The organism is Moraxella oblonga NBRC 102422 (assembly GCF_001598275.1).
GTDB lineage: Bacteria > Pseudomonadota > Gammaproteobacteria > Pseudomonadales > Moraxellaceae > Moraxella > Moraxella oblonga.
In genome coordinates this window covers 1-56,245 of record NZ_BCYQ01000010.1, presented here as the reverse complement: position 1 = coordinate 56,245, position 56,245 = coordinate 1, and the positions used below count along the sequence as shown (strand labels likewise).

Annotated in this window: 68 protein-coding genes and 3 tRNA genes (1 of these 71 cut by a window edge); 43 read left to right on the top strand and 28 right to left on the bottom strand. The window is 41.9% G+C overall.

All coding sequences use genetic code 11. The features are described 5' to 3' along the window. From rpsC to MOB01S_RS03760, 13 genes are all read right to left on the bottom strand, one after another. Positions 1–724 carry the 5' portion of a 30S ribosomal protein S3 gene (rpsC, locus tag MOB01S_RS03820; protein ID WP_066801821.1) on the bottom strand. Its footprint begins 2 nt before the window's first position, so 724 of the gene's 726 nt are visible here — the first part of the coding sequence; it begins with the start codon at positions 722–724; only part of the stop codon is in view: it crosses the left edge, with 1 base visible at position 1. A gap of 2 nt (positions 725–726) precedes the next feature. Then, complete coding sequence (gene rplV / locus MOB01S_RS03815) at positions 727–1,056, bottom strand: 50S ribosomal protein L22 (protein WP_066801819.1); 330 nt, start codon at positions 1,054–1,056, stop codon at positions 727–729. Positions 1,057–1,064: 8 nt separating this feature from the next. Further along, positions 1,065–1,340, bottom strand: a complete 276-nt coding sequence (gene rpsS, locus MOB01S_RS03810) for a 30S ribosomal protein S19 (protein WP_066801817.1) — start codon at positions 1,338–1,340, stop codon at positions 1,065–1,067. 11 nt (positions 1,341–1,351) lie between these two features. After that, positions 1,352–2,179, bottom strand: a complete 828-nt coding sequence (gene rplB, locus MOB01S_RS03805) for a 50S ribosomal protein L2 (protein WP_066801815.1) — start codon at positions 2,177–2,179, stop codon at positions 1,352–1,354. Between the two features lie 11 nt (positions 2,180–2,190). Then, a complete protein-coding gene (gene rplW, locus MOB01S_RS03800) occupies positions 2,191–2,520 on the bottom strand; it encodes a 50S ribosomal protein L23 (protein ID WP_066801813.1) in 330 nt (109 codons plus the stop codon). Continuing rightward, the gene (gene rplD / locus MOB01S_RS03795; RefSeq protein WP_066801811.1) at positions 2,517–3,119 is read right to left on the bottom strand and encodes a 50S ribosomal protein L4; all 603 of its coding nucleotides are present in this window, start codon (positions 3,117–3,119) and stop codon (positions 2,517–2,519) included. The genes rplW and rplD overlap by 4 nt, the downstream gene beginning before the upstream one ends. Before the next feature lie 11 nt (positions 3,120–3,130). Beyond that, positions 3,131–3,769 (bottom strand): 50S ribosomal protein L3, encoded by a 639-nt coding sequence (gene rplC, locus MOB01S_RS03790; protein WP_066801809.1) that lies wholly within the window; start codon positions 3,767–3,769, stop codon positions 3,131–3,133. Between the two features lie 48 nt (positions 3,770–3,817). Beyond that, positions 3,818–4,129, bottom strand: a complete 312-nt coding sequence (rpsJ, locus tag MOB01S_RS03785; protein ID WP_003656991.1) for a 30S ribosomal protein S10 — start codon at positions 4,127–4,129, stop codon at positions 3,818–3,820. Positions 4,130–4,400: 271 nt separating this feature from the next. Next, entirely contained in the window at positions 4,401–5,780 is a 1,380-nt protein-coding gene (locus MOB01S_RS03780; RefSeq protein ID WP_066801808.1) for a ribonuclease E/G, read from the bottom strand. A gap of 279 nt (positions 5,781–6,059) precedes the next feature. Beyond that, the gene (locus MOB01S_RS03775) at positions 6,060–6,653 is read right to left on the bottom strand and encodes a Maf family protein (RefSeq protein WP_066801806.1); all 594 of its coding nucleotides are present in this window, start codon (positions 6,651–6,653) and stop codon (positions 6,060–6,062) included. Then, a complete protein-coding gene (gene mreD / locus MOB01S_RS03770) occupies positions 6,653–7,144 on the bottom strand; it encodes a rod shape-determining protein MreD (RefSeq protein ID WP_084349606.1) in 492 nt (163 codons plus the stop codon). The genes MOB01S_RS03775 and mreD overlap by 1 nt, the downstream gene beginning before the upstream one ends. After that, positions 7,141–8,034, bottom strand: coding sequence for a rod shape-determining protein MreC (gene mreC, locus MOB01S_RS03765; RefSeq protein ID WP_066801803.1), 894 nt, complete (start codon positions 8,032–8,034; stop codon positions 7,141–7,143). Before mreC ends, mreD begins: the two co-directional genes overlap by 4 nt. An 86-nt stretch (positions 8,035–8,120) precedes the next feature. Next, positions 8,121–9,158, bottom strand: coding sequence for a rod shape-determining protein (locus tag MOB01S_RS03760; protein WP_066801802.1), 1,038 nt, complete (start codon positions 9,156–9,158; stop codon positions 8,121–8,123). Between the two features lie 316 nt (positions 9,159–9,474). Here MOB01S_RS03760 and gatC point away from each other — a divergent pair, with 316 nt between their 5' ends. From gatC to MOB01S_RS03665, 19 genes are all read left to right on the top strand, one after another. Further along, a complete protein-coding gene (gene gatC / locus MOB01S_RS03755) occupies positions 9,475–9,771 on the top strand; it encodes an Asp-tRNA(Asn)/Glu-tRNA(Gln) amidotransferase subunit GatC (RefSeq protein WP_084349605.1) in 297 nt (98 codons plus the stop codon). Between the two features lie 28 nt (positions 9,772–9,799). Continuing rightward, positions 9,800–10,102 carry a DUF6881 domain-containing protein gene (locus MOB01S_RS03750; protein WP_066801800.1) on the top strand — a complete coding sequence of 101 codons (303 nt, stop codon included), beginning with the start codon at positions 9,800–9,802 and terminating at the stop codon, positions 10,100–10,102. A 23-nt stretch (positions 10,103–10,125) separates the two neighbouring features. Further along, a complete protein-coding gene (gatA, locus tag MOB01S_RS03745) occupies positions 10,126–11,604 on the top strand; it encodes an Asp-tRNA(Asn)/Glu-tRNA(Gln) amidotransferase subunit GatA (RefSeq protein WP_066801798.1) in 1,479 nt (492 codons plus the stop codon). Between the two features lie 16 nt (positions 11,605–11,620). Next, positions 11,621–12,070, top strand: a complete 450-nt coding sequence (locus MOB01S_RS03740) for a hypothetical protein (protein WP_066801795.1) — start codon at positions 11,621–11,623, stop codon at positions 12,068–12,070. A gap of 9 nt (positions 12,071–12,079) precedes the next feature. Further along, positions 12,080–12,295, top strand: a complete 216-nt coding sequence (locus MOB01S_RS03735) for a hypothetical protein (RefSeq protein WP_066801794.1) — start codon at positions 12,080–12,082, stop codon at positions 12,293–12,295. After that, a complete protein-coding gene (locus tag MOB01S_RS03730; RefSeq protein ID WP_084349604.1) occupies positions 12,246–12,653 on the top strand; it encodes a type II toxin-antitoxin system VapC family toxin in 408 nt (135 codons plus the stop codon). The genes MOB01S_RS03735 and MOB01S_RS03730 overlap by 50 nt, the downstream gene beginning before the upstream one ends. 8 nt (positions 12,654–12,661) lie before the next feature. Next, on the top strand, positions 12,662–13,165 hold the full coding sequence (locus tag MOB01S_RS03725) for a GNAT family N-acetyltransferase (protein WP_066801786.1): 504 nt from the start codon (positions 12,662–12,664) through the stop codon (positions 13,163–13,165). Positions 13,166–13,182: 17 nt separating this feature from the next. Further along, positions 13,183–13,398 (top strand): hypothetical protein, encoded by a 216-nt coding sequence (locus tag MOB01S_RS03720; protein WP_066801785.1) that lies wholly within the window; start codon positions 13,183–13,185, stop codon positions 13,396–13,398. Next, the gene (locus tag MOB01S_RS03715; RefSeq protein WP_066801784.1) at positions 13,395–13,787 is read left to right on the top strand and encodes a type II toxin-antitoxin system VapC family toxin; all 393 of its coding nucleotides are present in this window, start codon (positions 13,395–13,397) and stop codon (positions 13,785–13,787) included. Before MOB01S_RS03720 ends, MOB01S_RS03715 begins: the two co-directional genes overlap by 4 nt. Before the next feature lie 12 nt (positions 13,788–13,799). After that, positions 13,800–14,171 carry a hypothetical protein gene (locus tag MOB01S_RS03710; RefSeq protein WP_066801783.1) on the top strand — a complete coding sequence of 124 codons (372 nt, stop codon included), beginning with the start codon at positions 13,800–13,802 and terminating at the stop codon, positions 14,169–14,171. Beyond that, positions 14,168–14,557 (top strand): type II toxin-antitoxin system VapC family toxin, encoded by a 390-nt coding sequence (locus tag MOB01S_RS03705; protein WP_066801782.1) that lies wholly within the window; start codon positions 14,168–14,170, stop codon positions 14,555–14,557. The genes MOB01S_RS03710 and MOB01S_RS03705 overlap by 4 nt, the downstream gene beginning before the upstream one ends. 16 nt (positions 14,558–14,573) lie before the next feature. Then, the gene (gatB, locus tag MOB01S_RS03700; RefSeq protein WP_066801781.1) at positions 14,574–16,043 is read left to right on the top strand and encodes an Asp-tRNA(Asn)/Glu-tRNA(Gln) amidotransferase subunit GatB; all 1,470 of its coding nucleotides are present in this window, start codon (positions 14,574–14,576) and stop codon (positions 16,041–16,043) included. A gap of 55 nt (positions 16,044–16,098) precedes the next feature. Further along, positions 16,099–16,623 (top strand): hypothetical protein, encoded by a 525-nt coding sequence (locus MOB01S_RS03695; protein ID WP_066801779.1) that lies wholly within the window; start codon positions 16,099–16,101, stop codon positions 16,621–16,623. Between the two features lie 51 nt (positions 16,624–16,674). Then, complete coding sequence (locus MOB01S_RS03690; protein WP_066801777.1) at positions 16,675–17,472, top strand: hypothetical protein; 798 nt, start codon at positions 16,675–16,677, stop codon at positions 17,470–17,472. Positions 17,473–17,804: 332 nt separating this feature from the next. Beyond that, the gene (gene hisIE / locus MOB01S_RS03685; RefSeq protein ID WP_439646416.1) at positions 17,805–18,593 is read left to right on the top strand and encodes a bifunctional phosphoribosyl-AMP cyclohydrolase/phosphoribosyl-ATP diphosphatase HisIE; all 789 of its coding nucleotides are present in this window, start codon (positions 17,805–17,807) and stop codon (positions 18,591–18,593) included. A gap of 175 nt (positions 18,594–18,768) precedes the next feature. Beyond that, entirely contained in the window at positions 18,769–18,981 is a 213-nt protein-coding gene (gene tatA / locus MOB01S_RS03680; protein ID WP_066801774.1) for a Sec-independent protein translocase subunit TatA, read from the top strand. 11 nt (positions 18,982–18,992) lie between these two features. Then, positions 18,993–19,460, top strand: coding sequence for a Sec-independent protein translocase subunit TatA/TatB (locus MOB01S_RS03675; protein ID WP_066801773.1), 468 nt, complete (start codon positions 18,993–18,995; stop codon positions 19,458–19,460). Continuing rightward, positions 19,457–20,221: a twin-arginine translocase subunit TatC gene (gene tatC / locus MOB01S_RS03670; protein ID WP_066801772.1), complete on the top strand. Its 765-nt coding sequence runs from the start codon at positions 19,457–19,459 to the stop codon at positions 20,219–20,221. Before MOB01S_RS03675 ends, tatC begins: the two co-directional genes overlap by 4 nt. A 130-nt stretch (positions 20,222–20,351) precedes the next feature. Then, on the top strand, positions 20,352–20,759 hold the full coding sequence (locus MOB01S_RS03665; protein WP_066801771.1) for a hypothetical protein: 408 nt from the start codon (positions 20,352–20,354) through the stop codon (positions 20,757–20,759). 57 nt (positions 20,760–20,816) lie between these two features. On the opposite strand, the gene MOB01S_RS03660 is transcribed toward MOB01S_RS03665, so the two are convergent. From MOB01S_RS03660 to pheS, 8 genes are all read right to left on the bottom strand, one after another. Further along, on the bottom strand, positions 20,817–21,443 hold the full coding sequence (locus tag MOB01S_RS03660) for an RDD family protein (RefSeq protein WP_169798116.1): 627 nt from the start codon (positions 21,441–21,443) through the stop codon (positions 20,817–20,819). Positions 21,444–21,588: 145 nt separating this feature from the next. Further along, a tRNA-Arg gene (locus MOB01S_RS03655) sits at positions 21,589–21,665 on the bottom strand. Between the two features lie 92 nt (positions 21,666–21,757). Continuing rightward, positions 21,758–21,847, bottom strand: a tRNA-Ser gene (locus tag MOB01S_RS03650). 72 nt (positions 21,848–21,919) lie between these two features. Further along, positions 21,920–22,204: an integration host factor subunit alpha gene (locus MOB01S_RS03645; protein ID WP_066801770.1), complete on the bottom strand. Its 285-nt coding sequence runs from the start codon at positions 22,202–22,204 to the stop codon at positions 21,920–21,922. A 42-nt stretch (positions 22,205–22,246) separates the two neighbouring features. After that, a complete protein-coding gene (pheT, locus tag MOB01S_RS03640; protein ID WP_066801768.1) occupies positions 22,247–24,634 on the bottom strand; it encodes a phenylalanine--tRNA ligase subunit beta in 2,388 nt (795 codons plus the stop codon). A 23-nt stretch (positions 24,635–24,657) separates the two neighbouring features. Then, positions 24,658–25,038 (bottom strand): type II toxin-antitoxin system VapC family toxin, encoded by a 381-nt coding sequence (locus tag MOB01S_RS03635; protein WP_066801766.1) that lies wholly within the window; start codon positions 25,036–25,038, stop codon positions 24,658–24,660. Further along, the gene (locus MOB01S_RS03630; RefSeq protein WP_066801764.1) at positions 25,038–25,286 is read right to left on the bottom strand and encodes a hypothetical protein; all 249 of its coding nucleotides are present in this window, start codon (positions 25,284–25,286) and stop codon (positions 25,038–25,040) included. The genes MOB01S_RS03635 and MOB01S_RS03630 overlap by 1 nt, the downstream gene beginning before the upstream one ends. A gap of 18 nt (positions 25,287–25,304) precedes the next feature. After that, positions 25,305–26,303 (bottom strand): phenylalanine--tRNA ligase subunit alpha, encoded by a 999-nt coding sequence (pheS, locus tag MOB01S_RS03625; protein ID WP_439646417.1) that lies wholly within the window; start codon positions 26,301–26,303, stop codon positions 25,305–25,307. 411 nt (positions 26,304–26,714) lie between these two features. On the opposite strand from pheS, the gene MOB01S_RS03620 reads away from it, so the two are divergent. The 4 genes from MOB01S_RS03620 (at position 26,715) to dprA (ending at position 31,079) form a co-directional block, all read left to right on the top strand. After that, positions 26,715–26,960, top strand: coding sequence for a hypothetical protein (locus MOB01S_RS03620; protein ID WP_066801760.1), 246 nt, complete (start codon positions 26,715–26,717; stop codon positions 26,958–26,960). A gap of 93 nt (positions 26,961–27,053) precedes the next feature. Continuing rightward, a complete protein-coding gene (thrC, locus tag MOB01S_RS03615; protein ID WP_066801758.1) occupies positions 27,054–28,466 on the top strand; it encodes a threonine synthase in 1,413 nt (470 codons plus the stop codon). A gap of 333 nt (positions 28,467–28,799) precedes the next feature. Next, positions 28,800–29,873: a LysM peptidoglycan-binding domain-containing protein gene (locus tag MOB01S_RS03610; RefSeq protein WP_066801756.1), complete on the top strand. Its 1,074-nt coding sequence runs from the start codon at positions 28,800–28,802 to the stop codon at positions 29,871–29,873. A gap of 54 nt (positions 29,874–29,927) precedes the next feature. Continuing rightward, positions 29,928–31,079, top strand: coding sequence for a DNA-processing protein DprA (dprA, locus tag MOB01S_RS03605; RefSeq protein ID WP_066801754.1), 1,152 nt, complete (start codon positions 29,928–29,930; stop codon positions 31,077–31,079). Between the two features lie 45 nt (positions 31,080–31,124). On the opposite strand, the gene MOB01S_RS03600 is transcribed toward dprA, so the two are convergent. The 4 genes from MOB01S_RS03600 to MOB01S_RS03585 all read right to left on the bottom strand — a co-directional run bounded on the left by MOB01S_RS03600 (position 31,125) and on the right by MOB01S_RS03585 (position 33,683). Beyond that, positions 31,125–31,307, bottom strand: a complete 183-nt coding sequence (locus MOB01S_RS03600; RefSeq protein ID WP_066801751.1) for a hypothetical protein — start codon at positions 31,305–31,307, stop codon at positions 31,125–31,127. A 219-nt stretch (positions 31,308–31,526) separates the two neighbouring features. Further along, positions 31,527–32,270 (bottom strand): hypothetical protein, encoded by a 744-nt coding sequence (locus tag MOB01S_RS03595; protein WP_157073884.1) that lies wholly within the window; start codon positions 32,268–32,270, stop codon positions 31,527–31,529. A gap of 60 nt (positions 32,271–32,330) precedes the next feature. Continuing rightward, entirely contained in the window at positions 32,331–33,125 is a 795-nt protein-coding gene (gene dapB / locus MOB01S_RS03590; protein ID WP_066801747.1) for a 4-hydroxy-tetrahydrodipicolinate reductase, read from the bottom strand. A gap of 57 nt (positions 33,126–33,182) precedes the next feature. Beyond that, positions 33,183–33,683: a tetratricopeptide repeat protein gene (locus tag MOB01S_RS03585; protein ID WP_157073882.1), complete on the bottom strand. Its 501-nt coding sequence runs from the start codon at positions 33,681–33,683 to the stop codon at positions 33,183–33,185. Between the two features lie 85 nt (positions 33,684–33,768). Between MOB01S_RS03585 and mazG the strand changes: the two genes are divergently transcribed. The 9 genes from mazG (at position 33,769) to MOB01S_RS03540 (ending at position 44,521) form a co-directional block, all read left to right on the top strand. Then, on the top strand, positions 33,769–34,593 hold the full coding sequence (mazG, locus tag MOB01S_RS03580) for a nucleoside triphosphate pyrophosphohydrolase (RefSeq protein WP_066801743.1): 825 nt from the start codon (positions 33,769–33,771) through the stop codon (positions 34,591–34,593). Positions 34,594–34,928: 335 nt separating this feature from the next. After that, positions 34,929–36,266, top strand: a complete 1,338-nt coding sequence (locus MOB01S_RS03575; RefSeq protein WP_157073881.1) for a hypothetical protein — start codon at positions 34,929–34,931, stop codon at positions 36,264–36,266. A gap of 8 nt (positions 36,267–36,274) precedes the next feature. Continuing rightward, on the top strand, positions 36,275–36,610 hold the full coding sequence (locus MOB01S_RS03570) for a ComEA family DNA-binding protein (RefSeq protein WP_245639991.1): 336 nt from the start codon (positions 36,275–36,277) through the stop codon (positions 36,608–36,610). A gap of 72 nt (positions 36,611–36,682) precedes the next feature. Next, the gene (gene pcnB / locus MOB01S_RS03565) at positions 36,683–38,488 is read left to right on the top strand and encodes a polynucleotide adenylyltransferase PcnB (protein WP_066801737.1); all 1,806 of its coding nucleotides are present in this window, start codon (positions 36,683–36,685) and stop codon (positions 38,486–38,488) included. A 2-nt stretch (positions 38,489–38,490) separates the two neighbouring features. After that, entirely contained in the window at positions 38,491–38,991 is a 501-nt protein-coding gene (gene folK, locus MOB01S_RS03560; protein ID WP_066801733.1) for a 2-amino-4-hydroxy-6-hydroxymethyldihydropteridine diphosphokinase, read from the top strand. Next, positions 38,988–39,881, top strand: coding sequence for an RNase adapter RapZ (gene rapZ / locus MOB01S_RS03555; protein WP_066801731.1), 894 nt, complete (start codon positions 38,988–38,990; stop codon positions 39,879–39,881). Before folK ends, rapZ begins: the two co-directional genes overlap by 4 nt. A gap of 26 nt (positions 39,882–39,907) precedes the next feature. Beyond that, the gene (yjgA, locus tag MOB01S_RS03550) at positions 39,908–40,414 is read left to right on the top strand and encodes a ribosome biogenesis factor YjgA (protein WP_066801729.1); all 507 of its coding nucleotides are present in this window, start codon (positions 39,908–39,910) and stop codon (positions 40,412–40,414) included. Between the two features lie 142 nt (positions 40,415–40,556). After that, entirely contained in the window at positions 40,557–42,692 is a 2,136-nt protein-coding gene (locus tag MOB01S_RS03545) for a TonB-dependent siderophore receptor (RefSeq protein ID WP_066801728.1), read from the top strand. Between the two features lie 68 nt (positions 42,693–42,760). Further along, positions 42,761–44,521, top strand: coding sequence for an ABC transporter ATP-binding protein/permease (locus tag MOB01S_RS03540; RefSeq protein ID WP_066801726.1), 1,761 nt, complete (start codon positions 42,761–42,763; stop codon positions 44,519–44,521). Positions 44,522–44,583: 62 nt separating this feature from the next. Here MOB01S_RS03540 and MOB01S_RS03535 read toward each other — a convergent pair whose 3' ends face one another. Beyond that, a complete protein-coding gene (locus tag MOB01S_RS03535; RefSeq protein ID WP_066801724.1) occupies positions 44,584–45,201 on the bottom strand; it encodes a thiol:disulfide interchange protein DsbA/DsbL in 618 nt (205 codons plus the stop codon). 186 nt (positions 45,202–45,387) lie between these two features. On the opposite strand from MOB01S_RS03535, the gene ubiG reads away from it, so the two are divergent. From ubiG to MOB01S_RS03500, 7 genes are all read left to right on the top strand, one after another. Next, positions 45,388–46,134 carry a bifunctional 2-polyprenyl-6-hydroxyphenol methylase/3-demethylubiquinol 3-O-methyltransferase UbiG gene (gene ubiG / locus MOB01S_RS03530; RefSeq protein WP_066801722.1) on the top strand — a complete coding sequence of 249 codons (747 nt, stop codon included), beginning with the start codon at positions 45,388–45,390 and terminating at the stop codon, positions 46,132–46,134. Further along, positions 46,131–46,835 carry an HAD family hydrolase gene (locus MOB01S_RS03525; RefSeq protein ID WP_066801720.1) on the top strand — a complete coding sequence of 235 codons (705 nt, stop codon included), beginning with the start codon at positions 46,131–46,133 and terminating at the stop codon, positions 46,833–46,835. Before ubiG ends, MOB01S_RS03525 begins: the two co-directional genes overlap by 4 nt. After that, positions 46,820–47,254 (top strand): hypothetical protein, encoded by a 435-nt coding sequence (locus MOB01S_RS03520; RefSeq protein ID WP_157073880.1) that lies wholly within the window; start codon positions 46,820–46,822, stop codon positions 47,252–47,254. Before MOB01S_RS03525 ends, MOB01S_RS03520 begins: the two co-directional genes overlap by 16 nt. A 20-nt stretch (positions 47,255–47,274) precedes the next feature. Then, entirely contained in the window at positions 47,275–48,036 is a 762-nt protein-coding gene (locus tag MOB01S_RS03515; protein ID WP_066801717.1) for a YciK family oxidoreductase, read from the top strand. A gap of 17 nt (positions 48,037–48,053) precedes the next feature. Then, complete coding sequence (locus MOB01S_RS03510) at positions 48,054–48,614, top strand: tetratricopeptide repeat protein (RefSeq protein WP_066801715.1); 561 nt, start codon at positions 48,054–48,056, stop codon at positions 48,612–48,614. Between the two features lie 220 nt (positions 48,615–48,834). Beyond that, complete coding sequence (locus MOB01S_RS03505; RefSeq protein ID WP_066801713.1) at positions 48,835–49,377, top strand: FkbM family methyltransferase; 543 nt, start codon at positions 48,835–48,837, stop codon at positions 49,375–49,377. 16 nt (positions 49,378–49,393) lie between these two features. Continuing rightward, positions 49,394–49,642: an RNA polymerase alpha/RpoL/Rpb11 family protein gene (locus MOB01S_RS03500; protein WP_066801710.1), complete on the top strand. Its 249-nt coding sequence runs from the start codon at positions 49,394–49,396 to the stop codon at positions 49,640–49,642. A 45-nt stretch (positions 49,643–49,687) separates the two neighbouring features. Here the strand turns inward: MOB01S_RS03500 and hemA are convergent, their stop codons facing one another. Then, positions 49,688–51,016: a glutamyl-tRNA reductase gene (gene hemA, locus MOB01S_RS03495; RefSeq protein ID WP_066801701.1), complete on the bottom strand. Its 1,329-nt coding sequence runs from the start codon at positions 51,014–51,016 to the stop codon at positions 49,688–49,690. Between the two features lie 252 nt (positions 51,017–51,268). Here hemA and MOB01S_RS03490 point away from each other — a divergent pair, with 252 nt between their 5' ends. The 4 genes from MOB01S_RS03490 (at position 51,269) to MOB01S_RS03475 (ending at position 55,192) form a co-directional block, all read left to right on the top strand. Beyond that, the gene (locus tag MOB01S_RS03490; protein WP_066801700.1) at positions 51,269–53,323 is read left to right on the top strand and encodes a tetratricopeptide repeat protein; all 2,055 of its coding nucleotides are present in this window, start codon (positions 51,269–51,271) and stop codon (positions 53,321–53,323) included. A 318-nt stretch (positions 53,324–53,641) separates the two neighbouring features. Beyond that, positions 53,642–54,199 (top strand): outer membrane lipoprotein LolB, encoded by a 558-nt coding sequence (locus MOB01S_RS03485; protein WP_066801698.1) that lies wholly within the window; start codon positions 53,642–53,644, stop codon positions 54,197–54,199. Further along, positions 54,196–55,062 carry a 4-(cytidine 5'-diphospho)-2-C-methyl-D-erythritol kinase gene (gene ispE, locus MOB01S_RS03480; RefSeq protein ID WP_066801696.1) on the top strand — a complete coding sequence of 289 codons (867 nt, stop codon included), beginning with the start codon at positions 54,196–54,198 and terminating at the stop codon, positions 55,060–55,062. The genes MOB01S_RS03485 and ispE overlap by 4 nt, the downstream gene beginning before the upstream one ends. Positions 55,063–55,116: 54 nt before the next feature. Continuing rightward, positions 55,117–55,192, top strand: a tRNA-Gln gene (locus MOB01S_RS03475). Positions 55,193–55,304: 112 nt separating this feature from the next. Here the strand turns inward: MOB01S_RS03475 and MOB01S_RS03470 are convergent. Continuing rightward, on the bottom strand, positions 55,305–56,245 hold a 941-nt coding region (locus MOB01S_RS03470; protein ID WP_157073878.1), incomplete at its 5' end, for an autotransporter outer membrane beta-barrel domain-containing protein.

Genomic DNA, 56,245 nt, shown 5'->3' with positions numbered 1-56,245 from the left:
ACCCCTTGTCTGAATTACGACGGTTGCTGGTACGACCACGACGCTTCGGCGCACGAGTCTTGTCCTCTGCAACTGGATTGTAAACGCTGTTCATGCCGTCTAGGATTTCACCACGGAAAATCCAAACTTTCACACCGATGGTACCATAAGTGGTTTCTGCACGAACTTCTGCATAATCAATGTCAGCACGCAGAGTATGTAGTGGCACACGACCTTCACGATACCATTCGGTACGAGCAATCTCAGCACCACCTAAACGACCAGAAAGCTCAACTTTAATGCCACCAGCACCAGCACGCATGGTGCCTTGTACAGCGCGCTTCATCGCACGACGGAACATCACACGGCGTTCTAGTTGACTTGCGATGCCTACTGCAACCAAACGAGCATCCAAATCAGGCTGAGTGATTTCTTGGATGTTTACTTGAGCAGGTACACCCATGAGCTTGGTTAGGTCTTTTTGTAGTGCTTCAATGTCAGCACCTTGTTTACCAATAATCACACCTGGACGAGCTGAATGAATGGTAATCTTCGCAGCACCTGTAGGACGCTCAATGCTAATGTTGCTAACCATCGCTTCTTTTAGTTTATTGCGTAAAAAATCACGCACTTTAAAGTCGTTTAGCAAATATTCAGAGTATTGCTTTGGGTTGGCATACCAGTTAGCATTATGCTTTTTGATAACGCCCAAACGAATACCGATTGGATGAACTTTTTGACCCATGATTATGCTCCTACTTTAACAGTGATGTGGCAAGTACGCTTGCTGATACGGTCAGCACGACCCTTGGCACGAGGCATAACACGCTTCAAAGTAATACCCTCATCAACATAAATGGTAGAGACACGCAAAGTATCAATATCCAAACCATTATTATGCTCAGCATTAGCAATGGCTGATTGTAGGCATTTTTTAACCAATTTAGCACCTTTTTTGTTGCTAAAGGTCAAAATGTCCAAAGCACGCTCAATTGGCTTACCACGAACTTCGTCCGCAACCAATCTTACTTTTTGTGCCGAAATAGCGGCACCACGTAATTTTGCAGTTACTTCCATGGTACACCTTATCTCTTAGATTTCTTATCAACGCCATGACCACGATAGTTACGGGTCGGAGCGAATTCACCAAGTTTATGACCAACCATTTGCTCGCTCACAATAACTGGTACATGGGTGCGGCCATTGTGAACAGAAATGGTCAAACCAACCATTTGTGGCAGAATCATAGAACGACGAGACCAAGTTTTGATTGGCTTACGGCTGTTTGATTCCAAAGCATCTTCAACTTTGTTAAACAGATGTGCGTCAATAAACGGGCCTTTTTTTAACGAACGAGGCATTAACTTATTCCTTATTTCTTGGCACGACGGCGACGGATAATCATGCTGTCAGTACGCTTGTTAGAACGAGTCTTAAGACCCTTAGCTTTCTGACCCCAAGGAGACGTTGGATGTTTACCAAAGTTACGTCCTTCACCACCACCGTGTGGGTGATCAATCGGGTTCATCGCCGTACCACGAACGGTAGGACGAACACCACGCCAACGTGCCGCACCTGCTTTACCAAGTGATCTTAGGTTATTTTCGGTGTTAGATACTTCACCAATAACCGCACGGCAGTTTGCATGAATACGGCGAGTTTCGCCTGAACGCAAACGAACAATCACATAAGCACCATCACGACCAAGCAATTGAACACCAGCACCAGCAGAACGTGCAAGTTGTGCACCTTTACCGATTTTAAGTTCAATATTATGGATAGTGGTACCCACTGGGATATTTTTAAGTGGCAAACAGTTACCTGGACGGATTGGAGAACCTTCGCCAGATTGAACCTGATCGCCTACTGCCAATTTTTTAGGTGCGATGATATAACGACGCTCACCATCTGCATATTTCAACAATGCAATATGTGCAGTACGGTTTGGGTCATATTCAATACGCTCAACAGTTGCAATGATACCGTCCTTGTTGCGCTTGAAGTCAATAAGACGATAATGTTGCTTGTGACCACCACCAATGTGACGGGTAGTGATACGGCCGTTGTTGTTACGACCACCAGTTTTAGCTTTTGATTCTACAAGTGGTGCATAAGGACGACCTTTATAAAGGTGTGGATGCACCACTTTTTCAACAAAGCGACGGCCTGGTGAGGTAGGTTTTGCTTTTACGATAGGCATGATAATTATCCTTATTCGTTAGTCGCTGTTTCGCCAGTGGCTTCTTCACCAGCACCGATTTGTACGTCTGAACCTGCTTTTAGGGTTACATACGCTTTTTTCACGTCAGAACGCTTGCCGACAACTTTACCAAAACGCTTGGTTTTGCCTTTAACATTCAAGGTATTTACTTTTACCACTTCAACACCTTCAAACATCAGTTCAACCGCTTGTTTGATTTCACGTTTAGTAGCTTTGCTGTCAACTTTGAAAACTTGCACACCAAGACTGTCGCCAAGACGTTGGGATTTTTCAGAGAAGACAGGTGCTCTTAACACTTGATATAGTCTTGCGTTACTCATGCTAGTGCCTCCTCAAATTGCTTAGCAGCTTCTACAGTCATGATAACTTTATCAAAAGAAACCAAGCTTACTGGATCAACCTCACGAGTACCAAGCACATTCACATGTGGAATGTTGCGAGCTGCCAAGTATAGATTTTCATCAACTTCGTGGCTAACAATCAATGCACGTGGAGCATTTAACTCAGCAAGTTTTGCAATAAGCTCTTTGGTTTTTGGTGCAGACACAGTCAAGCTATCTACCAAAACCAAACGTTCTTGACGCACAAGCTCTGCTAGGATACACTGCATCGCACCACGATACATTTTACGGTTTACTTTTTGAGACCAGTCTTGTGGCTTGGCTGCAAATGCACGACCACCGCCAACCCAGATTGGACCACGGATAGAACCCGCTCTGGCACGACCTGTACCCTTTTGACGCCATGGCTTTTTACCACCGCCAGATACTTCGCCACGAGTTTTTTGGGCACGAGTACCTTGACGAGCACCAGCCAAATAGGCAGTTACGACTTGGTGTACCAACGCTTCGTTGAACGCACGACCAAAAGTGGTCTCTGATAGCTCAACCGCCGCACCTGTAACAGTTTTTAAATTCACGTTAAATCCCCTTAGGCTTTCACTGACGGACGGACGATAACATCGCCACCATTAGCACCAGGCAATGCACCTTTGATAACAAGCAAGCCTTTATCTGTATCAATAGATACGATTTCTAGACCTTGTACGGTAACACGCTTATTACCCATTTGACCAGGCATTTTTTTGCCTTTAAAGACTTTACCTGGAGTCTGGTTTTGACCCGTTGAACCAAGTACACGGTGAGATACAGAGTTACCGTGTGACGCGTCTTGGGTACGGAAGTTATGGCGTTTTACACCACCTTGAAAACCTTTACCTTTGGATTGACCAGTTACGTCAACAATTTGACCAACTTCAAAAGTCTCAACGCCAAAGCTTGCACCAACTTCACGACCTTCTAGTTCGTTTGCATCAGCACGAAATTCCCAAACACCACGACCAGCTTGTACGCCAGCTTTTGCGAAGTGTCCTTTTTGAGCAGAAGTTACACGACTTTCACGACGCTCACCAGTGGTAACTTGGATTGCATTGTAACCATCAGTATCTACTGTCTTGATTTGCGAAATGCGGTTTGCGTTGACCTCAACCACTGTTACAGGAATAGATGCACCTGCTTCAGTGAAGATTCGGGTCATACCACGCTTAATACCGACTAAACCAATCGCCATTTTAGACCTCTTACTTCTTAATCGTTTATATTAAACCAGTTGATTCAATTAGCCTAAGGCGATTTGAACATCAACACCAGCTGCCAAATCCAACTTCATCAGTGCATCTACTGTTTTGTCAGTAGGTTGCACGATGTCAATCATGCGTTTGTGGGTGCGAATTTCATACTGGTCACGAGCATCTTTATTGACGTGTGGTGATGTCAATACGTTGAACCGCTCAATACGAGTCGGCAAGGGAACAGGTCCACAAACTTGAGCTCCTGTACGCTTTGCCGTATCAACAATCTCTTGTGCCGACTGGTCAATTAAACGGTGGTCAAATGACTTCAGGCGGATACGGATTCTCTGGTTAGCCATGCCAACTAGCTCCTACTAAATTTAAGTTCTTTTTCAACTTCTATCTAAAAGATGTCAGTCATCTGTTTTAAGTTGCCAAGATTTTTTAGGCAAAATAACAACCCCTGTTTGCATTATCTGAGTAGATAGCAACAGAGTCATTAAATTATCATGCCAAAAACGATGCTTCGGCTGTAGGCGTTGCATAAATCTAATCATATCATTAACATGATGGCAACGCTAAACATAAATGTGGGTGTATTATACACGAAAAACTTACAAATGCAAGGGTTTATCTGGATTTATTTTGCAAAATGTCATATTTATCATCAGCATAATCCACCATGATTTTGATATGACATGAGCATGATAGGTTTACAATTGTTCTTTTAAATGTGTCATCATTGGCTAAAAATGCGTGCAACCGCTCACCAACTCGTAATATGAGCTCATCTTTGACAGTCAGTGTATGGCTTAGACTCGTCAATTTGGCAACAATGGCAAGGGCAATGGTTGGTAGAGTTTTGACCTTGCCCACACCATGACAAGTGGAACAATCATGAGTATATTTATCAGATAAACTGGATAATCGGTGTTCACGACTAAGCTCAATCAAACCAAACTGACTCATCGGTGCCAACACAACTTTTGCGGTATCATCAGCCAAGACCTGTTGAAAGGCTTGATAAATCGCCTTTTGGTCATCTAGGTTTTTCATGTTTATCAAATCCACCACTACCAACCCCCCAATTTGTCGCAAAATCAACGCATCAGCAACGGCTTGTACCGCTTCTAAATTGGCTTGATATATGATATTTTTTGATGAATTAGTGAGCGAACCTGTATTGACATCAATAACCGTCATTGCTTCACATTCATTGATTACCAAATATGCCCCCGAAGGTAAATCCACTCTAACATTTAGGGCATTATTTAACTGCGTGTATACATGATATGTATCAAAAAGGCTAGGGGTATGATAGGTTACGCTGTCAATACTGGGTAGATACTGTTTGACAAAAGTATGCCATTCGTCATACATCACCCTATCGTCAATGAGTAAAGATGTAATGCCCGTTTCGTCATTTAGTACCGCCAATGGCAAGGGCGTGCGGTATAGACGCTGTGGGGTTTTACTAATACTTTTGGCGGTCAAAACACCTTGCCAACACTCATATAAATATAAAATATGTGCCACCAGCACCGCAGAATCAATGTCTTGGGCGAGCGTACGAACAACCACACCACCCTTAATGGATGAATTTTTTAAACAATCAGTTAGGTGTTTTTTTAAAAAATTTCCCTTATCTTTGGGAAGTTTGGTAGACACCCCTATCCCCGCCCCTTGTGGCTTATAGACGATATAAGGTGATGATAATGTGATGGCAGTTGTAGCAATCGCCCCTTTTTGGGCATGGGCAGGGCGGCTAAGCTGAACGATGAGTAGTTGCCCCACTGTAATGGATATATCCAACAAACTTAATATGGCATTTTTGCCCTCACCAATGTCCAAAAATGCCACCGCCAACGCAGGCAATACTCGCACCACTTTCGCCAAATAAATATCGCCAGCTTGCCCCATTTCACTGTCTGATACCAATCGGCATAATCGCCCTTGTCGCATGATGGCAACTTGGGGGTAGCATAGATTGGTGATGAGTAGTTGCTTCATAAAAAATGAATGGTATTGGATTGAGATGTTTAAAATTGAATAAGTTGCCTGCAATGCTAGACTTTCTGTTCACCACAAGCCTGCCTACACATGGTAGAAAGTTATGGTTTGACTTTTCTCACCACAAATGGTTTTCTTGATATTCAAAGTTTTACAAGAAGTTTAACATCTTGTCAAAAAATTAAAAATACCACAAAAATTGGTGCTTAACAAGATGGCGTAAAAGATACCATAAATAACCCAAGATGGTAGGTGATGTATTGGATGCTAAATTTGCTTTTATCCAAAATACCCCAGACATTCATCAATCAATTCTGCCGTTTGTGCCAGTGGCAAACCCACCACATTGGTATAACTGCCGTTGATGGCACGCACCCACGACATTGCCCCACCTTGAATGGCATATGCTCCTGCTTTGTCAATAGGCTCACCTGTCGCCCAGTAACGCTCTTTTTGTGCATGAGTGAGTGCAACAAACTCTACATCTGTGCTAACTTTGATGATTTTTTGGTAAATGATTTGGTTATTTTTTACCGCCGTGGCACACACCGCCGTCCAAATCTGGTGCGTTTTGTCTGACAATTTATCCCACATAATAAAAGCATGAGCTTTATCAATGGGCTTGGTCAAAATCTCATCATCAATCACCCCTATCGTATCTGCCGTGATGATAATGCCACAGGCAACATCTTGACACGCTGTATCAGCTTTGGCACGAACCATACGCATGATGTAATCATGAGGTATTTCACCCACACGAGGATTTTCGTCAATTGCCACCGATTTGACCTCAAAAGGCATACCCAGATTTGCCAATAACTCACGTCTTCTGGGGGAGGTGGACGCCAATGTAATTAGGATTGGTGTATTCATCAATAAGCTCGCTCTTTGTGTTGGTGATTCACCCAATACAAGGGGTACCACACAAGTGGGAACAGGGCAATGCTTGTGATGAGTGAACCAAAACCCGTCCACACAAAATCATAATAAGAAAATGCCTGCAAAATCCACAAAACTACTTGATAAACAACAAGTCCCACGCCTGCAAATACCCATGCCTGCATAAGACTTAGTTGTTTGGCATAAATCAAAAATAGACGTAACACAAACGCCATGAGTGTGGCACAAAAAGCCTGATGACCTAAATGTGTTCCCAGTAAAATATCTGCCACTATCCCAACCAAAAACACCACCCACACGCCAAGTATGGTTGAGCGATAAAGCACCCAAAACGCCAATACCATAACCATAAACATGGGGCGAATACTGGCAAGGGTGTATTTGAGCGGAAACACACTTAGCACCATCGCCATCACAAAACTGATGACCATACCAGCAATAAGAAAGGGTTTGGAGTTCATCATGATTGTGTGGATTGTTTGGTGAGTTTGGTAGACTTAGTGGGTTTGGAGGCGGGCTTCTCTTGGGTGGGCTTAGGTCTTAAAATCAGCACGTAACTGCTGTTTAAAAAGCTGGCGGACGGCGTAACTTTGATGTCGGCAAAGTTATCAGTACGAGTCGTATCAATGTCCGAGACTGTCCCCACTTTATAGCCAGCTGGAAAACGGTCGCCAAGCCCTGATGAAATAAGCTCATCACCCACTTGCACGTCTGCTGATTTGAAAATATAATCCAAACTCAAACTGTCAGGCGTACCCCCACCTGAAACCATCGCACGCTGTCCTGTACGAGCCACAATCACCGCTACTGATTGTTGTTCATCAGTGATAAAAACCAGACGACTGGTGTTGGCGGAAGTGTTTAAAATTTGTCCTAACACCCCCTTTTCATCAATCACTGTCTGCCCGATAAATACACCATCTTTTTCACCTTTATCAATCACCACCATTTGTTTTAGGGGGTTGGAATCTGTACCAATCACCCGAGCCAATGTCATGTCATAACGGTCAGCACTGGTTGTGGATAAAATACCATTTAAACGAGCATTTTGAGCAAGAATATAATCTTGCACTTGTAATTTGGCACGGGCTTGAAGCAGCTCGGTTTGTAGGCGGATATTTTCACGGCGTAAGGATTCTTTGGAATAAACCGAACTTTCGGCATAATTCATCACATGAGATGCACCTACCGATGACTGATAAACAGGTTGCATCATGGCATGCCCCATATCTCGCAAAAACATGAATCTTGCTGGGTTTTTGCCATCAAGAAGCATCAATATCAAAGCCACCACCAAAAACCCAATGGTCATGCGAACAAAGAGTGGTTTTTTTGAAAAAATACTGGGCAACATAAACCAAAAAAATACCTTAAATATCAACAACCAAAAACGCACAAAAGCGGTAAATTACCGCCATTGTGTTTGGTGTCATCATACTATCAAACAAATACCATGTTAAGTGATTTGTCATGAATAAAATCAAGTGCCTTACCACCACCACGAGACACACAAGTCAAGGGATCTTCGGCAACAAATACAGGCAAACCTGTTTCTTTTGAGATGAGCTTATCAAGCCCACGAAGCATCGCACCACCACCTGTCAAAACAATGCCATGTTCAGCAATGTCTGATGATAGCTCTGGTGGGGTTTGCTCCAATGCCTCTTTGACACCAGCAACAATCACCGCCACCGACTCTGCCAATGCTTCTTGGATTTCTTTGGCATTGACGGTAAATGTGTGAGGCATACCCTCTGCCATGCTACGCCCACGCACTTCTACTTCTAATTTACCCAGTTCTTTTTCATCATAAATGGCAGAACCAACCTCAATCTTGATACGCTCGGCGGTGGTTTCACCAATATAACAGCCATGATTTTTACGAACATGATTGATAACATCTTCGTCAAAGACATCACCACCAATACGCAAAGACTCTTTGTATACACAGCCAGACAACGCAATCACCGCAATCTCAGTCGTACCACCACCAATATCAACCACCATAGAGCCGCCCGCCTCATGCACAGGCAATCCTGCCCCAATCGCCGCCGCCATCGGCTCTTCCAACAGATGTACACTACCTGCCCCAGCAGAACGTACCGCCTCCTCGATGGCACGGCGTTCTACCAAAGTAGATTTGCATGGTACACAGACCACGACATTGGGGTCAGCCAAAAAGCGTTTGACTTTGACCTTTTTAATAAACTCTTTGAGCATGTGCTGAGTTACTTCAAAATCAGCAATTACGCCATCTCGTAAGGGACGAATGGCAGTGATATTTTCAGGAGTACGACCCAGCATTTGCTTGGCATCTAGACCCACTGCTGCCACCGTTTGATTTTGGGAGCGGTTATTGCGAAGTGCTACAACAGTCGGCTCATCAAGGACAATGCCCTTGCCGGGTGAATAAATCAACGTGTTTGCCGTGCCCAAATCAATGGCAATGTTGGTGGATAAAAATCTAAGCAAATTCATGAGTTCATGTTCCAATCAGGTCAGGCATTCATCATAACTTTTTTAAAAATTATCTGGTTAAAAATCATACAAATGCCAATATTTACAAAATTGCCATAAATTATACCATTTATAAAAAAAAAATCATGGCGATTTTGCAACAAAATGCACCATAATGGCAAAATTGTTAAAAAATCATGTCATTTTTACAAAGCGTTACCAAATTTTATCAATTTAGCAAGTTTTTTGGGCAATTTTCCCTCATCGTTTGCCGTGCGTATCCACCCAAAATATGATAGAATGGGGCGATTTGAATACTTATTTTTAGGAAATAATGATGAGCCTATCCCCCCAAGAACTTGCCAAAATCGCCAATCTGTCTCGCCTTGCGGTGGACGAAACTCAGTGCTGTGCTTATGCCGATAGCATTGGCAAGATTTTATCAATGATGGAAGTGTTATCGTCTGTGGATACCGATGACATCAAGCCTTTGACCAATGTCCACGATGGCGTGCAAGTGCTTCGCCCTGATGTGGTGGATTTAAATGGTTTGGCGGTCAATCGTGAATTAAATCAAGCGATTGCCCCTGCCGTGCAGGACGGATTATACCTTGTGCCACAAGTGATTGAATAATCGTCATTTTCTAATTTTGGAGTAATAAATGCGATACATCAAAACCGAATGGCTACACGATGATGACGATGAGTTTCCAAGCCTTTACTATTCATCTTTTGATGATAAGGGCGATGAAGTGCAACGCATTGAAGTGTTTACATCAGGCAAAATCTTGTACGCTGACCACACCAACCAAGAAGGAATTGATGAAACTTGGCTTTATAACACCACGATTGATGATGTGTTAGGTTGTGATGATGATAATGATGAATTTATTAACACCGAAATTAGCCAAAGTGAATTTGACAAGTTGTGGCAAAATCCCAACAACCCAAAATTTAAACCGTAAATTTTAAAATCAGAGAAAACAAAATGACCCAACTCCACACCCTATCCGTCCGTGAAATCGCTGACGGCTTACAAAACAAACAATTTAGCTCGGTGGAGCTGACAGAGCATTTTTTAAAGCGGATTGACACGCTGGATAAAGATATCAACAGCTTTATTACCGTAACGCCTGAATTGGCATTAAAAGAGGCTCGCCTTGCCGATGAGTTGCGTGCTAAGGGCGACACTCGCCCCCTACTTGGCGTGCCAATGGCTCACAAAGACAACCTTTGCACACAAGGCGTTTTGACCACTTGTGGTTCAAAAATGCTCTCAAACTTTGTCGCCCCTTACAATGCCACTTTGGTGGAAAATATTGCCAATGCTGGGTTTATTTCGCTTGGTAAGCTTAATATGGACGAATTTGCTATGGGGTCGGACAATGAAAGCTCCTACTTTGGGGCGGTGCATAACCCCTATGATTTAAGTCGTGTCTCTGGTGGTTCATCAGGTGGCTCGGCGGCGGCGGTCGCAAGCGGTCTTGTGCCTGTTGCTACTGGCTCGGATACAGGTGGGTCTATTCGTCAGCCAGCTTCATTTTGTGGCATTACAGGCATTAAGCCAACTTATGGGCGTGTTAGCCGTTTTGGTATGATTGCCTATGCGTCCAGCTTTGACCAAGCAGGGGTATTTGGGCGAACAGCACAAGACTGTGCCTATCTATTGCAGGCGATGAGTGGCTATGACCCCAAAGACAGTACAAGCGTAAACAAAGATGTGCCAAACTGGCTTGGCGAATTAGATAAAATAGATGGCGACAAACCGCTTACAGGGCTAAGAGTTGGCGTGCCAAAAGAGTATTTTGGCGAAGGCTTAAACAATGAAGTCAAAGCCGTCATTGAAAAATCCCTACAAACCTATGTGGAACTTGGGGCGACACTGGTGGACATCAATTTGACCGACCCCAAAATTACCCTTGCCACTTATTATCTGCTTGCCCCTGCCGAAGCCAGCTCCAATTTGTCAAGATTTGATGGCGTGCGTTATGGTTATCGCTGTGAAAACCCCAAGGATTTGCAAGATTTGTACACTCGTTCACGCAGTGAAGGTTTTGGGGCAGAAGTGCAACGCCGTATCTTGATGGGAACTTATGCCCTATCGGCAGGCTATTTTGATGCCTATTATGTCAAGGCTCAAAAGGTACGCCGTCTGGTGTTAAACGACTTTTTAAAAGCCTTTGAAAGTTGCGACCTGATTGCCACGCCCACCGCTCCGACCACCGCCTATCCGATTGGGGCAAGTTTGACCCCTGCCGAAATTTATTTGGGCGATGTTTATACCATTGGGGTTAATTTGGCAGGTTTGCCAAGTTTGTCGCATCCTGTGGGCTTTGTCGGCGGTTTGCCTGTGGGCTTGCAACTGATTGGCAAACATTGGGCGGAAAATACCCTATTAAACGCCACACACGCCTATCAAGGGGCGACAGCGTTTCATAAAGAATTATCGCCAATCGCTAAAAGCTAAAAAGGGCTAATTAAAAATGAGCGGATTAACCCATTATTTTACGGTGATTGCCAATAATGGCGACACTTTTATACATAATGACAATCCCAATAAAGCAACTATCCACGATGACATTATTCAATATCTAATGGATAGCTTAAACTGGATAACCGCCCTAGCTCACTGTGATACAGAACAGCCCATTCAAGGACTGTGTTATTATGGCATTACAGGGTTTAATCAATCGCTGATTACACCCTTTAAAAACTTAATCATCGCTTGGCGAGCGGTATTTGCCAATACCCCTGATCAGTTTATTTTAACAGGCAGTTATTTTACAATTGTGGGCAATGATAATTTTAAAGGCGATTATGAAAAAATCACCGTATGTCGTGATGAGTTATTGGCTCAATTAGATACATTGATTGGTTATTGTGTATTAGTAGAAAATGATAAAAATTTAATACTACTTCATAATGGCATCTAAGGAGTAATGATGTTAATAGAACTGCCACCCCATATTGAACAGCTGGTTATCGCCAAAGCTCAAAGTGAGCAATTAAGCGTTATAGAGTTGATTGAAAAATGGGCGAGTGAAAATAAAAAAGACGATGTGTTATTAACCGACTTTTTTAAAAAACAACCGCCCATAGAAGCATTTAATGGCATTGACCCTGTGGCATATCAAAGAGCAATGCGTGATGAGTGGTAAATATTTGCTTGATACTTGTGCGCTGATTGGTTTACAAAAACAAACACCTGAAAGTTTTAATTTATTATCACAAAAAGGGGTTTATTTATCTCAATGTGCCATCAGCGTCATTACTTATATTGAGTTTATTGGTTTTTATGGCGTGGATAATGAAACTTGTGAGCAATTAAAATACATTGCCAACCAATTCACACAATATCCACTTGATAATCCTATTCGCGATGAAGCAATCGCCATTCGCCAAAGGTATAAAATTAAATTGCCAGACGCCCTAATTTTGGCAACGGCAAAAACCCATCAATTAGCTTTATTGACACTTGATGATAAATTGATGAAATATTATCAATTATATACTTAGGAATAACAATGAGTATTCATATTGTCCGCACCGAACAAAAACATTCAGACGGAATGCAAAAACTGTATAGCAATCCTAGTGTTTTTGCTCAAACTTTGCACTTGCCAAGCCAATCAAACGATAATTGGAAAAAGTGGCTTAGCAATATTCCTGATAATGTCCATTCTTTTGTAGCGATTATCCAAAAAGACGATACCGACATTGTTGTTGGCAATATTGCTCTAAGAATTGAAACCAATGAACGGCGAAAGCATATTGGTAATTTTGTCATTGCAGTCTCTGATGAATTTCAAGGGCAAGGTATTGGCAAGGCGTTAATGACGACCATCATTGATTTGGCGGATAATTGGCTTAATTTAAAAAGGGTGGAATTAACTGTCTATACCGATAATGACAAAGCCATTAGCCTATATCAAAAATTTGGCTTTGTCATTGAAGGCGAACACAAAGCTTTTGCATTTAGAAATGGCGAGTTTGTGAGTGCCTATACAATGGCAAGAATTAAGGCTTGAGTTTTAAGGAAAGTATTATGCAAACGATTAGCTTTGAAGTAAACGACAATGAATACCAAGATTTTGTCAAAAAAATTGGTACAGATAATTTGGCATTATATTTTAAAAATTTCATCAGCGAATTTTCTCGCAACGATGAGATATATCCGCCTGCTTATCATCGTTTGGGCGGTGTTGTGCCATTTAAAATTCCAGAGAATTTTGATGATGAAATGACGGATTTTAGCCAATGAATTATTTGCTAGATACGCACATCGCTTTATGGCTTATTCAAAATCACGAAAAGTTAAATAAAGAAGCCAAAAGTATTTTGTTAAACCCACAAAATAAGATTTGGTTTAGTGTGGTTAATATTTGGGAAATGTCTATCAAACACAAAAAAGGCGATGCTCAAAAAGAAATCATAGAGCCAAATTTATTTTATCAATCGTTATTGGAAAGAAATTACAAGCAACTTGACATTAACGCTTATCACACCTTAGCGGTCAAAGATTTACCCTTAATCCATAAAGACCCTTTTGATAGAATGTTAATCGCCCAAGCAATGAGTGAAAACCTTATTTTAATGACGGCTGATGAAAAAATTGAGCAATATCCCAATCTAAATCTTTATATGATTTAAAAGGAAAACATTATGCAAACCCTTTCATTTTCTTTTCAAATAAGCGACAGTGTTTATCAAAATTTTACCGATAAAATTGGCAAAGAAAATGTGGCACGCTATTTTTTTAACTTTATCAATGATTATGGTAAAGACACAGAAAAATTACCGCCTGCTTATCAAAAAATTGGCGGTGCAAAACCTTTTTATATTCCAGACGATTTTGATGATGAAATGGATTTTAATGATTGGCTAGACGAAAACAGCCAAGATGCAAATGCAAGCCTAACCGTTACCCAAAGCAAGGGAGCATTTGATGATTTTTTTGGTGTATTAAAATCTGATAAATCCGTAAGCATTGAAGATATGGATAAGGCAATCAAAATGCGTGGCGGTCAATTATGATAGCAGTTGATACCAATATTTTGGTAAGATTGTTTGTTGATGAACCGTCCGCCCAAAAACAAATTAACCTTGTCAAAAATTTATTAAAAAATGAAACCCATATCTATATCAGTCAAATGGTGCAAATAGAACTGATATGGGTATTAGAAAGCAGTTATGATTTTAATAAAGAGCAGGTTATTGTTATTTTAGAAATTTTAAATAATAATGATAGCTTTATTTTGGAAAAAGCCAATCATTTTGAAACCGCTTTAAATTTATTTAAAAATGGCACAGCAGATTTTTCTGATTATTTAATTTTTGCCAATACCAATCATCACAATTATCCGTTTTGGACATTTGATAAAAAATTATCCAAAACACAAGGCGTAAATCAATTAACTTAAAATAAAGAGACCCATTATGACTACCCCAAACTTACTTATTGACGGCTATGAAGTTGTCATCGGCATTGAAATCCATTGCCAATTAAATACCGCCACCAAAATTTTCTCCCCTGCCAGTACCGAATTTGGGCAAGAACCCAACACACAGGCCAATATCATTGACCTTGCAATGCCGGGGGTGTTGCCAGTTTTGAATGCCGAGGTTGTTGAAAAGGCGGTCAAATTTGGCTTGGGTGTGAATGCCAAAATCGGTCAAATGAACGCCTTTGACCGCAAAAACTACTTCTATCCAGACTTACCCAAAGGCTATCAAACCAGCCAGATGGCACACCCCATCGTGGGCGAGGGCTATATTGACATTTTGGTGAACGCAGGGCAAAAAGATGAATACACCAAACGAATCGGTATCACCCGTGCCCACCTAGAAGAGGACGCTGGCAAATCGGTACACGATGCCGTCCCCCAGATGACAGGCGTGGATTTAAACCGTGCTGGCACACCGCTCATTGAGATTGTTTCAGAGCCAGACATTCACTCGGCGGACGAAGCGGTCGCCTATGTCAAGACCATTCACGAGCTGGTTACTTGGCTTGGCATTAGCGATGCGATTATGGCGGAAGGCTCATTTCGTGCCGACATCAATGTCTCGGTGCATAAGCCAAACACCCCCTTTGGCACTCGCTGTGAACTCAAAAATCTAAACTCATTTCGCTTTATTGAACGGGCGATTAAATCAGAGATTGAACGCCAAATTGACTTGATTGAGGACGGCGGACAAGTCGTGCAAGCCACTCGCCTGTATGACCCCCAAAAAGATGAAACACGGGCAATGCGAACCAAAGAAGAAGCCAATGACTATCGCTATTTTCCTTGCCCTGACCTATTGCCTGTCATTATTTCTGATGAGTCGTTGCAAAGCATTAAAGATAAAATGCCAGAATTGCCAAGTGTGCGAAAAGAACGCTTTGTAAGTGAATTTGGCTTATCCAACTATGACGCCAATGTATTAAATGGCAGTCGTGAATTGTCCGATTATTTCTTAGAAGTGGTAGAAAAAGTTGGTAAAAATAATGCCAAAATCGGGGCTAACTGGATTATGGGCGATTTATTGGGTTCACTCAATAAAAACGAACTGACCATTGATAAATCTCCCATCAATGCCGAACGCTTGGCAGGCTTAATTCTTCGTATTTTGGATAATACCATTAGCGGTAAAATCGCCAAAGAAGTCTTTAATTATCTTTGGGAATCTGATAAAAGTGCCGATGAGATTATCAATGAAAAAGGTTTAAAACAAGAAACCGATACAGGGGCGATTGAGGCGATTATTAAAGAAGTCCTTGCTAATAATCAAGCAATGGTGGACGAATATAAAGGCGGAAAAGAAAAAGCCTTTAATGGACTGGTCGGACAAGTAATGAAAGCCAGTAAAGGAAAAGCCAATCCAGCACAAGTCAATGAATTGTTGAAGAAGTTGATTGGTTGATAAAATAAGCCCCAAATATCGGTTGGTGTTTGGGGTTTTATTTATAGGAATAACGATGATTGATATTACAAAAGTTACTCAGCATTTTAAGAAACCAGAACTCCATCTTTCAGAAAGTTTTTTAAAACTATATTGCTACAATGAGATAACACATTATCCAGATGGTTATGTTATTTATTGTCAAATGAATTGCTATCGTTTTGATTTAGAAACCAACATTTATCTTATTCTTAAATCTTGTGAAAACTTTTTGCAATCATTACCCACTTGGTTTGATTATTATAGATTTAAGGAAGGTTACCCATTAAAATTAAGCAATCACATCAATGAAGCCATTCAAGAAATTCAAAATGCAGAAAATCAAACCAACAATCATCATTTGTTACAACAAATTTTAAATGGGCAACTAGAAAAACTAAATGAAGTTGATAAAATTTACACCTTTGAATTAAACCGAGAAAAATTTAGAAGTGCTATTTTAGACCAAATACAAGACCCGATTGACGAATTATCCAAATTGACATTTTGGATAGATAAAGATGAAAATATTCATTTTTTATGGGTGCGAGAAAGTAGGTAGTAAAACTGGTGCGTTGTACGCACCTTACCACCAAAAAATATAAGGATAAAAATGGGATATAATGCTTTTGTACATTGTCGCTGTTTTCAAGACGGTAAAATTCCACGCCCTTATTTTGCCGATTATATTTGTTATGATTATGATGAAGATGGTTTAACCCTATGTTTGCCAAATGACATAAAAAATAATAAAGACAAAGTAATCAAGATAGAAAACGATTTTTATTATGATTGGCTTGAAAATGGCTGTGAGCACAGGGGAATGTATTTGGTAAACGAATGGATTGGCAATATTTCGGCAATGAGCGAATTTCGCCAATTTGTTGCCAATCATTCAAATATTTACCCTACTTTACACCAATATTTACCAACTGTGAATGGCGGAACAGTACCAGCTCATTTGGCAAAAAATTTACTACAAGAATTAACCCACATTCAAAACCGAAAAGACACCAGCGAAAAAATCGTTTTAAAAGAAGTAGGAAAAGATGACTATATTACCCATACGCACATCAATACTCAAACACTTTTTATTTTGACTTCAAAACCAACTTATTATTTTTATCTTGGCAATCGTGGGTTTTTTATTGGCGATAGTCAAGATTATCTTGTTTTTGAAAGTTTGCATTTTTATCAAGAAAAATTAGGTAATAATCAGTTTATATTTACCGATATTAAAACTGGCAAAAATTTTCATTGTCATTATGGTATTGTTGATAAATCAAAAAGTGAGTTTATTGTTAATAAAGAACAAGTTTTAATTTCTGAAGATTTTACTTATATTGTTACGCCCTTAATCAAGGTTGCCAAAGCATCCATTGAAACAGGCAATCCCATTCATTGGGGATAATAAATAAAATCACAACCCCTTATCAACCCTTACCAATACCATTTAACTAATTTTATTAAAAAATGACAAAGATAAATTATTTTTTAAAATAATTTCCCTATACTTTAAATCAAATAAAAAGGCATTGGCATATCAAACATCATCACATGAATCATAATTTATATTTAACCCCAATGAGTTTGATAAGTTGTCAATTAATCCATCAAAATTTAACAGTTGCCAATGATCGTTTCTATGTTGATAAAATGGGGTATTTGTTGATGAGTTTTTAATCATTTAAAAACCTAAACGCCTCATTTTATGCTACAATAACCAAAAATTTGGAGCTGATGATGAGTTATCTTGACACCCTAAAATTTGACAAAGACGGACTAATTCCTGCCATTGCCCAAGACCGTGATACAGGGCAGATTTTGATGATGGCATGGCAAAACCGTGAAGCGATTGAGCTGACGGTCAAAACAGGTCATGCAGTGTATTTTAGTCGCTCTCGTGGCAAGTTGTGGCACAAAGGTGAAACCAGTGGACACACCCAAATCGTCCACGACATTTATACCGATTGCGACAAAGATGTCATTGTGCTACACATCACCCAAATCGGTGGCATCGCTTGTCATACAGGTCGCCAATCCTGCTTTTATGAACGCCTAGACACACAAGCACAAGATTGGGTGTCAGTTGCCCCTGTCATCAAAGACCCAGATGAGATTTATGGACAAAACAACCCAAGCTCTCACACCCAACCCAAACCAACCCAAAGCCATATTTTGGGTGAACTTGATAAAATTCTCACCGAACGTAAATCTGCCAACAAAGACAGCTCTTATGTCGCCAGCCTCTACCACAAAGGACTCAACAAAATCCTAGAAAAAGTCGGCGAAGAAGCCACCGAAACCATCATTTCCGCCAAAGAGCTAGAACTAGTACGCAGTCGTGGCGACAACGACACAGATGCCAAAGCAGACTTGGTATATGAGGTTGCAGACGTGTGGTTTCATAGCCTTGTGGCATTACATCACTTAGGATTATCTAGCAATGATGTGTTAAATGAGTTGGCACGGCGTTTTGGATTGTCTGGTATTGATGAAAAATTAAGCCGAACCCCCATACAAACAGATTAATTTTAGATTACTTTATTGGGTTTTTATGTTAAACTAATACTCTCTCATCTTGTTCTCTGTACAATCCACTGATTGATTCTAAAATAATAGAACAATACAATCAGAACAAACCTATTATTGATAAATCAAAATTGTGGATTTAGAGATATTGTTTATTGATTTTGAAAGGTAAATTATGGGCAGTTTTTCAGTCGCACATTGGCTAATCCTATTGGTGGTGGTAGTGGTCATTTTTGGCACAAGCAAACTTAAAAATGCAGGTAAAGATATAGGGCAAGCCGTCAAAGGCTTCAAAGATGCCGTCAAAGACGAAGAAAAGCCCGCTCTTAGCCAAGCTCAAGAAATCAAAGTTGAAGAAGTTAAAGTCAAAAAAGATGAAACGGTTTGATTTAATCCACCATGTTTAATCTTGGGTTGTTTGAGCTAGGACTGTTTGGCATCATCGCACTTATCATTTTAGGTCCTGAAAAACTCATCATCACTGCACGCACACTCGGCAAATGGTACGGTCAGTTTCGCCGTATGTCTGCACGACTACAAAGTGAGCTTGTGAGCGAGCTTGAACTCACCGAATTGCAAAATGAATTACAAGCCCAAATTGCTGAAATTCGTGCTTCCGAAGCCAAAATGAGGGCTCAAGTACAAGAATTGCAAACCAAGATTGAACAAGCCGAGCATGAAGCACGTACCAGCCAAAATGCCCTGCTATCAGATTGGCAAAACACACAAAATGGCGACACACCTACCCTACCCATGACCAACCAATTTTTTCTGCTTGGCGATTACGACAAAAAACGTCGCCTACCACCCGCCCCTTTTATGCCCAATTATAAAGCAGACCAACTTTTATACCAAACAAACAAATGAATCATCTACCCACCCCCAAAACAGATAAAGACGGCGATATGCCACTCATGGCACATTTTGCCGAGTTACGCACACGCTTTATCCGCATACTTATGGGTATTTTGGTGGTGTTTTTGCCCTTGATGTATTTTAGTCGCCCATTATATGACATCATCTCCAATCCGTTGGTGTCCCTTTTACCAAACAACGCCAGCCTTATCGCCACTCAAGTAACTTCTGGGTTTTTAGCCCCCATCAAACTCGCCTTTTTTGTGGCGATTTTTATTTGTGTACCTCTCATCATCGGTCAGCTTTGGGGCTTTATTTCACCTGCACTTTACAAACACGAAAAAAAAACCGTCATTCCCCTATTATTATCAGCCATTATTTTATTTTATGTGGGCGTGGCATTTGCTTATTTTGTCGTTCTGATTCCAGCCCTTAAATTTTTGGTGTTATTTGCCCCTGATAACGTCCTGCCCATGACCGATATTGATAGCTATCTTGATTTTGTTGTTAAGCTATTTTTGGTATTTGGGCTTATGTTTGAAATCCCAGTTGCTACTTTATTATTGGTACTGATGAAAATCGTCAGTCCCCAATGGCTCGCCGATAAACGCAGATACATCATTGTGGGTTGTTTTTTTGTATCCGCCATCATCACACCCCCAGACGGAGCCAGCATGCTCATGCTTGCCATACCAATGTGTATTTTGTTTGAATTTGGATTGCTTATGGCAAAAACTTTGGTCAAACCAACCATACCAAACCATGAATCCTGATGGTATTTTGTCGGAAAAACACACCGCCCAAGCCTTTTTTAGCAAATTATCTTGCCAAGATTGATAAAATTGTTTATATTAGTGTAAAATTGTCGCCAAAATTTGGTGGTACACCTGCTAAGGATTTATTATGAAAATCAAACACACTCTTATTGCCCTACTTGCAACCGCCATCATCGGTACTCAGGCTCACGCTGCCGTTGAAGTTGATGAAGCAGACTTTGGACCGACCTACGCCACCGTAGCAGCCGATGTGGCTTTGGTTAAGCCATTTCAAGTTGTAAAAGCTGTAACTGGCACCGCCATTCACTTGATTGGTTTGCCATTTTCGTTGGCATCGGGCAGTGCAGAAAGCTCTGCCAACTTGCTTGTTCGCCAACCTTGGGAAGACCTAAAACGTTGTGTGGGCTGTACTGGTGCTTATGATGATTATATCAATAGTCAAAACATGAGTCCAAATGAAACTCGCTTTACTGTTGATGGTCCTGCCGAAATCATCATTCAAGGTAGCCAAAATGTTGTGGTAAATCCCCAGTAATTCACCCCATAAAAAGCCCATTTATCGCTTGGTAAATGGGCTTTTATTTATTTTGAGTTATTTGCGTTTAAATCGTTCAAAAATACTTGCGTGTTGATGTTTGGGAATTTTGAGTGTCATGGTATTTGACATGATGTCATGGGCGGATAAGCCTTGACGGTTCAATATACAAAACAGATAATTACACAAAAACCCCAAAAATGCACTCATCAAAATAGACAAACGTGAACCATGTAGCACCCCACCAACAGTCGCACATAGTAGCGGAAGTAGGCACGCACTAAAAATCCTACGAAAACTTTGCCCCCACGTCAAAAGCTGACCACCACTCGTTACTGTCTGCAATCGCCACGTCTGCATACCAAGTGTCTGCCCTGATTTTCGCCAAAACAACCCATAAAAACCCACAAGCGTCAGCACAAAAGCAGGTGTCATCACACCGTTTTGATACCACAAAGGCAATCTTTTTGCTTGTTGGGCGGTCTCACCCACGTCCATGAGCAAAATTGTCCCCACCACCGACAAAATCGTCCCCACCAAAAACAAACTTGCCAAAATCAGCATGCCATCATACACAACTGCCATAAGACGCACCACAGGCTTGGCAATGACAAGCGTCTCTGAATCGTTGGTTGTGGGGTGTTGATGAGGAGGTGTGGTTGATTGGGGCGTGTTTTTTGACATGATAGTAATTGATGAAAAATTTATTTATTGTAACACAAATAAACCTAAAAAATGGCAAAAAACCCAAATTTATCACACGGACGTGTCTGGTCGGAGTTTTGAAAATAAAAAACCCAAAACTTATTAAGTTTTGGGTTTTATTATATGGCGCACCCGGAGAGATTCGAACTCCCGACCCCTTAGTTCGTAGCCAAGTGCTCTATCCAACTGAGCTACGGGTGCAAAACAACTAATGTTGTGGTGGGCTATTATACAGGATTTTATCAGTATGTCAAGCCTTTTTCACATTATTTTATCATTAAGATAAAAATAAATGGCGGTGAAAGAGGGATTCGAACCCTCGATACAGTCTCCCGTATACACCCTTAGCAGGGGTGCGGTTTCAGCCACTCACCCATTTCACCGTGCTAAATATGGCGGATATTATAGCACGATTTTGCCACAATGCAAGTCTTTTTTGTAGTTTTTTACAAATTTTAGGGTTTGATTTCACTCCTAAGCTTTTGTCCCGCCTTGAAGGTAACGACTCGGCGAGCATTGACAGGGACGACTTCGCCTGTTTTAGGGTTGCGACCGGGGCGGGATTTTTTGTTTTTAAGTTCAAAATTGCCAAAACCTGATAATTTAACTTCGGTGCCAGAGGCGAGCGTTTGGCTCATTTCATCAAAAAATTTGTCCACCAACAGGCGTGCGTCTTGGCGACTCATACGCAGACGAATGGTCAGGTGATTGACCATATCTGCTTTGGTAAGTGTTGTCATGTTGTCTCCTAGTTTTGTTTTTTAGTGTTGGCTGGAACAATCCTAGCTATCACGAAGTTTGGCATTAAATTCATTCATCAAAGCAATCGCCACTTTATCCATGAGTGCCTTAATCTCATCATCAGACAAAGTAGCCGAGCGGTTTTCAAGCGTCATGGTAAAGGCAAACGATTTTTTGCCCTCTGGCAGTTTATCACCTGTATAGACATCAAAGAGCGTTACATCTGTCAGATACTCGCCTGCACACGCACGCACGGTATCAGCAACTTCTTGCCATGTCAAAGATTCATCCACAAAGAACGCCAAATCACGGCGAACACTTGGGAATTTACTTGGCAGTTTAACCGCTGACATGGTGCGGTGCAAGTTGATGAGTTTATCAAGCTCAAATTGAGCCACCCACACAATCGGCAAATCAAGCACGCTTGCAATACTGGGGTGAAGCTGTCCAAAGTAACCCACTTTTTCACCATTTACCACCAAATAGGCACTTTGCCCTGAATGCAAAAACGCCAAATCCGCACGCTCATAGCTTGGCACGATATGAGCAGGCAAAAGACTCTCAATGTCGGCTTTTAGGTCATAAAAATCCACATCACGCACGCCATGAATGCTGTTAGTTGCTCGTCCTGTGGCAATAATAGCAAGGCTTGGGGTTTGAGCAAGGCTTGCCACATCTTTACCCACAAACGACAAACCCACTTCAAACAGCCGCACATCTGCCTGCTGACGGTTTAGGTTGTGACCAACAATGGGTAGTAGGCTTGATAACAAGGTACGTCTCATCACCGCAAGCTCTGATGAGATGGGATTGGCAAGAGGTAATATCTCGCCCAGTTTGTCATCGTGAAGCAGTTTTTCTAATTTTTCATCACAAAAACTAAAACTCACCGCCTCAAAATAGCCTTGTTTGGCGAGGGTCAGTTTGAGCATATGTGTCAAATCCGCCGTATCATCATAGCTCATATCTACCGCAAATTCGGGCAGGCGTGGGGCGATATTGGCATAGCCATGTACACGAGCAATCTCTTCAATGATGTCTTCGCTGATATTAAGGTCAAAACGGTGACTTGGGGGCTGGCAGGTAAATGCCGTGCCGTCAAAGGTGGTATAGATTTCTAGGCGGTCTAATAGCTCCATAATCTCATCGCTTGGCAGGCTAATGCCAAGCAGTTTTTCTACTTTGGCAAATGGCACACTGATGGTGTTGCGTTTTGGTAAATCTGCCACACTCTTCGCTAGGGTAATTTGTCCCACTTGTCCGCCAGCAATACTTGCAATCAATGTTGTGGCACGGTCTAGGGCGATTTTGGGTAATTCAAAATCTACCCCTCGTTCAAATCTGGCACTGGCATCCGTGTGCAAGCCAAAGCGTCTGGCTCGTCCTGCGATGGCAAGCTGATTAAAATGAGCAGATTCTAGCACGATGTTTACCGTCTCATCAGTAACCGCCGAGCGAGCCCCGCCCATAATCCCCGCCAGAGCAAGCACGCCCACGTCATCGGCAATGACAAGCTCGTCACCGCTTAGGGTAATGGTTTGTTCGTTTAGGAGTTCCACCGTCTCGCCTGCATGGGCAAGACGCACCGTGATACCGCCGACAATTTTGTCAGCATCAAAGGCATGTAGCGGTTGACCCAGTTCTAATAAGATAAAATTGGTAACATCTACCAAAAAATTATGGGTGCGAAGTCCGCTTGCGACAAGGTTATCTTTTAGCCATTTTGGGGTCTTGATGGTGCGGTCAATGTCTCCGATGTACTGAGCCAGATAGCGTGGGCAGGCGGTGGGGTTTTCTACTTTGACCGCTACCGCTTTATCCAGCGTGGGGGCGGTGGTGGTGATTTCTGGGCGGTTTAGGGATAAGCCATTAATCACGCCAATCTCACGAGCCAAACCCAATACGCTCAAACAATCGCCACGATTGGGGGTAATTGCCACATCAAAAATCTGACCGTCCAATCCCAAATATTCACGCACATTCACGCCAATCGGTGCATCATCATCAAGCTCCAACAGTCCATCAATCTCATCAATGAGTCCAAGCTCGGACGCACCGCACAGCATGCCTTGACTCTCTACACCACGCAGTTTGCCTTTTTTGATTTTAAATTCTTTACCATCAATGGGGGGTAATACCGCCCCAACAGTCGCTACTGCTACTTTTAATCCTACTCGCACATTGGTTGCTCCACAGACGATTTGTAAAGGAGCATCTGCACCAACATTGACAGTAGTCACGGAGAGTTTATCGGCATCGGGGTGTTTATCACAAGTGATGACTTGACCGACCACCACGCCACTAAAATCGGGAGCAATGGGAATAATATCATCTAATTCTAACCCAAGCATGGTGAGTTGCTCGCCAAGCTCGGCAGAGGTGTTGGCAGGATTGACCCATTGTCTAAGCCAGTTTTCGCTGATTTTCATAAGTTTCTCAAAATTAACTGTTTTTAAAAAATTTTTACATGCGGATATTGTAAAATATAATGGTCTTCGGTAATCAATGTAAGATTTTCACTAATTGCTTGGGCGATTAACATTCTATCAAAAGGGTCTTTATGATGTAGGGGTAAATTTTTGATTGGATAACAATGTTTTGATAAAACAGGCAATTGTAAATATTGATTTTCAATCAATTGTTGATACAACAATTCAACATCGATATTAAAATCTTTTTTACCTAACGCATTTTTAATGGCAATTTCCCACAAATTGACCGCACTAAAATAAATGCGAGCATTTTTCTGCAACAGCAATGTTTTAATGCGTTCATCAAGTTTATGAGGCTCTCTGGCAAGCCATACAATAATGTGTGTATCTAATAAATACATTATTCTACACCAAAAAGCTTCGCTACTTCATCATCATATTTGTTGATGTCATCAGGAAAAGCACCTTGCCCCTGCATAAAACCAAATCGTCTTTCACCTTTTTTATTTAAATCATAGGTTTCAGATTGGTTAAATGCCAAATCATCAGGCAAAAGCGTAACAATCAAACGAGCATTTTGCACTTGCGGTGGTGCATCTAGCCATTTTAATTGACCTTGCTCGATGACTGCTTGATAACTTTGTAGCATGACTGCCCTCCCTAATCATTAAGCAAACTGCCCCAAAAATCTCACATCATTTTGGAAAAATACTCGCAAATCATCAATGCCATAATACAGCATGGCAAAGCGTTCAATCCCAAGCCCAAAGGCAAAGCCTGTGTATTCGTCAGGGTCAATGCCACAGTTGCGTAGCACTTGGGGGTGAACCATGCCACAGCCTAACACTTCTAGCCATTTACCATTGTCAGACAAAATATCCACCTCCGCAGACGGCTCGGTAAAAGGGAAAAAACTGGGGCGAAAACGCACGGTCATCTCTTTACCAAAAAAGGCATTCAAAAACTCATGAATCACACCTTTGAGTTCGGCAAAATTTGATGATTTGCTAATCATCAAGCCTTCCATTTGATGAAACATGGGCGAGTGCGTCTGATCGCTATCACAGCGATAGACACGACCCGGGCAGATGATACGAAGTGGTGGCTCTGATTTTTCCATCGTGCGAATCTGCACGCCAGAGGTGTGTGTACGCAGTAGATAATGAGCATCAAAATAAAAAGTGTCATGCATGGCACGGGCGGGGTGATGGCTTGGGATATTGAGTGCCTCAAAGTTATAATAATCACTCTCCACCTCAGGACCTGTCGCCACGCTAAACCCTGCTTGTACAAAAAACTGTTTCATACGCTGTGTGGTGTGCGTGATGGGGTGTAGTCCGCCTGTGGGACGGTGGCGTGGGGGGAGCGTGATGTCAATTTGTTCGGCAAGCAGTTTGGCGTTTAGAGCTTGTTTTGCCAAAATGTCGCCACGCTCATCAAGGGCGGTAGCAATGCGAGTGCGTAACTCATGCAGGTACGCCCCATAGGTTTTTTTGCCCTCACCATCAAGTTTGCCCATTTGTTTGGACAAGGCGGTGGTGGGCGATTTTTTGCCTTGCAGGTTACTGCGTAGTTGGGCAAGGGTATTTTGGTCATTGGCTTGATTTATCAGCACAATCACCGCATCACCAAATTGGGCAAAATCCTCTGCTGTCAAGGCAGTCAAGTCATCGGATAAGGTTGGTAAAATGAGTTCACTCACAGTATGGCTCTTTTGCTTATCAAAATTGTACTATTTTAAAGAATAATCAAGGTTTTAGCAACGTTTAAGTAAACAAAATCCCCAAACCGCCCAAATTTTAGCCATTTTTACAAAAAATCACCGCCCTAGCACGCTTTTTCTTGACTTTTGGGGGCAAACTTGACAATATAGGCAAAACTCACAACAAGCCAAAAGATATCTGATGTCAGTACACAACACATCATTTGTGGTAAATTTTAACAACACCTTTAATCCACACCATCTTAATCAATCCAAACAAAAGATTGGTTGTTTGATATTTGCTACTTAATAATGATGTAGTAACGGGAAGTTTATTATGCACTATTACAAAAAGTTCAATCAAGGAGTGAAATAATGAATTTGGTTGCAACCACAACGATTGAACAGGCAATACAGCATATACAAGCGTTACCTGTTCAAAAACAACAATCTATTTTTGATTATATTGATTTGGTAATGCTTGATTACCAAATTAAAAATCAAGAAAGTCAAGTTAATAATAGTAGTAAACGCCAATTTGGATTATATCAAGGTAAAGGAAGTTTTAAATTGTCTGATGATTGGCAAATGAGCGAAGAAGAATTATTCTTAATTCATTAAATTTCAATAACCGTAAGGTGTGTATTACGCACCAAATAAATTCACTGGTGCATTATATGCACCTGACGAGTTAATTTTTTAAAGGTAACAATTATGCAATATATCAGCACTCGTGGTAACACGCCAAAAATGCCATTTAGCGAAGTTCTTTTGATGGGGCTTGCACCTGATGGCGGTTTAATGCTTCCAGAAAGCTATCCACAAATTGATAAAGCGACTTTGGATAAGTGGCGTGGCTTAAATTATCCTGATTTGGCATTTGAAGTGATGTCTTTATTTGCTACCGACATTGATAAAGATGATTTAAAAGCGTTAATTGATAAAACCTATACCAAAGCGGTATTTAATAGTGATGACATTACGCCTGTGCGTTCGCTAAAAGATGGGATAAAAATCTTAGAGTTGTCTAATGGACCTACCCTTGCTTTTAAAGATATGGCAATGCAATTTTTGGGTAATGCTTTTGAATATGTGCTGGCTAAAAAAGGACAAAGACTGACCATCATTGGAGCAACTTCTGGCGATACAGGCTCTGCTGCCGAATATGCCTTGCGTGGTAAAAAAAATATTGAAGTCTTTATGATGTCGCCACACGGTAAAATGAGTGAATTTCAACGGGCTCAAATGTATAGTTTAATGGACGATAATATTCACAATATCGCCATTGAAGGAATGTTTGATGACTGTCAAGATATTGTCAAGGCTCTGCAACAAGATAAAGCATTTAAAGAAAAATACAGTTTGGGTACGGTCAATTCTATTAACTGGGGTCGTATTCTTGCCCAAATCGTTTATTATATTAAAGGCTATTTTAATGCCACCGATAATAATAACCAAAAAGTGAGCTTTTGTGTGCCGTCTGGTAATTTTGGTAATGTTTGTGCAGGTCATATTGCCAAAGAAATGGGATTACCGATTGAGCGATTGATTGTCGCTACCAATGAAAATGATGTCTTAGATGAATTTTTTAAAACAGGTAAATACATTCCAAGAAAGGCAAGCCAGACTTATGTAACATCAAGCCCATCAATGGATATTTCAAAGGCTTCTAATTTTGAACGCTTTATTTATTTATTGGTTGGTAAAGATAGCCAAAAATTAAATGAATTATGGAATGATGTGAATAGCGGTCAGGGCTTTGATTTATCTCATCTTTTAAATGATGCTCAAAATAAATACGGCTTTGTGTCTGGTAAATCTACCCACGCTGATAGAATTGCCACCATTAAAGCGGTTTATGAAAGTGATAATGACCTAATTGACCCTCATACTGCTGACGGTATCAAAGTCGCACGAGAGGTTAGATTGCCGAGTGAAACCATCGTGGTTACCGAGACCGCCCTACCTGTCAAATTTAGCGATACGATTGTTGAGGCAGTCGGACAAATTGAGATAAAAAGACCAGAGCATACCAAAGACATTGAGGGCTTGCCACAAAGAGTGGTGGTGCTTGATAATAAAGCCGAGCTTGTGAAAGAATTAATTGAACAAAAAGTTAAGTTATAATTAAAAAGCCAAATTATAATTAAAAAAAGCCATTTTCTTAAAAAAAGAGAATGGCTTTTTGACAATATGGTTTCATTAAAATTAATAAATGTTATTTTAATTAAATACCAACAAATGATTAATGATTTGTCATTGATTTTGTTTGTAAAAAGCATCATAAAATCCAACCAATATTCTTGATAACTCTCTAAAAATTTAGACTTTTATCGGAATATTTTTACCACAAACCCCTTTTGGGGCTTAAAATTTGCCCAGTTTTGTGGTATGCTAAGCATAGTTTTCTTATGCATAGACAAACAGCCCCAAACGGCTTATTGATGAAGGAAAAATATGATGAAACACACTTTAAAAGCGATTGTTGCTGGGCTTGTTTTGGCAGGTTCAACCGCTACTTTTGCGGGCAACCCCCCACCCACCATTAAAGCAGATGCTCCTAACCGCTATATCGTCAAAAAAGGCGACACACTTTGGGGTATTTCTGGTAAATACCTAAACGCTCCCCACAGATGGCGTGAGATTTGGGCGGTAAACAAACAACTTAAAAACCCTCATTTGATTTATCCAAATGATGTATTAATCATGTGTATCATCAAAGGCAAAACTTTGGTGGGCGTGGACACAGGCGAAGGTTGTGCAGGCATTGAAAGAAACATGGAGGCAACCTCCGCCCCCATCAAAGTCAATCCAACACGTGGTAGCATTGACCCAATACCGCTATCAACCATTCGTCATTGGCTTGACCGTGCCATCATTGTCAATCCTGCTGACTTTGAGGGCACACCCTATGTAATCGCCTCTAAAAAAGGCAACTTACTTACCGCCACAGGTGACAAGATTTATGTCAAAGGTACTGGTCTTAACCTGGGTCAAACCTATGGTATTTATCACAAATCCAACCCTTATGTAGACACCAGAACCAATCAAGTGGTTGGGCTAGAAGCCATTCAAGTGGCTCGTGGTATCGTTACTGACATCGCAGCCAATGGCGTTACTAGCATACAACTAACCCAAGTATTTGATACCGTTGTCCATGAAGGCGACCGAGTGTTTGTTGAGTTTGATGCCCAAACACCAGAAACTTTCTATCCCGCTCCTGCCGAAATCACTCGTGGCGGTACAGTTGCTCGTGTCATGGGCGACATGAACACAACAGGCAGAAATGGTGTTATCGCCATCAATATTGGTGCCAAACAAGGTGCTAGAACAGGTCATGTGTTAGATGTTTATCAAAAAGGTGCATTAATCCTTGACCACAAAAACAATAACACGCCCATTCGTTTGCCCAATGAAAAATCAGGTCAAGTCCTTGTCTTTAAAGTATTTGACAACATCAGCTATGCCTATGTCCTATCTTCTGATATGCCCATCAGCGAAGGCGACCAACTGCTTGCACCGCCCTATCTTTAATCCTTATAGCAAAATTGCCAGTACGATGTATTGGCAATTTTTTCCATTACTTTTATGAAAATTTACGAGCATTTAGACAAAAAATCTGCCACCCTCGCTTTGTGGTATGTGGTCAACACCTCATTGACCGCATTTTATAAACTCATCACTCATTATGGTGATGTCAAATCTGCCCTATGTCAGCACGATGACTGGCAAACACTCAATATTCACAAAGCCCACATTGCTCGTTCACTAGATGGTGATGATGTGCTGGCATTTGTGGCAAAAGTAGAAAATGACCGTCAGCGTGGCATCTACGATACCTTGTTTGTGGATGATGAATCATACCCACACCAACTGCTTGAACTTTACGACCCACCACCTGTGCTTTTTTATCAAGGCAATGTCAAACGCCTAAGCGACTCCCAAATCGCCATCGTAGGTAGCCGAAATCCCACCGCACACGCCCAAAAAATCACCTTTGACATGGCTCAATACCTTGCCTACCAAGGCTTTACTGTTACTAGTGGTTTGGCAATTGGGGTTGATAAATCTGCCCACATGGGGGCTTTGACCGCCCCAGAGACAGGACGCACCGTGGGTGTCATGGGGACAGGCATTGATGTGTGCTACCCCAAAAACCACCACGCACTCTACGCCCAAATCATCGCTGATGGCGGTGTACTGGTAAGCGAACTACTGCCCGCCACGCCTGCCACACAGCACAACTTCCCAAGACGCAATCGGCTTGTTGCTGGTTTATCGCTCGCCACCGTTGTTACCGAAGCCACTCTACAAAGTGGCTCACTCATTACTGCCAGACTTACTGCTGAGCAGGGCAAGCAGGTTTTTGCTGTCCCAAGTAGCATTGATAATGCCAATGCCGAAGGTTGCCACCACCTCATACGAGAAGGAGCAACGCTCATCTACCATCCCAGTCAAATCATAGAAGATTTGCAAACCATCATGTCTGATGACGTGGTAAAAATCACACCACCAACGCCCAATTTACCCGCCAGTCAGCCCAAAACCATATCAACCCAAAACCAAATACCAACACACCTACAAACCATCTTTGATGCCCTAACCAACACCCCTACCGATTTGGATTCTTTGATGTTGGTGGCTCAAACAGACATAGGCAACCTCTTGGCAGGCTTGTTGGAATTAGAAATGCTTGGCGTGATTCATGTGATTGGCGGTCGTTATGCTCGCTCGCCCTAAAATAAAAAAAGCACCCAAACTGGATGCTTCTCTTAATAGCATGGCTTAGATGCCTGCAGCTGCTTTAAAAGCATTTTCGTCAAAGTCGTCACCGTGAGTTACAACAACAGTGCCTTTATCAAGGTTTACGTTAACGAATTTAACGCCTGCAACACCTTCGGTCTTGGCAACAAGGGCGTCAGCAGCAGCTTGGTCAGCAACGGTTACGTTGAATTGAGATTGTGGCATGGAAAGTCTCCGATACATATCGCCCACACTACATCAGATGTAGCGAAAAACCACAGACTTAGGTATGTGGTTGGGCAAGTTAAAGTTAAATGATAAAAACGTGTATATTAAACCACATTTGGTGAAACGTTACAAGTGTTTTTGGATAAAAAAACAGAAAATACTTATCAATAAGCGTTATTTTACAATATATTACAATATATGGATACTTTATCCGTTTTAATCCACCCTTATCCAAATTGGCATGGTTTGAGTGTACTGACGTGTACCATAACTACCAGTTGTGGCATTGTCAGTGCGTAGTTCACCAATTTTTACCCATTGTCCACGAGAGACCATGATGTCGCTGGATAAGTTTTGGGTTTGTAAATCACCTGTGCGAGTAGATTGGCTGACATTAATGCGGATTTGACCGTTTGGCATGATGGTTGCTTTGGCAGAAAAACCATCATTCAACGCCACCCAAGTCGTCCCAAAATTTGCCCACAGTCTGCCATATCGTTGGTAAGTTTGCCAATTTGCCAACCCCATAAGCGTGCTTTGACCGATAGACACAGGCGAACCTGACAAGGTTGAGACGGTATAATTTTGGGTAGATGCACTTTGGCTTTGAGCGTTATGATATTGCCCATTAACCCAAACTTGCCGAGAAATACCTACATTGACATAACCACCTTGATTGCTTTGGGTGGTTTTATTGTCAAGTGCCAATGACACCGTTAAAGGTTGGGGAGCAACATCTATTTGATTAACCAATGCCGACACACGCATATAATCATCATAGGTTGACTTGATGATGAGTCTGTCTTGATACAGTCGTGCCACGCCCCTATCTCCAAGCTCGTCTTGGACGATGTCTAAAATGGCAGGGTCGCCATAAGTGTGTATGACATAGATTTTTTGGTCTTGGGCGTGTGTCAGTACAGACAAAGAGAGCAAAACGATAAGAAAAGATTTTTTCATAAAATTATCATCAAAAAAACATGCCACCACACTTATCATATGGTGGCATAAATAATCAAATCATTTCAAACCAAGCACGTCCTGCATATCGTACATTCCCACAGGTTGCTTGGCAAGCCAAATCCCTGCACGCACCGCCCCATTAGCAAATGTCATGCGACTTTGGGCTTTATGTGTAATCTCAATGATTTCACCATTCATGATAAACTCAACCGTATGCTCACCCACAATCTCACCACCACGTACTGCATGAATGCCAATCTGCCCCTCACCACGTTTGGCTTGACCGTGTCGCCCATAGACGGCTGATGTTTTGAGTGATTGACCACGAGCGGTCGCCACCGCATTTGCCATCATGAGTGCTGTACCAGACGGAGCATCCAGTTTGTGTTTGTGATGATGCTCCACAATCTCAACATCAGCATCAAGTCCCAAAACTTTGGCGGTGGTAGTAAGTAGGTTTAGGGATAAATTTACGCCCGTAGAATAGTTGCCCGCATAGACAATAGGAATGAGTTTACTTGCCTCATAAAGCTTGGCTTCTTGGGCTTCGCTTAACCCTGTTACTCCCATAACAAGTGGTACTTTATGATTGATACACGCTTGTAACACTTCGTCTAGGGCATCGGGTAAACTAAAATCAATAAGTACATCCACACCTGACAAATCAAGCGTGGAGAGTGCCACACCACATTTACCCATACCAACAAACTCACCAGCATCCACCCCAATCAAGCTAGATACCGAACGCACAAAAGCCCCCGAAAGATTGGTTTTGGCATTTTCAAGGGTGGATTGGACAAGCATACGTCCCATGCGACCTGACGCACCCATGATGGCGATGTTTAGTGTCATGATTTGCTCCTTTTGATAAACATCAGATGATTATACCGAAAAAATGGAGAAGGTGCATTAGTTATTGTTATTTTGTTGAGATTGGGCAAGCTGGGTTAAACCTTCACGCCCTTTGGGATTTTTGGGAAACAATTCAATCAAACGATTAAATTCAGTTTCTGTCTTATCATACTCACACAAACTTTTATAAGCATGACCTGCCCACCAGTAGGAATGCCAAAGGTTTGGGCAATACGTTTGAGTCAACTGACACACCCCAATTAATTCTTGCCAATTTTTCTCATCTTTCATCAGATTTATTAAGCCCAAATAAGCACGGCTATCATGTGGGGCAACCTTAATCAAATAATCAAAAAACCGTTTGGCTTGCACCAAATCCTTTTCTTGGATAAATGACTCTGCCAACCAATTAAGAATTTGTAATTTTTTTTCATTATCCAAAGTGGTGGCACGCTTATATTGCTCTTGGTTTTCTACAAAATAACGAATATATTCAGCATATTTCTTTTGAGTAAATAAAGTTTCAAAAATCAAATACAAATTAGCTTCATTATTCATGCCCATCTCCAAATAAATCAAATGGTCTTTTGCTATTACATCATGATATAATGAAACTTTAAAACTTTTCAAAACACAAATACACATGAATCCCAGCCACAACTTCCACGACTTACTCACACTCATGGCACGCCTACGCACCGACTGCCCATGGGACGCCAAACAGACTAACAACAGTTTGCAAAAATACGCCATTGAAGAGGTATTTGAGCTTGTAGATGCCATTGCTAATGATGATAAAAGCTTGCTTGCCACAGACGACATCAAAGGCGAGCTTGGTGATGTGTTACTGCAAGTGGTTTTTCATGCACATCTGTACTGTGAGCAAGGGCGATTTGACATGGGCGATGTGATTTATACTTTAATGGAAAAATTAATAAGACGACACCCCCACGTCTTTGACAAAGAAAATCTGCGTACGGACGAAGACGTCAAAAAACGCTGGGACGAAATCAAAGCCCTTGAAAACAAAGACCGCCCAAAACGCCTATTGTCCGAAGTCAAATCAGGCACGGCACTCATGACCGCCCAAAATTTACAAAAACAAGCAGGCAAAGTGGGTTTTGATTGGGATAATCTGGGTGGGGTATTGGATAAATTAAACGAAGAATTGGGCGAATTAAAAGCCGAATTACCCCCGAATGATTTTCAATATAAACACGATGAATTGACCACCGCCCAAAAAGCCAAAATCGCCAATGAATTGGGCGATGTGTTATTTGTCCTATCCAATCTAGCTCGTCATGTGGGCGTGGATGCTGAAATGGCATTACAAAACGCCAATGCCAAATTTAAAAGACGTTTTGCCTTTGTGGAGACATCTTTGATTGAAAGTGGCAAAAGTTTTGATGAAGTGGATTTAAAAGAAATGGATAAGTTTTGGGAAATGGCAAAGGAATTGGAGAAATAATTAGGAGACATAAAATGCCAAATAACACCATTAAACAATTTTACAATCACCTAAATAAAAACAATAATTTAGCAGTGGCATTAATATCGTTATTTTGGTTTTTAATAGGCATGTTATTGCCAAATATTTTATTATTGTTGGAAGGAAAAGATTGGGCTTTTGACATAATTTCGATGTCTGCATTTTATCCAATGGTTCTTGCTTTTCAGATGTTGTGGGAAGGATATATCTTATTAGCAATCTTGTCATTGGGATTATATATTTATCCTGTTTTGTTATTGTTAGGTCTAGTCAATCAAGATGATTGCAGTCCAATTCATGACATAAAGCACATAATGACAATTATTTTTGCATTTGTGTTGTTTGCATTCTTTATCCACGCTTTTCCAACAATGTCTGACTGGAAGTTTAAACAGTATTTTGGCAATGACATTTATCATTCGCACTACTGGATTTTTTGTGCGTTTGTTATTTTGCCTATTCATCATATTCTAAAAGTGTTTTTAATTGAAATCAACTATCGTGTATTTATTGTGTTATTTGTGTTGGGATATGGAGCAATTGGTTATTTGCAATACCAAAAATACCTAACCGCCAATGAATTAGAAAAAGAAAAATATTTTAATAAGTATATTTTATATACCAATCATCAACCATCTGGTATTCCTTATGTGCCATTGCCTGATGTTAAGGTGGATTACGATACTGTCATTGAACTTAATCAAAACCCAGCCGTAGAGCCTGATGATGTTGATATTTTACAAAATTATCAGGTGAATGGATTTCTATATCGTCATTATGACGTTTGTTTTAAGTATCATTGTCCCAACATGATAAAACAATCCTTAGCAAAACAGCCCAATTATTATCTTAACATCAATCGCACCGACACACGGATTGATTATGAATTATTGGACGAAAATAAAGCAAGTCTTTGGCGTGCCAGCAGTCATAAAATAGATACTTATGACAAATTTTATAATAAAACCCAAGAATTTCACCCCGATTATCATCACATGATAAAAGATAAATTTAAACTCTATCATCATTTACTCATCGGCCATGATGACATCGTGATACATGATGATGAATTTAACAATAAACTCACCAAAGAACAAAGACGAGCAAGCAATGCGTTAAAAGATGAACAATTAACTAATATTTTTAGTAAAAATTCACCCTTTCATAAAAGCGGTAAAAACAGCGATTGTCATTTTGAGGTGATTGGTGATAACATTCATATCAATGATGGATTTTTTAAACACAAACATCATGATTTGAGAAGTTATCATTTATGGTGTTCATCGGATTATTATGTACTGGCAATGCCCAAATTTGACCGTATTTGGGGCAATGAGCAATATTTATATATGATTGACAGAAAAACCGATACACCTTTGTTGGCATTGGAAGAATTTGCTCATATTTTTAACAAAAACATCATTGCCAACCCCAATAATGAAACCTTTGTCAATGGCAATAATAAAGAATTACTCACAACGCACCCAAATGGTTTTGAGATTAAAGCCATTTCTTTTAAATGGGTCTATTATGACGAAGCCAATAAAGCATGGCGAGCCGTTGATGATAAATCACAATTACCAAACAACCATTTTTGGTATGCAGTAGCAGTACACACCGAATTTGGCGATATTTTTTATCGCCCTTTATGATGATACTGATGATGAAATTCCATAAATCTCTTGGCATACTTATCTTTGGCATGATGATAAACCATGCCCACGCCAACCAATGCTACGCTGACCCCAAACTCGCCTATCAAGCACTCATCAGCGAACAAACCACCCAAAAAGTGCGTGGCGAGCGAGTAAACATCAACACCGCCAGCGTGGGTGAACTTGCGACACTGACAGGTGTTGGTGCAAAAACTGCTGTGGCTATCGTGAACTATCGTGAAATGTTTGGGCGGTTTGAGAGTGTAGATGATTTGACAAAAGTTAAAGGCATAGGTCAAAAAACCCTAGAAAAAAACCGACATCGGCTCACAGTATATTAGCTTTTTTGATAAAGACAAGGTACAATAAACCAATCTAAAATAATATTTAAAAAAACATTTGGAGAATCAACGGTGGCGACACGCTTACCCAAAAAACACAAATTAACACCCACACGCCATAGTGCCAAATCACTTGGACTGTCCAAATCTTCGTTACCGCATAGCATTGTGGAAGTTATCAACACCCTCACCAAAGCAGGTTTTGAGGCATACATTGTAGGGGGTGGAGTGCGAGACGGCATTTTGGGACTTGCTCCTAAGGATTTTGATGCGGTCACCAATGCACGCCCCCACGAGATTAAAGCGATTTTTGGGGGGCGGTGTCGCATTATCGGTAGACGTTTCCAACTTGCTCACGTCTATTCGGGGCGTGAGCTGATTGAGGTGGCGACATTTAGAGCCCCACCCAAAGACGACACACACACCACCGATGAAGGCATGATTACCCGTGATAACGTCTGGGGAACGATAGAGCAGGATTTTGCTCGCCGAGATTTTTCCATTAATGCGTTGTATTATCAACCCATTAAAGGCGAGGTTTTGGATTTTTGTGGGGCGGTAAATGACATTAAAAACGGCACATTACGGCTTTTGGGTGATGCCAAGACACGCATAGAAGAAGACCCTGTCCGTCTATTACGAGCGTTGCGGTTCAAAGCTAAACTTGGATTTGATTTTGACAAATCTCTTGCCAAACAATTCAACGATACCAACTGGGCTTTGTTAGAGCAAGTCTCTGCTCACCGCCTATATGACGAGAGCCAAAAGATGTTTGGCGGTGGCTACTTGTCGCCCTTGTTGCCCATTTTATTTGAGTATGGGGCAATGCAAACCCTCATGAACCACGCTCCAACTGCTCCTACCGCCCTAATGACGGCTATCGCCAAAAACACCGATGAGCGGATTAACCAAGATAAAGGGGCAAATCCTGCGTTCTTTTATGCGGTATTGTTGTGGGAAAATTATTTGCACGCGTTGGCAAAATTTAAAAAGCAAGGCTTGCACTTTTTTGACGCCCAAACCAAAGCAGTCGCAAAAGTCATGAATGACCAACGCATCAAAACCGCCATTCCCAAGTTTGCCGAAGATTTTATTGCAGGTATTTGGCTATTTCAACCCAAACTTGTCAACCCCAAACTCAAAGAAATCGCCACGCTTGCCACTCACGCCAAATTCCGTGCAGGATTTGACTTTTTGGTCATGCGTGAAAATCATGACGACTGTGCATTATCCGAACCGACAAACAGCATGGGAGCATGGTGGCAACAATACCAAGTACAAAGCCAGACAGGCAAAGCGATGATGATAGAGGAGTTTGGTGAGGGCAAGGGCGCGCCAACCACTCGCCGAAACCGCCGTGTCAGAGTGGATTTTGGGGTATTTGAACCCGAAACCACCCCAATCACAATGCCTGACCCTGACAACACACCACCCAAACCACGCCCACGCCAAACACCAATTGCAAATAACGCCATTGATGTGCCAGTGTTTGCCCCTGTTAGCCATACCGAAGCGGACTTTTTGCGATTGCTTGCTAATGATGAGCCATACATTCCTGCCCAACGTTATCGCAAACGTCAACCATCATCAACACTCTCTCTCAAAGAGCAACAAGGTACTGACAATTTGCCAGCTACGGCAGTAGACACGGACAGCACCAAATCCGATAAACCCAAAAAAGCCAAAAAGGATAAATTAGACAAAGCAAAAGGTGAAAAAGACCATAAACCAAAAAACAAAAAAGCAACGTCAAAGACACCCAAAGCCGATAAAACAAAACCCAAAAAAACCAAAACAGATAAAGTCAAAAAAAATAATAAAGCCGACAAGCCCAAAAAACGCAAAAAATCCAATGCCAAACCACGAGCAGGAGAATAGGCATGGACTGGACGACTTGTTATATCGGACTTGGAGGCAATATCGCCAACGAGCACGGCACACCCAAAGAGCATTTAAAAAATGCCATAAATGCCTTTAAAAACAGTGAGTATTTTAAAAATGTCGCCACATCATCACTATACTCATCAAAAGCTTATGGCGTAACTGACCAACCTGATTTTATCAATGCAGTGTTAAAAGCAGACACAAATCTAGCGCCGCTTGATTTATTGGACTTTTGTCAAAACCTAGAAAATCGTGCAGGGCGAGTGCGACTTCGGCATTGGGGTGAACGTTGTCTTGATGTAGATATTTTACTCTATGGCAACCACACCATCCAAAACGACCGCTTGACTGTGCCACATCAAGAGATTTTGTTGCGTAATTTTGTATTAGTGCCACTTTTAGAACTTGATGACACACTCATTATCCATGGTCAAAAAATCAACGAATTAACATTGTCACATGACATGAAAGGACTAACAATCACGGAATCCTTATGACAAACACTACATTTGCACCTGATAACCCCCTCCAAATCATCATCGTCTCAGGGCGGTCAGGCTCTGGTAAAACATCAGTGCTTAATATCTTAGAAGATTTTAGTTATTATGTCATTGATAATTTGCCCCTATCACTCATCAATCAAGCAGTTGATGACCTGATTGCCAACAACGTCAAACAAGTTGCCTTAGGCATTGATGTGCGAAACCCCAATGCTGATTTGTCTGCATTTGAAGGCGTGTATGAGACCTTGATTGACCGCTACCAAAACGCTGTCAAAATCCTATATGTTACCGCCCAAGAAGGCGTACTGGTTGCACGATTTGGAGCGACACGGCGGGTTCACCCCCTACTACCCACCGCAGGTAATCTGCCCAATGCCTTAGCTCGTGAGATTGAGTTACTCAAACCCATTGCTATTCATGCTGACATCAAGATAGACACCAGCACCCTAAATATCCACGAACTCAAAGAACAAATTCGCCAACATCTAGGATTAGACAGTATCGTTACGGTCAATATCCTATCGTTTGGCTTTAAGCATGGTACACCCATTGATGCTGATTTTACCTTTGATGTACGTATTTTGCCAAACCCTCACTGGCAAGAAACTCTACGAGCCAAAACAGGGCGTGATGATGAGGTAAAAGCCTTTTTTGCTGACTACCCAGAAGTGGACGACATGGCAAGCGACATTGGTGATTTTTTAGGCAAATGGTTACCACAATTTTTGCATAACAACCGCTATCTGGTTACTGTTGCCATTGGTTGTACAGGAGGCAAGCACCGCTCGGTCTATGTCGCCGAAAAAGTCGGTGAATTGCTCAAATCTCGCCTGCCTACCAATATGCCAATTGTCGTCAAGCACCGTGAAAAACGGTACTGGTAATTTATTTATTAATTTTTGAGTATTTTATGAACATTGACTGGTCAAAACAAGACATGCGAGTCTCTCGCACCGAAATCAAAAAATCGCACGAACGCCTACAAGCCTTGTGTGAACCCCTATCCAAACTTTCTAAAAAACAACTGGACCAATTACCAGCAAGCGAATACTTTTTGGACGAGCTACGCCATCTCACCCAAATCAGTAGCCACGCCGCCAAAAACCGCCAAATTAAACGAGTGGGTAAACTCATCATTGAAGAAGACCGCCACGAACTCACGCAGGCGTTGTTTGAGATTATTTTTACGCCCGAGCAACGCACCAAAATCCAAACGTGGTTCAACCGCCTGCAACTGACTGACGACAGCACAATCAAACAATTTGTCAAACAATACAGCAAAGCTGAATACAACAGCATCTACCAGCTTCTACTGTGGATAGCCTACGCCAAGCATTTGGGTGATGACGAGTTACTCACAGAAAGCCAAACAGATTTTGAAAGCTATGTCAAAGAAGTGGCGATTTTGTCGTTGTGAATATGGTAAAAGGTGTATCATAGGGTGAAATCATATTCACCCACTCAACAAGTTAAATGATAAAAATTCTCTTTTGAAATAGTATTGCATTAACACCCCATGTTATAATTGGGCGTTTTATCATTACTTTTGAGCATGACCCATGTTAAAATTTACCCCCTCTTTCTTAGCATTTGCCATTTTTGCCAATTTTGCCCATGCCAACACCACCCCCCAAGTTCAGCTAGATGCGATGACCATTGGCATTTCTAGAGATGCAGGTAAATATGTCGCCATTAAACCTAACTCTCTAAAAGACAACACACCCTTGTATTACACCGCCCAATCGGTGAGCGTATTTACCCCACCCCAAGTTGAACAAAAACAAGCCAACACTGTTGCCGAGCTTTTGGAAAACGTGGCAGGCGTATCGTCAGGTGTGCAGGGCAGACGTGGTTGGGACGACTTTATCATTCGTGGGCAAGTATCGTCCAATCAGATGTACGTGGACGGCATGCGTGTACAAATGTCATCAAATAACCTACGTGCATGGGACGTGGCAGGAGCGGACAGCATTGAAGTCATCAAAGGCACGACCACCACAGGCTATGGCATGGCACTGCCAAGTGGTATCGTCAATATCACCTCCAAACGCCCTGATGATGAGACTTTTGCCAAAGGTAAAATCTCGCTTGGTACATTTAACACCAAAGAGTTCTCTTATGATCTCAACTATGCCCCCAATGCAAGTAAAAAGGGAGCATTTCGCCTCAATGGACGTTTTGCTGACCGTGATGATGCTACCGACCATGTATATTTTAAGGACAATTACATCGCACCAAGCTATACATTTGACTTGGGCGACAAAACCAATTTGACACTGTTAGGCAGTTACCAATGGCGTGAGTATATTCGCCAGCAAGGTTTGCCACACAACAACACCATAAATCAACTGACAGGCGAAAAAACAATCCGTAATGCCCACCAAAAATATCCGCCTAGCACCTTTTTTGGCTTGCCACAAAATGTGGATAAACAAAACACCTTGCGTTTAGGTTATGATTTGTCGCATGTCATCAATGACAACTATACTTTTAAATCCATTTTTGCTTATACCAAAACCGACACAGACGGCAACCCTACATTGGCAAATAACTATGCCAACTTTTATAGGGACGGTCTCATCACTCGCCAAGTCAATACCCAAGACAAAAACGACACCATGCTGACCATGGATAATCGCATTGAGGCATATTTTAGCACAGGAAACATCAACCACGATGTGACAGTTGGTCTTGATTTGTTGCGTGAAAAAAGTAGTTATGTGATTACTCGTGCCAACGCCAACGAAAGATTTGATGCAGACGAGCCAAAATATGATTTTTCAGGTACAGGCAGAGTAACGACCACTCGTGATTGGCTCACACATACCCAATATGCAGGTCTGTACGCAAAAGACACCATGCGTTTTAATGATTTTATCTTTGGGGCGACCCTTCGTCATGACTGGGCAACCACCAAGCAAACAGACAATCTTGTCAGTAAAACTGCCAAAGCCACCGATTCTGCCATAACTGGTAACGTATCTGCCATGTATGATTATCAAGGCAAATTTGCTCCTTATGTCAGTTTTGGTACGTCATTTTTACAAAATACTGATGTTGGGGCGGACGGCAACGTACTTGACCCAGAAAAAGGTCAAAATGCCGAAATTGGCATAAAATTTCAAGGTTTTGACCGCCGTTTACAAGGCTATGCATCTGTTTATGACATCACTCGCAAAAATGTCGCCGAGACCGTCTATGATGCCAATGGCAACTCTTTAAACTATTCGGCACTCGTAGGCAAACAACGCACCAAAGGCTTTGAATTTGAAACCGCCTATGTGATGAACAACCAGTGGAACATCTCAGGTTCATACAGCTACATTCCAACCGCAAAAATCCTCCAATCCACAACCACAACTGACATCGGACAGCGTATCAGCCAAATCCCCAAACATTCTGCATCTGTTTCCACCCAATACCATTTTAGCCCTGACCGTCTAGGCTGGTATGTTGGTGGTGGCATTCGTTATCAAGGCGACCGCACCGCATGGCGTGGCAACAGTTTTATTGACCTGCCTGCCTACACCGTGCTTGATGCCAAGGCAGGTTATGAGAGTAAAAACTGGGGGGTTGGCTTGGCGGTAAAAAATCTTACTGACAAAGATTATTTGGTTGGTACATCACCAAACAGTCAGCTTGTCTCTTATGGTGAGCCACGCAACGTACGTGCGACTTTAACTTTTAAATACTAAACCAACCAAAGACCCTTTTTCGTGATGAAAAAGGGTTCGATTTGTAAAATATTAACACTGGGGCGAACGTGGATTGGCAAGCAGAACTCATCACGGCGATTTTTTGGCTATTTAAAGCATTTTTTTGGGTAACGGTGTCGTTGTCCGCCTTTGCCTACGGGCTAAAATTCACCGCCTTTGGGCAAAAATTTTGGCACATCACTCGTCCTTGCCTTAACACCAAAAACACCACCAATGCCCTCATCATGATTGGGCTACTCATCTTTTTTGTTCTGCTTGAAGTAAAAATTAGCGTCCTAAATACCCAATTTTACAACAAATTATACAGCTCATTGCAAGACATGAATGCACAGGCATTTTGGTTTTTTGCTTTATTGAACGCCAGTTTAATGATGTTTAAGGTGTTTCAGGAGGTTGTGGATAGGTTTATTGGCGAAACCTTTGAAATCAAATGGCTAGAACGGCTCAACACTGTACTTTTAGACCGCTATTTGGCAGACAAAAACTACTACCGACTACGCCATACACATACACCTGACAACATAGATCAGCGTATTGAACAAGATGCCAAAGAATTCATCGCCACCACCGTTGAGATGATGCGTGGCGTACTCAATGCGGTGATGAGTATTATTGAGTTTACTATCATTTTGTGGGGTCTGTCTGGGGTTTTATCGTTGTTTGGGCTATCCATACCAAAGGGTGTGGTATTTTTTATTTATACATTCATCATCGTAGCAACCGCACTGTCGGTGTGGATTGGTAAGCCTTTGATTAAACTTAACTTTGACAAAGAACGCTTGCATGGTGATTATCGTTATTCACTCATCAGAGTGGCTGACCATGCTGAGAGCATTGCTTTTTATGGCGGCGAAAAACAAGAAAAACATCATTTATTAGTGCGATTTAACGCCATTATCAGCAATCGCTGGGCGATTGTTCGCCGAATGCTAGGGCTAGACGGCTTTAATACAGGTGTTACACAATTTGCCATGTTGTTGCCACTCATGCTCCAAGCCCCTAGATTTTTTGCAGGCGAGATTAAATTGGGTGATATGCACCAAACCGTACAATCTTTCAACCGTCTTATGCGAGCATTGTCGTTTTTTAGATTGTTTTATGAAACTTTTACACTATATCAAGCACGACTCAACCGTTTGCATGGGTTTTTAAATCGCATGGAGACACTGGGTGAGACTGCCCCAAAAACCACGCAAACCATACAAACAGATGCTTGGGTTGAACTGCTAAACTTTGGCATTATGGGGGCTGATAACAAACCACTCATCACGCCAGTATGTTTAAAAGTCAAAAAGGGTGAGCGACTACTCATACAAGGTGCATCAGGCACAGGCAAAACCACGTTATTAAAAGCCATAGCAGGTATTTGCCCTTTTGCTACCACAGGTGAATTACATACACCGCAAGGCACTCATTTATTCATTCCTCAAAGAGTTTATGTGCCACAAGGCACGCTAAGACAAGCAATGTGTTACCCAAACTTAATAGCAAATGATAGGCAGTTGGTACACGCCATGTCCGTCTGCAAACTAGATAAATGGACATCACATTTGGACGAAATGGCAGATTGGCAACATCGTCTATCACTGGGTGAATTACAACGTATCGCCTTTGTGCGAGTCATGCTTGCACGCCCTGACGTTCTGTATCTGGACGAAGCTACCAGTGCCCTAGATGAAGAAACCGAGCATTATTTTTATCAACTCATACACCAAACCCTACCACACGCCATCATCATCAGTGTTGGTCATCGTGGCACACTACATCAATTTCATGACAAACAATTAATACTCGCTAAAAGCCATTAACAACATCAACATAAAAAACGCACCAAAAAAGTGCGTTTTATTTGTGGCTTCATACACCAAAATTATTTTTTCTCTTCACGCACTTTATTAACCAAAAAATCAACCACTTGGGTAACTTTGGCATCTTCGCCTGTAACGACATATTTGCCATGCACCACCACCGCAGGTACGCCAGTCAGTTGATAGCGGATTGCCCCTTGTTTGGAACGCTCAATCTTGGCATTGACACCAAAAGAGTTGTAAAAACTGGTATATTTGGCTTTATCCACCCCTTGCGAAGCATACCAGTCCGCCAACGCTTCTGGCGAGCGATCAACCTTTAAGCCATCTTTGTGAATGGCATCAAATAGGGCTTGGTGAGTTTTTTCTTCAAAGCCCATAAGCTGTGCTGCATAAAAACCACGAGCTGTGATTTCCCAAACTGGATTCATGGCAGCAGGCGTGCGAAAAAATGCCACGTCTTTGGCACGGGTTTTTGCCCACGCCTGCATATGTGGCTCTAAGGCATAGCAGTGCGGACAACCATACCAAAAAAACTCACGCACCACAATGACATCACCTGCGATTTTTTCTGGATTGGGTAGCACTTGGTAATCTTGACCTTCTACAAAATTGGCGTGAGCAACACTAGACAAACCAACTGCAAAAGCCAAAGCGGTGAGTGTAGGAATGATTTTCATGGCATTTTCCTTAAAATAAAGGGATAAATTAAAAACAAAATAAGTTGGCATAGTTTAACTTATTTTTGACAAAAATAGGTAATAGAATTATTAATGAACCGTTGTATTATGTAAAAATTTTTAAAAACAGGCAAAATTCATCAAAAAATGGTAAGATAGTCATGTTTTGATAAAAATGGATAGCTCATGACCACACAAAATGTAGATTTTGATGAAATTGGTAAATTCACCCGTCTTGCGGACGAATGGTGGGACAAAAACGGTGCTTTTAAATCCTTGCACGACATTAACCCCTTGCGATTGAACTGGATAGAAGACCAAACGCATGCCTTTTTTGGCTCAAAATTAAACGGCAAAAAAGTGCTTGATGTCGGCTGTGGCGGTGGCATTTTATCACACGCCATGGCAGTGCGTGGGGCAGAAGTTTTGGGGGTAGATTTGGGTGCAGAAAACCTACAAGCAGGTCAAATCCATGCTCAAAGAACAGGGGTGGACAATGTAGATTTTCACTGTATCGCCATTGAAGAGCTCGCCAAAGAGCAAGCAGGCACCTACGATGTCGTTACTTGCATGGAAATGCTAGAACACGTCCCAAATCCCCAATCCATCATTACCGCCTGTTTTGAACTGCTCAAACCAAACGGCATTTGTGTGATGAGCACCATCAACCGCAATCCAAAATCCTACCTATTTGCCATCGTGGGAGCAGAATATGTGTTACGCCTTTTGGATAGAGGCACGCATGACTTTAACAAATTCATCACACCTGCCGAGCTAGACGGTATGGCGGTGAGGGCAGGATTTGGGCGTTTTGATATGACAGGTTTGCATTATAACCCCATCACCAAACGTTTTTGGTTATCTAATGCCAATGTAGATGTCAATTACATGATGTCCTTTAAAAAAGGCAATCAAAAGGACAAACAGTCATGAACAACATCAAAACACCACACGACATTCAGGCCATTCTATTTGACCTAGATGGCACACTCATTGACACCGCCCCTGATTTTATTCGCATCATCAAAATCATGTGCCAAAAACACAGCCACCCCTGCCCCACTGACGAAGCCATTCGTCAGCAGGTATCAGCAGGTGCTAGGGCAATGGTACGCCTCATGTTTGGTGATGAATTGGCACAGGCTGCCAATACAGATGAGCGACTGCTTGCTTATCGCCAAGAGTTTTTGGATTTATACGAAAAAGACATCTGCGTAGACTCTCGGCTATTTGATGGACTAGATGAGCTTTTACAAACCCTAGAAAATAAAGGCATCGCATGGGGCATTGTTACCAACAAGCCTAGATATTTGGCACAAAATTTATTAGATAAATTAAATCTCACCAAACGCTGTGCGGTACTGGTCTGCCCTGATGATGTGGTAAATACCAAACCTGACCCAGAGCCGATGTTTTTGGCGTGTCGTCAGCTTGACATTGACCCCAAAAACGCCATTTATATCGGCGACCACATCAGAGACATTCAAGCAGGGCAATCAGCAGGCATGATGACTGTCGTGGCAGGTTTTGGCTACATCGTGCCTGACGAAAATCCCCAAGATTGGGGGGCGGACGTGCTGGTGGAGACACCACACAAGCTTAGCCAATGGATTTTGTCATGTTTAAAAAGTTAATAGGTGGCGTATCGCTTGGCTTATTTGCCTTGCCGACTTTTGCCTTTATGCCCACCGATGATTTTCAGGTTGTACGCACCCAGTTCATCAATAATACAAATAGCGTACAATCCTTGGCAGACGTGGCAGGAGCGGTGCAAGTAGGCAAGGATTATCGACCCACCACCGACACAAATTCACCTTTGTACAAATTTAAGACACTTACTTATTTTTTAAAAAATGGCAAAAAGATGTCGGGTCATGTGGCAAACATCAGCATCATCAACTGTACCGACCAGACATTTTTACAAGGCATAACTTGGCACTATGTAGATGACAATGCCCCACCTATCATCATACCACCCAAAAACGACTTTGAGCCGATGAATGATATGCACGCTTTTTATGGTGTCGCCAAAGAGCTTTGTCATTTTAAATAATAAAACATACGGAACATACCATGCAAAACCACGACCACATTCGCAACTACACACCAAAAGCTGACTGCCTAAAAGACAAAATCATCTTGGTAACAGGGGCATCAGACGGCATTGGCAAAGTGGCAACTTATACCTATGCCAAACTTGGGGCAACCGTACTCATGCTTAGCAAAACCCAAGAGAAACTTGAAGTCATCTATGATGACATTGAGAGCATGGGGCTTGCCAAGCCTGCGATTATCCCCCTAGATTTGGAGCGTGCCACCTTTGCTCAGATGAATGAGCTTGCCAATCTGATTCAAGGCGAAGTAGGCAGACTGGACGGTATTTTACACAATGCAGGGATTTTGGGGGCATTGACTCCCCTTGAAATGTATGACCCCATTACTTTTGAGCAGGTCATGCGTATCAATAGCACGTCCGCTTTTATGCTTACCCAAGCCCTATTTCCCCTACTGATGTCATCGCCTAGCGGTTCGGTGGTGTTTACCAGCAGTAGTGTAGCAAAAGTTCGTCCTTTTTGGGGAGCGTACGCCCTATCCAAACAAATGGTAGAGGGTATGTGTGAAATTTTTACCCAAGAAACCAAAAACCACACCACACTCCGCTTCAACTGCATTAATCCAGGGGCGACCCGCACCAACATGAGAGCCCATGCCTTCCCTGGTGAAAATCCCATGACCCTAAAAACCCCCGAAGAAATCATGTCGCCCTACGTCTATCTAATGACTGATGAGGCGGTGGGTGTCAAAGGGCAAGTGGTGGAATGCCAACCTAAATAATCACGGAATATGTGGCGATGATAAAAATACTGCTGAATATTGTTGGGGTTTTTGTGTGTGCCACCCTATTCTTTTTAGTGGTGGTGTGTTATAACTATGTGTTTGATAAAGAACAAGATTTTCTTGTATCGTATGTGATTACTTTTGCCATCACAACGGTCATTTTTGTATGGTCGTCTTATGAAAGGCATTTGCTCAACAAAGCCCAATCCGCCCTAAATCGCCACGATTATCAGACCGCCTTTGCCATTACCGAAAAACTTGCCAAAAAAGACCACCACGAAGCCCAGTTTAATCTAAGCCTGATGTATCGAGACGGCATTGGCACGGCTAAGGACGACAGCCAATTTTGGTATTGGCTAGAAAAATCCGCCGTGGTCGATGCGGATGCTCAACTGCTATACGCCAATGCCTATCTACAAAATCACCCTTATGGCAAAGAAACACTCGAAGTGGTTCGGCGTTATTTGCACAAATTTATCCAACACAAAAAACACCCACGCCAACCCGAAGGGCTAGAACAATTAGCAAGGATAGAACAATTATTGGACATCGAACGAAAAAACCATCGCCCATAACCTTTAAAATCCCTTGCCAAAAACCCAAATTCCCCCTATAATTTTAGCCATTTATAGTATATTCAATTCAAAATCCAACAAAGGTTTTTTGCTCAAAGTAAGCTTGGGAAACCCAACAAAAAACCTAATGTGGTGCATTTTGGGTTTAATTGACTATAAATAACTATGCCACCCTCACACAATCACACGCCATACCAGTGTCAATCAATTAGGAAAACCCATGTTACCACGCATTAATCTCATCAAAGGTCGTGATGCGGACTTTTTATTATCCGTCAATGACACCATTATTTCGCAACACATTTATCAGCATGGCGTATGGGAAGACCACATCTTAAACGTTTCAAAGCTATTTTTGGCAGACATCAAACACCCATGGGTGATAGACATTGGGGCAAACTTAGGGGCATTTACCATACCAATAGCCAAACACATCGCACCCTATGGCGGTGTAGTTAGCTCCTTTGAGCCACAGCGTGTTGTTTATTATCAGTTGTGTGGCAACATCTTTTTAAACCGTTTGGATAACTGCTATGCCTATCAATATGCTTTGGGTGAACAAGACAAACTTATTGATATTGTTGAAGTGGATTTTAATCAAGCTAGTAATGTTGGTGCTTATTCCTTAAAAGCTGAATACACCGCATTAGAAAACATACATTTGACCAAAAACAAACACCCAGTCCAACAAATTCGTCTAGACAACCTGCCACCCCCCCCCCCACCATACAAACAACGCCACACTCTCACTCATCAAGATTGATGCTGAGGGCTTAGAGTTGGATATTTTAAAAAATGGGCAAGATTTTTTGAAAAAACATCAATACCCACCCATTTTGTTTGAGGCGTGGGCAACAGAGGATTATAGAGAGCAAAGGGAGATGTTAATGACGTTTTTAAGCAGTCTAGGTTATGAGATTTTACAACTAGATAGAATGGATTATGTTGCCCAACACCCTCTAAATGACCGTTATTTTATCCGTGAACAGACGGACAACGCCATCACTTATCGCATGATAAAAAGATAAAAATGAGAAAAGAACCAACCAAGCATTATCTAAGATTATGAAGGCTTATGTTGGCTTGTGGTGATGCCGATAGGCTTTTAACCCTTCTACCACCACATCCAACACCTGCGTGTCAGCACTTGTGGCAACGGTGCGAATTAGGCGAGAGGGTGGGTGGATTAATGTTTGTGTGAGTGCATGGGCAAATTCATCAAGTACAGTTTGGGCATCTTCTCCTTGTGCCAGACGCTCTTTGGCAACAGCAAGCAGACGCTCTTTGTGAGTGGTTGCCTCACTTCTATAATCACTGATAAATCGTCTGGCATTCACCAACTGCATTTGGTTCTCAATGCGTGTGGTAAACTGACTAACCATAAGCTCAGCTTCTACCGCAGCTTGTTTTCGCTCCTCAATATTACCTGCAATGACATGCTGTAAATCATCAACCGAATACAGATACACATCATCAAGCCTTGCCACCTCTGGCTCAATGTCTCTGGGTACTGCCAAATCCACCATCAGCAATGGACGATAACGGCGAACCTTTTGGGCGTGTTTGACCATCGCCACATCAATGAGCGTATTCATGCTACCACTACAACTACTCACCACGTCCGCCTGTGTCAATACCTGTGCCAGACTATCTAGTCCCACACATTCTACTGACACCGTTCGCCCTGCATTTTTTGCCATTTCCACAAGTTCGTCTTGGAGGGTTTTGGCTCGCTCAACAGTACGGTTGGCAATGATAATGCGTGTCATACCAAGACTTGCGACATTATGTGCCACCAACCGATTCATCTCGCCTGATGCTACGATGAGTAGGGTTATCTGACTGGGGTCATCAAAAATTTGCGTAACCAATTTGGCAGTCGCAAACCCAAGCGTAACCGCCTGTTCGCCAAGTCTGCTATCACGGCGAACACTACGAGCAGAGGCAAAAATCTGCTGGGTAAGCCAATGAAAGCTCCCTCCCATCGCTTGCACGTCTTTTGAAAATGCTACTGCTTGACGGATTTGCCCCAAAATCTGTGGCTCACCCAAAATCATTGAATCAAGCCCAGAGGCAACCCTTAGCCAGTGATTGACCGCCTTTGTGTCTTCGTACACATATAAAAATGGTAAAATTTCAGGCAATGCCAACCTTTTAAAATCAGCAAGCCACGTCCGTACGTTTTGGCTTTGGGAGCTAATGTTGTCATCGGTCTCATCAATATCATCAAAACCGATATAAATCTCACTGCGGTTACAGGTAGAAACAATGACCGACCCGCAAAACTGGGGAAGTTGTTTGAGTGAGTCATAAGCGTCCGCCATATCCACGCCAAAAGACAGCTTCTCACGTAAAGAAACTGGGGCGGTTTTGTGATTGACTCCAATGACGGCTAATTTCATGACAAATTATAAAAAAAATCAATCTGATATTATAACAATTTTTTGAAAAATTAGGCAAATAAACACAATCTTTTTAAATTTTAATGTATTTTCCCTTGAAAAATTTTGTACCCACCCCATTTACGCAACATTGTATTTTTTTCCTCAAACCCACCGCCACTCCTTCGGTGGGTCTTTTTTTGCCTTTATTTTATCTCAAAAAACCTTTATAATATCACAAGTTAAACGCCATCGATGGATTTTGGGATTATTATGGCAAACACACCACAACGCAAATATTTTTCTCTTACGACACTCAAAAAGGCGTTGTCGTCCACGTTTAGCACGTTATTTAGTTTATCCAAACAACTTAGCCCTCTGTGGCAAAAACTTCCCACAAAATTCCCCAAGTCACAAACCGCCAAAAAATACCTTGTACCATTGTTGTGCTGTTCGTTGCTGATGCCAGCATTTGTCTCTGCCAAACAAGACAATCGCGAGGGCATGTTTGATTCACTCCTAAGAATCATTTTGCCATTTTACAAAAAAGAACCTGCCCCTACCACCGACACATCAGCAGATGACATGGACGAGATTCCTAGTGTGATTGATGATGGTAGTGATGATGACTATGTGATTGAAGAAATAGCAGACGATAAAAGCACCAAAAAAACCCTTGACCTGCCTAGCGTTTTACTTGATGACACGCTCATTGCCGATGATAGCACTGCCATGCTGGGTGAGCCTGATTTGCTTGCCCTACTGTCTGCTGAATTTTCTGCCGATCGAGGCAACATCAAAGAAGCACTCACCATCTACAAAGCCGAAAGTTTTAAAAAGAATGCCACCAACGTCTTTGAGCGTGCCTTATCTTTATCCATTGAATATGAGGAGCCAAATCAGTCTCTTGCTTTTGCAACCGCTTGGCAAAAACAAAACCAAGACCACATTCCTGCATGGTTTTATGTGGCACATTTGGCACTAAAAGCAGGCGATTACAACCAAGCCAGCCAAACGCTTGCCATGATTTTAAATTATGACGCTACCGCCGATTTGACGCAGATTTTGACAGGGATTATCCCTGACGACCCCGACAGCCAAAGAAAACTCTTTAATGCTTTGACAGCCGTTGGCGACAACAATCCTGCCATTTCAGTACTAAGAGCAGGTCTACTCATGCGACTTGGCGACTATGAGCCAGCACTGCTTCATGTGGATACCGCTTTAAGCAAAGACCCCACCAATTTATCTTATATCACCCTAAAAATAGACTTATTAAAACTAAGCAATAAAGACGATAAGTTATGGCAATTTGTTCGTGCCAAAAGAAAACAACTGCCCATGCACAAAGAACTGCATTTATACGAAATTCATCATTTGATTGAAAAAGGTGATTTAAAAAGTGCGTGGCAATTACTCCAAATCGCCAACAAATCCACCAAAGACCCAGAAATCATTTTATTAACCGCATTGACAGGGTTGGATATTGGTGAATATGCCAAAGCCGAACGGATATTGTTGCCACTACTCAACAACAGTGATTACCAAAGCCGAGCCAACTATTATCTTGGTGTCAGTCACGAAATGCGTGGCAACATCAATAAAGCCCGTGAATACTACGAAAAAGTCAAAGACTATGAACACGTTTTGGACGCACGCACCAAAGTTGTAGGCTTTTATTTGGTCAATGACGAAGTGGATAAGGCGATAGCCACACTCATTAGATTGCGTGACGAATACAAAATCTACGCAACAGACAGTTATCTTTTGCAAGCAGAAATTTTAATGCGTCAAAACGAAAAAGAATCTGCCTTGAACCTACTCACCAGTGCCAACCGTGAAAACCCAGATGATGACCGTTTGTTATTTGCCAGCTACAAACTGCTAGAAAACGAACTAAGCAACGATGACAAACGAGAAACGCTCAACAAACTCATCAGCATTGACCCCTACAATCACGAGTATCTACTTAGTGATGCCAAACTACGCCTACTACAAAACCCTGGCGACACAGACGCCCTAAAAGTTGCTACCACCATCAGCAAAATCAGCGAATCAGACCCCAACTATGACGAGCAGTTGCAGTTTGATGCGTTGATGTTGCTTGCTAATCACGCCCTAAACCAACAGGACTACAAAAGCGTCATTGCATACATCAAAACCCCCTACCAAAACACCCACGACCTCAATGCTGGGATTTTGTTACTCAAAGCCTATCAAGGCTTGAACGAAAATGACAAAGTTACAGCCTTATTGGACGAACTCAAAAGCAACACACCCAGCACACCCAACCTCACATCAACACACCAAGAAAAGGTTGCCAATTGACAGTTTTTAAACACATAGGGCGTGGTAATCCATCTCACGTCCCAAATGTCAATCTGGGCATTAAAAACACCCAAACCCTCTTCTTTATTTCATCAACTCTCTTTTAAAAGTCAATTGCAATTACCCCCCTGCACGTAGTATCATACTTAATTCACATCAAAATCATACAAAAAAACCGTTCGCCCCAAGCTAAGCCTTCGGGTGAAGCGGTTTTTCGTTACGGTTGGCTCACCACAAACAAAAAACATTTGTTTGTTTTTGAATACAATTCACCATATTTAAAACTTTATTAATACATGATTGCAATTTGGATTTATCATGAAAAAACATACACTCATCATGGCAAGCATACTCACATTGACCGCTTGCCAAACCATACCAAAATCTACCACCCCGCCTGTGGTACATACCGAAAAAATCGCCTTCAACATCACAGGCAAAATTGGCATTACCACCCACACCCCAGATGGCAAAACAGGGGGCAGCGCCTTTTATGGTTGGACGCAAGAGGGCGAGCGTTTCGCCATCAATTTGACAGGAGCGTTGGGCATTGGCTCAACCCAAATTCGCTATGATGGCATCAAAGCTACTTTGGCAACAGATAAAGCCCAGATAGAAGCGGACAATCCCAATGATTTGCTGTTTAAAGCAACAGGTTGGCACGCCCCCATTGACAAACTTCCCTACTGGGTCATGGGCAAACCTGCACAAGGCGACACAGATAGTGTGTTTGATAATAACAAACTCACCCAAAGCAAAAATGGCGACTGGCTTGCAAGTTTTGATTATAAAAGCACATTGCCTAGCCGTATCACGATGACCCATACAGATGGACATAAAGCCATCATCACCATCAATCACCAAGCAACACCATGAAACGATTTTCCCCCGCCAAACTAAACCTATTTTTACACATCACAGGCAGACGCCCAAATGGTTATCACAACTTACAAAGTGTATTTTGCCGAGTGGATTTTGGGGATTTTTTAACTTTTGACAAGATGGCAAAATCACCCAATACCCCCCTACTCACACTGACAGGGGCGGACAATCTTACTGACAATGTGGCAGACAATCTCATCTACAAAGCCGTACATACTCTGGCACGGACATTTCCTGACCACGCTCACCCTTTACACATTCATCTAGATAAACATTTACCCACAGGAGCAGGGCTGGGCGGTGGCTCGTCCAACTGTGCCACAACCCTAATCAGCCTCAATGAGCTTTGGGACATCGGACTATCTACCGATGAGCTTATCAATATTGGGGCAACGCTCGGAGCGGACGTGCCATTTTTTATCTTTGCACACACTCATCAAACGGAGGCGATTGTTGAGGGTATTGGCGAACAACTGTTTGGGATAGATTTGCCAAATTGTGAATTTTTACTACTCATGCCAGATGCCCACATCAACACTGCCCAATTTTTTGCCAAAGATGAATTGAAACGAGATGGTATCTTATACGCCCATGACGAATTAGCACAGGTGGATTTTTATCAGCTTGATGACAGATTTGGTAATGTATTTGAGCCATTAGCCACCCAATTTTCTCCCAACATTCACACCGCCTTGACTTATTTAAAGGGATTAGAAGACATCACTTGCACCACTGCACGCATGACAGGTACGGGTTCGGTGGTCTTTTTGCCAACACCAAATATTAATGATGAAACCAAACATATGTGGATAAAAAATGCCCCCTGCCCTGCAATTTTTGTAAAATTATTCAAATAATTTAAAAAAACGCTTGCATTCACCCAAAATTTTGGTATAATATGCGTCCTATATAGGGGCGTCGCCAAGTTGGTAAGGCATCAGGTTTTGATCCTGACATTCGTTGGTTCGAGTCCAGCCGCCTCTGCCATGTTCTAAAAACCAGTCGTAAGACTGGTTTTTTTATTTACAAAAATCATATTCCTTCTTTCATTAATCAAAAAACCCCCAATTTGGGGGTTTTGATTATCAATACAAATGGCTTACCATTTATAGTTGAATTTAAGACCAACAGAACTGCGTTTGTCCACTTCGCTACCATCAGCAATGGTGGCACTTACCGCAGTTTCCCACGATTTTTGCCCAATGCTAAGTTTGGCTTCATGATAGCCATAACTACCAAATTCTTGGGTAAATTTGTGTTTGCCATTCATGGTAACTTGACCTTGCTTGTCTTTGCTATCCACATAATAGCTGGCAATAGATGGTTTAATAGTCAAGCCGTTAGATAGTGGCATGGTTTTTTCTAACGCCACGCCCACCTTATAACTCACCAAATCCACATCACTGATATAAGCACTTGCACCATTCATGTGATAATGAGTGCTAGACAAGTGGTGATAACGCACACCCACAGAAGGCTGGATGTCCACGACTGGGGTTTCAATATTCATGCCCGCACTTAGACCCACACTCTTCACATTTTGGTGTGTGGTTGCCTGTTCGCCTGCTGATGTGATGACGTTTTTACCCTTACCATAGCTGGCATCAGTAATGGTAAAGAAACGTTTACCCATCTGCGTACGAGCATACACAGATACCATGTGTGTATCACCTTCTGCTTTGATTCTATCGGCAAATTGTTGGTTTGATTGAGTATGCGACAACGCACCACCGACCGCCACATTAGTATCATCAAGCACCGCATCAAAACCAACCTGTTTTAATGACTCATCTTTTTTGTATTGACGATGGTTGTCAGAATGATGAACCGTTTCGTGAGAGCGGTCAGCATTTACCCAAAAATGCTTACCAAACTTCAAATCTGTCGGACGTATACCAAGCAGATGACTGTCTAGACCACGATTGATTTGCATCACGCTATGCATCTGAGATGACAAGGTGGACAATGCTGTGTTGGTATAGCGACTGATATAATCGGCTTGTTTTGGCGGTGTCGTATTCGTACCAATATTCGTACCAA

Coding starts and splice junctions, on each gene's coding strand:
- MOB01S_RS03690 (WP_066801777.1), top strand. CDS start 16,675: ATGGGATATAATGCTTTTGTACATTGTCGCTGTTTTCAAGACGGTAAA.
- gatA (WP_066801798.1), top strand. CDS start 10,126: ATGACCCAACTCCACACCCTATCCGTCCGTGAAATCGCTGACGGCTTA.
- MOB01S_RS03740 (WP_066801795.1), top strand. CDS start 11,621: ATGAGCGGATTAACCCATTATTTTACGGTGATTGCCAATAATGGCGAC.
- MOB01S_RS03720 (WP_066801785.1), top strand. CDS start 13,183: ATGCAAACGATTAGCTTTGAAGTAAACGACAATGAATACCAAGATTTT.
- MOB01S_RS03660 (WP_169798116.1), bottom strand. CDS start 21,443: ATGTCAAAAAACACGCCCCAATCAACCACACCTCCTCATCAACACCCC.
- MOB01S_RS03620 (WP_066801760.1), top strand. CDS start 26,715: ATGAATTTGGTTGCAACCACAACGATTGAACAGGCAATACAGCATATA.
- MOB01S_RS03585 (WP_157073882.1), bottom strand. CDS start 33,683: ATGAATAATGAAGCTAATTTGTATTTGATTTTTGAAACTTTATTTACT.
- MOB01S_RS03635 (WP_066801766.1), bottom strand. CDS start 25,038: ATGTATTTATTAGATACACACATTATTGTATGGCTTGCCAGAGAGCCT.
- MOB01S_RS03485 (WP_066801698.1), top strand. CDS start 53,642: ATGAAAAAACATACACTCATCATGGCAAGCATACTCACATTGACCGCT.
- ubiG (WP_066801722.1), top strand. CDS start 45,388: ATGACCACACAAAATGTAGATTTTGATGAAATTGGTAAATTCACCCGT.
- MOB01S_RS03575 (WP_157073881.1), top strand. CDS start 34,929: ATGACAATTATTTTTGCATTTGTGTTGTTTGCATTCTTTATCCACGCT.
- MOB01S_RS03735 (WP_066801794.1), top strand. CDS start 12,080: ATGTTAATAGAACTGCCACCCCATATTGAACAGCTGGTTATCGCCAAA.
- MOB01S_RS03595 (WP_157073884.1), bottom strand. CDS start 32,270: ATGAAAAAATCTTTTCTTATCGTTTTGCTCTCTTTGTCTGTACTGACA.
- mazG (WP_066801743.1), top strand. CDS start 33,769: ATGAATCCCAGCCACAACTTCCACGACTTACTCACACTCATGGCACGC.
- yjgA (WP_066801729.1), top strand. CDS start 39,908: ATGAACATTGACTGGTCAAAACAAGACATGCGAGTCTCTCGCACCGAA.
- mreD (WP_084349606.1), bottom strand. CDS start 7,144: ATGATGAACTCCAAACCCTTTCTTATTGCTGGTATGGTCATCAGTTTT.
- rpsJ (WP_003656991.1), bottom strand. CDS start 4,129: ATGGCTAACCAGAGAATCCGTATCCGCCTGAAGTCATTTGACCACCGT.
- MOB01S_RS03725 (WP_066801786.1), top strand. CDS start 12,662: ATGAGTATTCATATTGTCCGCACCGAACAAAAACATTCAGACGGAATG.
- MOB01S_RS03545 (WP_066801728.1), top strand. CDS start 40,557: ATGTTAAAATTTACCCCCTCTTTCTTAGCATTTGCCATTTTTGCCAAT.
- rplW (WP_066801813.1), bottom strand. CDS start 2,520: ATGAGTAACGCAAGACTATATCAAGTGTTAAGAGCACCTGTCTTCTCT.
- MOB01S_RS03630 (WP_066801764.1), bottom strand. CDS start 25,286: ATGCTACAAAGTTATCAAGCAGTCATCGAGCAAGGTCAATTAAAATGG.
- MOB01S_RS03780 (WP_066801808.1), bottom strand. CDS start 5,780: ATGAAGCAACTACTCATCACCAATCTATGCTACCCCCAAGTTGCCATC.
- MOB01S_RS03675 (WP_066801773.1), top strand. CDS start 18,993: ATGTTTAATCTTGGGTTGTTTGAGCTAGGACTGTTTGGCATCATCGCA.
- thrC (WP_066801758.1), top strand. CDS start 27,054: ATGCAATATATCAGCACTCGTGGTAACACGCCAAAAATGCCATTTAGC.
- hisIE (WP_439646416.1), top strand. CDS start 17,805: ATGAGTTATCTTGACACCCTAAAATTTGACAAAGACGGACTAATTCCT.
- MOB01S_RS03730 (WP_084349604.1), top strand. CDS start 12,246: ATGGCATTGACCCTGTGGCATATCAAAGAGCAATGCGTGATGAGTGGT.
- MOB01S_RS03610 (WP_066801756.1), top strand. CDS start 28,800: ATGAAACACACTTTAAAAGCGATTGTTGCTGGGCTTGTTTTGGCAGGT.
- MOB01S_RS03750 (WP_066801800.1), top strand. CDS start 9,800: ATGCGATACATCAAAACCGAATGGCTACACGATGATGACGATGAGTTT.
- MOB01S_RS03775 (WP_066801806.1), bottom strand. CDS start 6,653: ATGAATACACCAATCCTAATTACATTGGCGTCCACCTCCCCCAGAAGA.
- gatB (WP_066801781.1), top strand. CDS start 14,574: ATGACTACCCCAAACTTACTTATTGACGGCTATGAAGTTGTCATCGGC.
- pheT (WP_066801768.1), bottom strand. CDS start 24,634: ATGAAAATCAGCGAAAACTGGCTTAGACAATGGGTCAATCCTGCCAAC.
- mreC (WP_066801803.1), bottom strand. CDS start 8,034: ATGTTGCCCAGTATTTTTTCAAAAAAACCACTCTTTGTTCGCATGACC.
- MOB01S_RS03570 (WP_245639991.1), top strand. CDS start 36,275: ATGATGAAATTCCATAAATCTCTTGGCATACTTATCTTTGGCATGATG.
- rpsS (WP_066801817.1), bottom strand. CDS start 1,340: ATGCCTCGTTCGTTAAAAAAAGGCCCGTTTATTGACGCACATCTGTTT.
- MOB01S_RS03600 (WP_066801751.1), bottom strand. CDS start 31,307: ATGCCACAATCTCAATTCAACGTAACCGTTGCTGACCAAGCTGCTGCT.
- MOB01S_RS03710 (WP_066801783.1), top strand. CDS start 13,800: ATGCAAACCCTTTCATTTTCTTTTCAAATAAGCGACAGTGTTTATCAA.
- MOB01S_RS03505 (WP_066801713.1), top strand. CDS start 48,835: ATGTTACCACGCATTAATCTCATCAAAGGTCGTGATGCGGACTTTTTA.
- MOB01S_RS03715 (WP_066801784.1), top strand. CDS start 13,395: ATGAATTATTTGCTAGATACGCACATCGCTTTATGGCTTATTCAAAAT.
- dprA (WP_066801754.1), top strand. CDS start 29,928: ATGAAAATTTACGAGCATTTAGACAAAAAATCTGCCACCCTCGCTTTG.
- MOB01S_RS03760 (WP_066801802.1), bottom strand. CDS start 9,158: ATGAATTTGCTTAGATTTTTATCCACCAACATTGCCATTGATTTGGGC.
- dapB (WP_066801747.1), bottom strand. CDS start 33,125: ATGACACTAAACATCGCCATCATGGGTGCGTCAGGTCGCATGGGACGT.
- rplV (WP_066801819.1), bottom strand. CDS start 1,056: ATGGAAGTAACTGCAAAATTACGTGGTGCCGCTATTTCGGCACAAAAA.
- rapZ (WP_066801731.1), top strand. CDS start 38,988: ATGACAAACACTACATTTGCACCTGATAACCCCCTCCAAATCATCATC.
- MOB01S_RS03645 (WP_066801770.1), bottom strand. CDS start 22,204: ATGACAACACTTACCAAAGCAGATATGGTCAATCACCTGACCATTCGT.
- hemA (WP_066801701.1), bottom strand. CDS start 51,016: ATGAAATTAGCCGTCATTGGAGTCAATCACAAAACCGCCCCAGTTTCT.
- folK (WP_066801733.1), top strand. CDS start 38,491: ATGGACTGGACGACTTGTTATATCGGACTTGGAGGCAATATCGCCAAC.
- MOB01S_RS03705 (WP_066801782.1), top strand. CDS start 14,168: ATGATAGCAGTTGATACCAATATTTTGGTAAGATTGTTTGTTGATGAA.
- MOB01S_RS03510 (WP_066801715.1), top strand. CDS start 48,054: ATGATAAAAATACTGCTGAATATTGTTGGGGTTTTTGTGTGTGCCACC.
- tatC (WP_066801772.1), top strand. CDS start 19,457: ATGAATCATCTACCCACCCCCAAAACAGATAAAGACGGCGATATGCCA.
- MOB01S_RS03665 (WP_066801771.1), top strand. CDS start 20,352: ATGAAAATCAAACACACTCTTATTGCCCTACTTGCAACCGCCATCATC.
- MOB01S_RS03535 (WP_066801724.1), bottom strand. CDS start 45,201: ATGAAAATCATTCCTACACTCACCGCTTTGGCTTTTGCAGTTGGTTTG.
- gatC (WP_084349605.1), top strand. CDS start 9,475: ATGAGCCTATCCCCCCAAGAACTTGCCAAAATCGCCAATCTGTCTCGC.
- rplC (WP_066801809.1), bottom strand. CDS start 3,769: ATGGCGATTGGTTTAGTCGGTATTAAGCGTGGTATGACCCGAATCTTC.
- MOB01S_RS03695 (WP_066801779.1), top strand. CDS start 16,099: ATGATTGATATTACAAAAGTTACTCAGCATTTTAAGAAACCAGAACTC.
- tatA (WP_066801774.1), top strand. CDS start 18,769: ATGGGCAGTTTTTCAGTCGCACATTGGCTAATCCTATTGGTGGTGGTA.
- MOB01S_RS03520 (WP_157073880.1), top strand. CDS start 46,820: ATGTTTAAAAAGTTAATAGGTGGCGTATCGCTTGGCTTATTTGCCTTG.
- MOB01S_RS03515 (WP_066801717.1), top strand. CDS start 47,275: ATGCAAAACCACGACCACATTCGCAACTACACACCAAAAGCTGACTGC.
- ispE (WP_066801696.1), top strand. CDS start 54,196: ATGAAACGATTTTCCCCCGCCAAACTAAACCTATTTTTACACATCACA.
- rplB (WP_066801815.1), bottom strand. CDS start 2,179: ATGCCTATCGTAAAAGCAAAACCTACCTCACCAGGCCGTCGCTTTGTT.
- MOB01S_RS03490 (WP_066801700.1), top strand. CDS start 51,269: ATGGCAAACACACCACAACGCAAATATTTTTCTCTTACGACACTCAAA.
- MOB01S_RS03525 (WP_066801720.1), top strand. CDS start 46,131: ATGAACAACATCAAAACACCACACGACATTCAGGCCATTCTATTTGAC.